This window comes from Flammeovirga sp. EKP202 (genome assembly GCF_014534745.1).
Classification (GTDB): domain Bacteria; phylum Bacteroidota; class Bacteroidia; order Cytophagales; family Flammeovirgaceae; genus Flammeovirga.
The window spans coordinates 1-54,167 of record NZ_JACVVP010000051.1 but is presented as its reverse complement, the minus strand read 5'-3'; the positions used below and the strand labels follow the sequence as shown (position 1 = coordinate 54,167).

Here is a 54,167-nt window from a genome sequence, read left to right as displayed (position 1 = left end):
GATCCGCTTTCGCTGATCTTATAATTACTTTTTCATTACATCAAAAGAACGTTTGAGCCGTTGCTCAATGATCTGTTTCTCAGATTTTTATTCCGATAAACTCTTTTGTTTATCGCTGCTTCTTTCCATAAGCGAGTGCAAAGGTAAGAACTTTTTATTTTAACTTCCAAATCTTTTTTCAAAAATTTTTGAAGTTTTTTTCGTTGATTTTCTCAACCTACAACACTCTATATTTATCACTTTAAAAGAGAAGTTTTTAACACCTTTCGTTAAAGGCGAGTGCAAAGGTAAGAAGAGAAATTTAATTTGCAATAGTATTTCTAATTAATTTTAAATTTAATTTAAACACCATTTAATTCGCTTAAAATGAACAAATTAAGAATTTAAAAAGCTTCTCGCACAACATGTTTTATACTGCCTTCCTTCTGAAGACGGATGCAAAGGTAGGATTAAGAATTAATTTTCCAAACTTTATTTCAAGGTAATTTCTAAATACACGTTAAGTTCATAGAATTGTAATTTTATTTCTAAGTTAAATACCTAACATACAAACACATAATAAGAGAACCCCTTTTAAGGTTTTTCTGAAAATCTTAAAAGGGGTTTCATTAAAGCTATGTTTCAATTATATCTCAGCCAAACTTAACTAACCTATTTCTAGCTTTTGTTATTTAGTTCCTTTTTCAAAAAGGCCAAGCCTTCTTTAAAAGAAACATTCTCTAAGGACGATTCTTTCATCAAATCTTCCATCTCTTGATACAACTCTTTCTTATGTTTCAAAGCCACTTCATCTTTATATGAATTATATTTAGACTTTAGAAGTTGAATAATTCTTGGTGATAATATTCCGAGTACAATCAAAATAATTAAAACCACCCCGAGCACAATTTCCATTAGATAATCTTTCAATATCTCTGTCCATGGTTCTTGTATCAGTTCTATGCTTGTAGATGTATTCAGTCCATATATATTTAAAGAAAGTGTATCCACTTTTGTTTTATGGAAATTTATAGAATCATAAGGAGTCAAATAAATAGATATATATCCTTTACTCCATGGTCTTACCCTTGGAGTACCATAATACATTTGAATTCCTTTTGGTAATTGTAACTCTTTAATAAAAGTTTGAGGTGAAGGATAAACAGCATTTTTCCCTGTATTTAAATAAGGAACTCTTATTTCAAAAGTATCTTTGTGAGACGTGAATTGTAATTTTGTAGGAATATTACCTTCTACTTCTTGGATCAGCTTTTCTAAAGGCTTATATACGAATTGATGTGACATTGAAGAAGAATCCTCTTTTACGATCACCTTGATATTTCCTTTTAAGTCTTTCGATAAATCGTGAGACTTCACTAAAGTCAAAGGAATTTTAATTGCTCCTGAAGTTCGAGGCTGTAGATGAGTAGCATTCCATTCGTATTTAAGAAAAGATGGTAGCTGAAAATCAATTAATGAATCTACTCTAAATAAAGTATCATAATCACTATCATTATAAAAGGAAGCCTCTAGCCATATTGTATCAAGTGGAGAATATAATCTTTCTTTAGAAAAAGCTATATTTTCTGAAAGTACAGAAGTTGTGTCATTCCAAAAAACATCACCTCTAATTTTTGCTACTCTACTTGTGATAAAAACATGTTGCTCTACATAATTATTCTTTAATATAAGTTCTCCATATTTATCCCCTAATTTTGTCGCTACAGGGGCAAACGTCAAGACCAAACTATCTGATGACGGCACAATAGTTTGTTTTATATTTGAGAGAATCGTGTCCCCTTCAATAATAAAGATAAATGAAGATGGATCTCCAGTATATTCTATTTCTAAAGGTAATTCCCCTAAAGTGGTAAAACTAAAATCTGTAAAGCCAGTTGAATCAGCCTCTACCAAACCTAAATTAAGATTAATGTCATCCCTATCGTTTAGTATTGCATTTTTCGTTTTTGACTTTAATGCCACACGGTAAAGTTGCTGGTCTATTCTAAAAGCAACAAATGCCTTATGTTGTCCTTTTTCAATATTCTTGGCACGTATTTTAACTTTGAGATCTTTTAATGGCTTTTTGGTAAACTTCGTTTCATGGTATTTTTGCCAAACATTCTGAACAGTATCAATATCTATGGAGAAAAAGTCTGTATCTCCCACATAAAAGATTTCAATTTCAGCTTCTGAAAAACCACCCGTACAAAAAAGGTTAATCTCTTTTGACTGCTCATCAATAGTTCCAAAATCAACCATTAATGCATCTGTAATTAAGCTGTTTGATTTTGATGGCTTGGAATCTTTAAAAATAACTTGCTTCCATCTTTGGTTTTTATTTCCATTTGGGAGCAGTTTAGTTGTAATTTTTTCAGATTTTCCAGGTTTTTCAAACTTAAAAACTTGTGCATTTACTTTTCCTTGCGAAAAGAGTAGTACTATAAATAAACTAAGGAAAAAATATTTCATTATTTGTTTAATTCTTTTTCTAATAGTTCTGCATATTTCAAAAGAGATGTCAAGATACCTTTATCCACATTACTTTCTGATGAATTGATCATATCAGAAATCTTTTCAACATACTCATTTAATGGGGTGCCTCCACCGATACCATCCATCACTTTTGCTCTACAATATGATTTAAAAACCTTCAACTCATCAGGTGAGAGTGCATCATAAAAATTCCTTCCTTTATATCGGAATAACATCTCCTTTAAACGGTCATCCCTAAATGGAAAATATTCTAAACTTAAATGCTTAGGATCCGTTTTCCCCATAGCTGTCACTCGATCCCCAAGACGCTTATCATTTCCATCAATGAAGCCTTCGTAAAGTTGTCCGTCAACATCTTCATTTATTGGATAAGGTGTATTGTAAACTTCATTTACTCTTCGTACAAAATTGGGATCCTCTTTCATCAACTCTTCTAATTCTAATTGATGTTTTTTCACCTTCTCTAAATCAATGTTTAACGCTTGTGCTCGTTGTGGAGATAATGTCTTTGGAGTGACAAACATCGATGATTTATTGATGACTACTTGTCTTAATCCAGGTCGATCCTCAATTTTATTATCACCTTCTGCTTTTTCATACAACTTTTCTCTAATCTCATCAGAAGACAACCCTCTCAATGACAAAGGTGAAGTTAAAATATCGATACCATTGTAAGCATTATTGTTTTTCAAATCTTTTGAAAGAGGTACAAAGAATGATAAATGCCCGCTGACTAAGGGAACAAATGGAGTGACAAAAAGAAGAGGAGATACAGTTTGCATACTATCTTCCACTAACTTTTGCGAAACTTTTTTATCTCTTAACTTAAAAGCATAATTGAATAGTTTAGGGTTTACTTTTTCCACCAATTTTGCCATATGTATAGTCGCCCAAACATCAGCCAAAGCATCGTGTGCATTTTCATGCTCTATTCCATTGACTTTCGATAAATTTTCAAGCTTTAAATTGACAGAACCGTCTTCATTTGTAGGCCACTGAATTCCATCGGGACGCAGCGCATAAGTCATGCGAATTATATCTAATAAATCCAGCCTGGAATTTTGGTCTGCCCACTCATGTGAATAGGGGTCGATAAAGTTTTTATAAAAGCCAAAACGAGAAAACTCATCATCAAATCGAATGTTATTATAACCAATATGACATGTTCCTTTTAGACCTAATTCATTCTTTATCCTACCCATAAATTCAAACTCACTCACTCCTTGAGCTTCAGCAATTTGAGGAGTAATCCCTGTCACTAAACAAGCTTCTGGGTCAGGTAAAAAGTCTTTTGATGGTTTACAATATAAAACAATTGGATCACCTATTGGGTTAAAAGATAAATCAGTTCTAATTCCAGCAAATTGGGCTATTTTATCTTTCTTGGGGTCTTTTCCAAAAGTCTCATAATCATAAAAGAAAAATGAAGTTGTATTCATATTGATTATCGTTCGATTATTGTGTGTTACGAAGCTATAAAAGTATTCAATTATTGAAATAATTTAAGGTGAAGATATGAATATTAAACTTTTTTTTATGTATTCACAGAATTTTTTGCTGAATAGTTGGAATTACAAAAAGAAATCATCTATTTGTATATAACGTAATACGAATATATCTCATATGGCAAAGTACATTTACTACAAAAAACCTTTTGAAGAAGTCGATAAACAGGCCAAAGAGTCTAATAAATCCATGAAAGAGTTTATGAAAGACGTGCCTGCCAGTGAAACGAAAAGTTTTGAAACGAGGAAGGCTTTCTTCCAAAGTTTCACATCGAAAAGAAAAGCTTCATGGAAAGGCTCTGAGGAAGGTTCAATGATTTACGTTGACGGGGTTAAACCTTATGCATTATCAACAAGAGATTTTCTTGAAGAATATCGCATTGCTATCCAACATCGTGGAAGAAAACCTCGAAAAACGGGAGGTTCTAATAAGATTGTTACTTTCAGAATGTCAGAAGATGAATACGCTGCACTGGAAGAACAAGCCAAAAAGAAAAGCATGAAAGTATCGGACTATATCCGAAATTTAATTGAATCAGATTTGATTCAATAGTCAAGCTTTAAAAGACACCTATGAAAATCTTGTTTTCGCACAAAAAAGACTGTTTTACTATAAACAGTCTTTTTTTTGTAAAAAAAATGGCTGAAGTAAACTCCAGCCTTTCTTGTAAGTACTATTCAAAATGTATAAGAAGTTTTACCCCTTTCTTCCCCTACTATTTTATTTAGCACTTAAAGTTTAAAAAATTGAATTGGCATATGTGGCTTAAACCACGATTAATAGAATAACTGCTTGCATGTTTTACTTCTACATTTTAGAACCCTTTTTAAAGTCATTCAAACACTCTAAAAAGAAGTGATATAATTCTAGTATCCTATTAATAACAAAAAAATTATGCTTAATTACTTTTAATAAATATAGTTTGTAAGCTATATTCTCCTTTCATTATCCTTACGCAATTTAGCTAAATCTTTTTCCCATTCTAAGTGAATGTCTCAACTGTAAGAAAATGTCACTCAATACAGCTTTAAACTACTCTAAGTAACTATTTTAGACATAATTTGAAATAACTTAGATAACCCTACATCAAAATTTATATCATCGTTATAGTGCTTCAATTTTCTTATATTAAGTGTATAATAACCGAAAATACACTCAGAACTTTACATCTTCTGACCATTTATCATATTAAGGATTCAAAATTTGAATTCATTAATCATCCACTATCCTAAACAACACCTATCATGATTGCTAAAGTAAAATACACAGTGGCCCAGAAAGAAGGGATACTAGCCGTAATTTGTAGACCTACCGACACAGTAAAAACGATCTTAAAAAAAGCGAAAACAATGCTGGTGAGGTCAGGGCATATTGCATCGAGTATTCAACAATTAAACTTCCTAAGTAAGGTTTAATTGTCATCTTCATTCAGTTGAAAAACGAGAAAGTTGAGCATCAATAAACCCTGTAATATTTAATCTCTAATTAAAATACCGAGCTAAATTTTCTCGTTTTTGATGTATTATTCTTTAATTTCCATTTTCAACTAAATTAAAGAATTAATGGAAACTAAATGGTTAAATGAGACAACGCTTCAAGGTGATACTGTTACGCTTCTTCCTCTTTCATTGAAACATCGTGATCGTCTAGTAGAAGCAGCAAAAGACGGAAAATTATGGGAACTTTGGTACACAACTGTACCCTCGGAAAACGAAATAGATAATTATATCGAAACTGCATTCCAACAATATAAAGAAGACAGTAGTCTACCTTTTGTGGTTCTACACAATAAAACTCAAAAAATCATAGGTTCTACTCGATTTTTAAATGCCAATTCCAAAGTAAAAAGAGTTGAAATTGGCTCTACATGGTATGCTAAATCATTTCAAAGGACGGCAGTAAATACAGAATGTAAATTATTATTGCTTCAATATGCCTTTGAAAATTTAAAATGCATTGCTGTAGAACTTAGGACCCACTTCCATAATCAAAAATCAAGAAGAGCAATCGCTAACTTAGGGGCTAAACAAGATGGAATATTAAGAAACCATACGATCGATAAAGTTGGAAACTTACGAGATACAGTTGTTTTCTCTATTCTCAATTCAGAATGGAATGTTGTCAAAACAGCATTATCTTATCGACTGAATCAATAAATGTATAAAGTTATCTGCCTGTTCATTAAAATTTAGAATTTCTTTTCCAAGCATACTTTAATTGAATCAAGATATTTAGTGGAAATCCTTATATTTGGCGGTATTTTTTTAGAAGTGAAAGCATTATGGAGGAAGAGAAGAAAAAATTAAGTTTTGAAGAAATCGAAAAGTGTACTTCTATTTTAGAAGATATTCTTGAAGATACTACTATTCTATTTGAATTACCAGAAGAAAAGCGTGTTGCTTTGATGAAAGCTGCAGGACAATTGACACGTCCTAGTAGAGAGGAGTTTGAAAAGAGAAGAAAAGATAAAAAGAAAGCTGCAAAACGTAAGCAGCAGGAAAAAGACAGACATGCTCGAAAATTCACTGGAATTAGAAGTGCTAGAGAAAATCATATTTTCATTGCTCCTAAAATTCTAGAAGAACAGGATCTACCTACAGATATGCCTGAGTTAGAGTCTTACAGAAATTGCTATGTCTGTAAGAAGGAATATACAAAACTGCATCATTTTTATGATCAGATGTGTCCTGAATGTGGTGATTTCAACTATGCCAAAAGATTTCAAACGGCTGATCTAACTGGACAAATTGCTGTAGTGACGGGTTCTCGTTTGAAAATCGGTTATCATATTACATTGATTCTTCTTCGTTCAGGTGCTACTGTTGTTGCTACTACACGTTTCCCTGTTGATTCTGCAAAGCGTTTTTCTAAAGAGGAAGATTACCATGTTTGGAAAGATCGTTTGAAGATTCACGGTTTAGATTTAAGACATATTCCTAGTGTTGAGATTTTCTGTAATTATATAGAGCAGAAATATGGACGTCTAGATATTTTGATAAATAATGCTGCTCAAACTGTAAGACGCCCTTCTGGCTTCTATGCTCATATGATGGAAGACGAAGAAAAACCTTTTGCTTTATTAGATAAAGATACACAACACTTACTTTCAGAGCATCAATACTGTGTTGAACAGTTATTAGACTTATCTGACAGCAGTTCAAGTGCAAAAAATAGAAGACTTCCTGTAAAATGGAGTACAACTGAGGCTGGTATTGGGATTAGAGCTTCGGCGAAACTTTCCCAGATTCCTTACAGTTTTGACAACTCTATTCAGACGAAAGAGGTATTCCCTGAAGGTAAATTGGATGTGGATTTACAACAAGTGGATCTGCGTAAAACCAACAGCTGGAGATTGAGAATCGGTGAGATTGAAACTCCTGAGATGGTTGAGGTACAATTAGTCAACTCTATTGCCCCGTTTGTACTATGTAATAGATTAGCGAAGGTGATGCAGAAAGATTACACTGGTAAAAAACATATTATAAATGTTTCTGCTATGGAAGGAAAATTCCACCGTTTCCATAAAGAAGATAGACACCCTCACACCAATATGGCGAAGGCTGCATTGAACATGTTAACGCACACTTCTGCTAGTACTTTAGCAAAAGATGGTATTTATATGAATGCCGTGGATACGGGTTGGGTAACGGATGAGGACCCTGCTCATATCTCTGCTAAGAAACAGGAAGAACATGATTTCCAACCTCCATTAGATATTGTGGATGGTGCTGCTAGAGTATTAGATCCATTAATTGATGGTATTAATACCGGTAAGCATTGGTCTGGTCAATTCTTGAAAGATTATTTCCCGATTGATTGGTAATCATATACTATACAAAAACAGCCTTTCAAGTCTTTAAGATTTTGAAAGGCTGTTTTTTCTTAAGTAGCAGTTTTATTAAAGTTTACGAACTAAAACTACCCAATCTTCATCAAAAGTAGGCGAAGGTCCTAAAATTACTTTATTACCCGCATTTACCACCTTAATTTTTGTTTTCATCAAAGTCCCTCCGGTTCTGGGGTTATACCAATGAACACTAAACTTACCGGTATATCCTTCTAGATTTAAAGTAGGTTGTCCTCCTTCTTTTAAATAAATACAATAAGTATCACCTTCTTTTGCGAAAGTATAGCTCCTCTTCACATCCACAAGTGAATTATCCGCCTTCATCTCAGTAAATGGCAAGTATTTTTGGAAGAAATCTGTTGCATAAAAAGTCATTTTCCAAATGCGGTCTCTTGTATGCCAATCTTCACAATTAAGGTCATTGTTTGGATATTTATAACCAAAATAATGTTCTATACCAGCACCTCCGGCCATAAGGTTGGCCCATATTACATCTTTCCTAACCGTATCTTGTTGACTTGGGTAATCATCAGGAAGTACTCCTTTTTTAGCAGGACCAATTTCATCTAACCAAATCACCCATTTTTTACCTGCCTCTTCAGAAGCATCTCTCCAATGCAATGTTGTTTCGTAAGTATGGTGAAGGTTGTGAATTTGAAATGAAATACCGTCTAATGATGGGTTACCCAATAGTGGCTTTACCGTATTTTCATGATCCTTTTGATTGGGCAAAGTATGAATAGCGACCATATTTCCGTAAGGTTCCAATGCTTTCATATATTCAATCATCGCAATTCTCATTTTTGTAGTTTGCCCTACTGGAGACCAAGTAGTGATCCCATTTTCTTCTCCCATATTCCAAACTATTCCAGGGTGATGGGCAAAGCGTGCAACTAACTCTCTATAATATAGTTTTCTTTGAATTCCTGTGTATCCAATATCCAAAAGGTTTTCATTTTCGGTCTCTTGCGTGATAACATGCTTGACTAGCCCTACTTTATCCATATGAGAAAAAAGAAGTTCCCATTGTTCCAACTTACTGACATCAAAACGGTAACGTTCGTGTTCTTCTGTCCAAGGCCAAACGTTTTTACCATCGCCCATTACATTCATTGTAAGGAAGTAAACCGTATTAATACCTGTTGAAGAAAGATAATTCATCCCTCCAACAATCCCTTTTCCTTTACCATTTTGCCAAGTTAGATCTCCCTCCTGCCATTCGGGTATGTGTTTTTCAAACTTGTGTTTCTTAGGGGTTCCATCAAATTCATGGTACCCCAAAAGGTCTTCAGGGCTGTTTGCTCCTCCTTTAATAAAATATTCTTTGGTACCTTCGAACTGCAAATAATGTGTATCTGTTGGTTTCAGTCTACCTTTTCCCCTTAAATCTAAACCTGTTTTATCGGTAGGTGAAACATCAAAAGTACCAGCAATTCCATCAGGCGAAATCTTTTCACCTTTTGAGATTTCGTTAGCAATTGCGATGTTTTTTCCTTTCACAAAAGATGCTTGGTAAGACCATTTACCTGTTTTGTTAGGTGCAAAGCGTACACTCCATTTATTTCCTTTATCTGCACTTGTCTCTGCAGCATTTCCATCGGCAGCATAAAAACCTGGAATGACAAATTTTTCATCGCCATTGGTAAATGTCACATCGAGTCTGTAGTCTAGAAAGGGATTTTCAGGAGCTAGTTCGTGAGTTTCTGGTCCGTCAAATGTAAGGGTTACAGTATGCCATACTTTGAGTTCTCCATTGATTTGTTGCGCTTTCAGCTGTTGAAAACACATTAATGTGATTAAAAAAATTAGCAGTCGTTTCATTTCATAGAAATTTATTTGTGAAGTAATAGTACAATTGTAAACGAGTAGCTCTTTTTTTTCACTCTTCAACTCAGGTTGTGCTGATGACAACAGGATTAAAAAAGACTTGAATTACTCGTTTACATTTGCTCCCTTACTTTCCGTTGGAGATTTCCTTCTTTTCCCAAACTCTGAAATATTTCACATGAAATTCTCCATCTAATCGGTTATCATCAGGAAGTGCTCCAAACCATTTATTGGATTCGTTATTAAAATTCACTTCAAGTGGCTGATGCCAGTGTGTATTTTTAGCTTCTCTAAATAAGACACCATCAATGTAGAATCGAATGTACTCTTCCGTCCATTCCAAACCCCATACATGATAGTCTTTTTGTAATTCAAAAGGGATATAGTATTTTTTAGTTCTTGAGAAATGTTTCTTTACATTACCCTGATCTTCAGGAGCTCTGAAAACATGGATATTAGAGTTTAGATCATTTCTGTTATACGATAATCCAGGAGCATTTTCACAAATATCGATTTCTGTCCACCAATCTTTGCTGACATTGGTCATCCAAAAGCCAGAAACCCAAGGTGCATCCATCAATTTCATCTCTGCTTCAAAATAGCCGTATAAAAATTTATTTTTACTTTTAATAAAACCTGAAGAGTGAGTAAAACCCTCTGGTAAGTCTCCTTCGTTATGTTTATTTACTTTAAAAACAGCCTCTCCATTTTCGAAAGTTACATTTGAACCATGAAAGTAGGTAGGTTTTCTTCCTTTCCATTTTGGATTATTTGGATGCCAAATTTTTTCGTTGATTTTTGATTTCTCAAATTCATCTGAATACTTTTTCAATAATTTCCACTCTCCTTCATTGTTTTGATCAGATAATGGAAGCTTATCAGAAGTTCGTTTTACGATTAAGTTGACATCTACAGTATCAACATAATTTTTCGGTGGAATAGTAAGGTCTTGTGCTAAAAGCCCTCCTATTGAAAAGTATAAAATTGTTATACCTATTAAAAAGAATTTAGATCTCATACATACAAAGTTTAAGTAAATTATTCCTTCATCTCTGAAGCAATTTACTGGGCTTTTGTACTATTGTAAGCGAAAAACTTCTGCAAGTTGAGGGGGTAATTTTTCTGAGCTTTGTTTTTTCAATATTATATGACAGTTATCGCCAATTCACCGACTTTTTCACGAGCTTATGGCACCCATCTATGAAGTTTCAAGATTATGCTGTAAAGGAAAAAAGCTTCTACTCTATACCATAATATTCTGTAAAAAAGAAAAAGTAATTCAGAATAGATTACTGTATTTTTACTCTTAGAGAAATTTTCATTGTACAACTCTTGACTGAATAGTATTTTATTGTGCAAAATAATGAAGTGACAAAAAGTTACAACTACCCCTATTGTACTATTCAAAGTAAATCATCAATTCATCCTAGGTAAAATCAAAAAAATGTTGGGAAACTTTTATTTTCATTTTATTTAAGGCGTTATTGCAAATTGTAAATAAACAAAAATCATCCAATGCTCTTTACCAAAGCTCTCAACTATATTAAAAAAACTGTTTCGTCTCAAAAGGAATGGAAGATATATCCTACCCTAGTATATGAATATGTTACTGTATCTACACCAAAAAAATCATCCAATTACCTTATTGAAATAATGAATGAAAGTGGTGAGGTTTTACTCCAAAAAGAATACAAAGGACCGACTAAAATCTATTTCAATAAGTGGGGAAAAGGCGTTTATCAAATGGCCTTAAAGTACGATGATGGAGAACTTAAATCTAAAATTTTAGTATATCCAAGGTTCGAAAAGGTCTAATTCTTATTTAATAAAATACAAAAACGTGTTCTTTTCTTAAAAATTAAGTTTTACAAATGTTATTAAATTATATTTGAATCACTCTAACAGATCAACTTAATTTTAATACCTATGAAGATTTCAATTTCAATCATATTTCTTTTCCTGTTGAGTTTTAATGTGAAAGCTCAAGGATTGAATATACAAACAACGTTAGCTGAAAAAGAAGGAAAAACAACGGTTGAACTTTTCAATGAAAGAAAGGAAGAACGTAAAACCAAAAAGAAAGAAAAAAGTGATTTAGAAAATCATCGTTCTATCAAATCAGACATTTCTCGCAAAGAGGATCAAGAATAATTTCTTGGTTTGAAAAATGATGTAATGATAAAGTTTCGGAATTGATATGTTGACTAGAAGGTTGAATATATTAATTCCGTTAATATAAAAAGTGTTTCATGCACTGTCCGAGTATGGAAGGTGTACGAAACACTCTTTTATTTGGCATATTAAATACAAACGTCATTTATGCCTTAAAGATGATAGAAGTCGTCTTGTTTCTAAATGCTTTATACTACTTCTAGGGCTTGTTCAATATCCCAAATAATATCTTCTGCGTTTTCTACTCCAATTGACAAACGGATTAGACTCGGTAAGATGCCGAAAGTTTTCTTTTCTTCTTCATCAATTCCGATATGTGTCATACTTGCAGGGTGTTGCGCCAAACTTTCGGTACTACCTAAACTAACTGCCAGCTTCATTAACTTCAGTTGGTTTAAGAACTTGAAAGCTTCTTTCTCCCCTCCTTTGATATCAAAAGACACCATAGCCCCTGCTGCCGAGTATTGCTTTTTGAATAACTGATAGGCTTTAGAGTCTTGAGGAATACAACCTAAATAATGTACTTTTTCGACTTTTGGATGTTTAAACAAATAGTCTGCAACTTTCTCTGCATTTTTCAGCTGAGCTTCCATTCTTATCTTTAAGGTTTCCAATGAACGTAACATCAACCATGCGGTATGAGGGGAAACCATATTCCCAAGGAAAGTTCTTAGCGTTTTTACCCTCTGCATCACTTCAGTGTTACCGAGAACAGCTCCCGCTATCAAATCACTATGACCTCCAATATATTTTGTAGCAGAATACATCACTATATCTGCTCCCAAAGTAAGCGGCTGCGACCAAATTGGTCCCATATAAGTATTATCAACACCTACGAATACTTTTTTATCCACAAATTTACTGTTATATAGGTCAGCCACCTCAACACAAAGCGAGATATCAAATAAATCATTGGTCGGGTTTGCTGGTGTTTCAACATAAATCAATGATAATCGATCTGCCAGACCCGACGAGTCAATCATCTCCAAGAGATCACTTTTAGTGTGTTCGGGTCTGAAAGCAATGCTATGAACACCAATCTTTTTCAATAAATCATGAATAAAATGATCTGTCCCTCCATAAGTCGGTGCACTATATAATAGTAAATCACCTGGCTTTAAAAACTCCAATAAAACAGAACTGATGGCACTCATTCCACTTTCGAAAACAGCACAATCATCTGCTTGGTCCCAAAGACAGAGTCTGTCTTCCAAAATTTCTAAGTTTGGATTGTTGATTCTACTATAAATCAATCCAAGGTTCTCATCTTGTCCTTTTTCCCTTAAACCATATGCTATTTCAAAAAATGCTTTCCCTTCTTCGGCTGTTTTGAAAACAAAAGTGGAAGTTTGAAAAATAGGAGTTTTTACAGCTCCCTCTGATAATTCTGGTTTATATCCATGCGTCATCATTAATGACTCTGGATGATACTTGTGTGGCATAGTCTAGAATAATAAGTTATGTTTATGTGTGCTTTTGAAGCAAAATAATTAAAAAAACAGAATTATAGATAAAATCAGCAAAAACAATCCATTATTTTAGTTTAACACTAAACATAAAATATTATCTTTTAAGGGAAATATAATGTACTTCTACAAGAAAAGTGATTTTAGTAGGTTTTACTCAGGGAGTGATAACACAATTAGTGGTGTATAAATAACAGTTTAATCCAATTGACTCTAACAATAAATTAAAAAAAAATAACAAAAATCATGTATTTGAAATTAAGTTCATCTTAACAAGTACAACACAAACAAATCGTTGTAAAACAAATAAACCTCATAACATTGTGCAATATTCAACCTTCAAATAATAGACAAATTAGATATATCATTTGTAATAAGTATTATATAATATATAAAATAAGATAAAACGTCACTTTTACAATAAAAATAAATTGAAATGCGAATAAAGTTGACATAACACTATTTTGAGTGATTTCTGAAGAATAAAAATTAAAAATTCATGATAAAATAAAAAATATCAAGAGTATTGTGTAATGTTATTTACATGTTTGTTTTCTCCAAAAAGAAGATAAACTCACAAAAAATAGTAACTTGTTTTAGTAAGATTTTTGGAGATTAATACAGTGAAGTTGGATTTATAAAAGAAATGGTTGTCTTCAAAAAAATACAACCTTTATTTATATTGATATCAAACAATCAATATAAGTTTGTAGTGTATTCCAATAGGGATGCCATTAGTATCCCCCAATTAATAATGAGTCCCCTCTCTGTTTAAAACAGATTGGGGAATTTTTTTTTAATGCATTTCCACATAATATTAGCGTATGAATAACGCTTTTTATAAAAATTTAAATTTAATAATATCACTATTCTAATAATGTGGTTATTTATGATTCTCAATTTTGGTTAACAAGTTTAAATAGTATTTATTTGAAGTATCAATAAAGAACACAACATCAACACAAAAAGTTGATTAAAAATATTTAGTTGGAAGTTTGTTTGTTAGTTTAGTTTATAGAATGAAAAGGACACAGTTTTGCTGGAGTCCTTTTTTTATTTCTCTATCTTTTTTTTAATATTTTGTAGAAAACTTTTGGTCGGAAATAGTGACCTTGATTTACAGTAATCGTTGAATGTTGAGGCGTTTTTGATTTGGGGTATAGATAAGTGGGGGTAGCAATGAGAAGAAAGTGATAAGTGTAATCTAGTAAATCCTTAATTTACAGAACAAGAATGGTTTAGAAATCGATTATTAAACCGAACAATTATTGAATAAAATTCTCAAATTCTTCTTCTTCCCCTTTACGATACACCTTACTTTTCAATGTATGCTTACGCTGATATTCCAATTCCTCATCAAGCACCCATCTCATTTTATCATTCTTAAGATTGAGTAATTCATAAGCAATTTTATTGTGAGTTGTTACAGAAATATATGTCACTATGTACTTATATTTTGATTTTGCTACTGTTACCGTATCACCAATGCCTATTTGTGCATACGAAGCTGATGTAGCTAATAGTAAGAAGATTATTGTTATTAGTCTCATATGAATTTTTCAACAAAAATTTATCATTTACAAAGATAACGAAACTTATTGCTGAGAATTGTATACGGACATAAAAAAGGGTTCTTACTTTCTGTTAAGCAAGAACCCTTTTCTGATATTTTTTTTACTAATCATTTAATTGCTTTCTTAAAACAAGCATATGATTAAGCGGTAAACCGTTTTCGATCAACTGCTGACTGTAATTTTTTGTATAAAAATCTTTTTTAACCTCATAGATTTCAAAACCTACTTTTTGGTAAATATATAATTGTCTGAAAGCAGCATTTGAAGTACCAATTAAAATGTATTTAAAGCCTCTATCCTTGGCCTGTTCCATAGCATTCAATAACATTCTTTGGCCTATTCCTTCACCTTGACATGTTTTTGATACAGCTATATTTTTAATTTCAATAGACTCTCCATCGAACATTTGTAAAGCGTAAACACCTAACGTTTCATTTTCTCTTTGGTAAATATAAATTTCAGAGTCATGGATATATTTGTCAATCGCTTCGATAGTTTCATCTGCTAATAAAAGAAGGTCATATGGTAGCTTACTGCCTTCTTGGATTAAACGAATCTTGTCTGTCTTCTCTAATAGTAAATTCATTTGAATATTCGTTTAGGTAATAATTTTAAAAAACATACAAAGATAGTAAAGTATGACATTGAAGAAAAATAACAAAAATCAGAGTTAAGATATTTTAATACTCCATTTTTAGTGATTAATATTCTCTCACAAAGGTTTAGAGATCATCAATAAATGAAAAATCGCTTCTGAAGTCCTGTTTTTGGTCAATGAGTTTCTTTACGAAATCGGTATGCTGTCTACTGGTTTTCTTTTGTTCAAATTGAAGAAAGAAGCCTTGGCTATGTAAACTTAAAACCTTATCTGTATGATATAAAACTAAACGGTAATAAGGAATAATCCATTCGAAGTTTCGAACCTTAACATTGATGTGAATTAAAACTCCTTTCTCTCTAAGCTCAATTATTGCCGAATCTAATTCAGATTGTGATTCTACATCAAAGCCGATATTTAAATTACTTGATCGAATGTAAAAGCGTGGAGATGTACTTCCTCCTAACTTGAGAATTTTTATTAATGAAAACTTTTTCCCAACAATGCCTCTTGACTGATGATAGCGAACTGTTTTTCCAAATGTGGTCTCTAAAAGCATAGTTTCTTTTTTATAGAACTAACTTCAGCAAATTGGAAATTGTTTTTAAAATATTATCCAGATTCTATAAAAAAAGAAGCCGCTACATAAACAGTAACGGCTCTTCAATCTAACTTATATATCGCAAATATTTCGAAATGTTATCGTTAAGCATTTTCAGCTATTGATTATAAGATTACGTATTCAGTCCAAATATTTTAAATGTCTTTTTTCTTTTCTCCAGCACTCGCTTTATCAATAAAGTGTTGACGTTTTTTCTCTTCTTTTAAAACGTTTGCTGCGTGTGGATCTTGCCACTTTGCCTTCACTGTTCCTGAGGTCCAGTTGGTATATAATTCTTTTAATTGCTTTACAATTTCAGGTTTTTCTTCTGCCAAATTATTTCGTTCTAAAGGATCATTTTCCATATCAAATAAGAAGCTTTCTAACTTATAACCTGAATAAACCAATTTGTAATTTCCATGTCTAACAGCATAACCTGCCCCATCAGAGTATCTCCAATAAAGTGTCTCATGTGGCTGTCCTTTTTTCTTTCCTTTGAGATAAGGTAAGAGGTTCACGCCATCCAATTCTTTACTTGGCAATGCTGTATTGGTAGCCGCTAATGCCGTTGGAAAAATATCTAAAGCTGTGATGCACTCTTCGTAGCGTTTTCCTCCTTTTAAACCTTGAGGCCATGAAATCACAAATGGTACTCGAATTCCTCCTTCAAATAACATCCCTTTGTGTCCTCTGTAAGGATAACTACTTGCTCCATGGGTATGCCCTCCGTTATCACTATAAAATACAATTAATGTATTCTCATAAATTCCTTCTTCTTTTAGTTTGGCAATGACTTGACCAAGACCATGATCCATGCCTACTACTAAACCTGCATACGCTGCTCTTTCTCCGTCTTCAATGTGAGCAACATCTTTATAATATTTTTTAGGGGCTTGAATAGGAGCGTGGGGAGCATTATAGGCTAAATACATAAAGAAAGGTTTTTCTTCCTTAGCATACTCTCCAATATATTCAGTTGCTGCTTTAGTAAAATCATCCGTGAGATACGTAAGTTCTTCTTGTGGAACAATTTTACCGTCTCTTAATACGCCTCTCATCGGGTCACCTTTTTTAGGTTTTCCCCAATAGTCTGATCCTCCTCCGTAGAAGCCGTACCAATCATCAAAGCCTCTTTTGTTAGGCCAAAATTTTTCGTGATCACCCAAGTGCCATTTACCTATTGCACATGTAGTGTATCCTTGCGTCTTTAAATGTTCAGACAACATAATTTCATCCAATGGTAATCCATCATCTTCTGTTGGATTATTGTAAGGCATGTTATTTTCGTGTCCAAATCGCTGCTGATATCTTCCACTTAGTAAACCCGCTCTACTAGGGCTACAGTAAGGATGACTTGCATAGCCTTGAGAGAAAGAAACTCCCTCTTTTGCCAAGGCATCTAGATTAGGTGTTGGAATATCTGAACCATTGAAACCTGCATCACCCCAACCTTGATCGTCAGAGATAATGATGATTACATTTGTTTTTTTGTCTTTAGGTGGTTCATTTGCCCATAGTTGAAGCGTGAAAACGCTTAAAAAAAGTAATAGTATAGAAGATCGGTGCATAAGTAATATTGAGGTTAAGTGCCACTTAATTTATTATCAGTACAAATTCAAAATTATCTAATACTAATTCTATTCAATATTTTGCGATTACTTCCTTCAAAAAACTTTCAATAGAACCACTATTAATACGTTTTTTAGTGTTGTACTCACAAAAAATAAATTAGAATTAACTATAATTCATTTTTGACTTTGTACTTCATTCCATTTCTTTAAAGTACTTCACTACACTGTCCATCCTTTTACATCCTGAGTACTTTTTGATCCAATCTAACCGGAGATTCATGATCATTTCCCCGATTATTTTAGATCTATATTTATGATTTTCCTCAATAGCACATGCTTTATGTAATGTACTATTGAGGAATATTTTATCTGTCTACTTTAGAAAAGTCAGCCGAAGAAATCATTTGCATTACTTCTTCTTTTTTAACGGCATTAAAGTCTCCATCAATGCCATGTTTAAATGCTGAAGCTGCTGTAGCAAAATCTATACATTGTTGGAAATCTCCTTCAAAAGCATGTAGTCCGTAAATTACGCCAGCCATAAAAGCATCTCCTCCTCCTACTCTATCTACAATATGGCTTAATTCGTATTTCTTAGTTCTATATACTTTCTCACCATCAAACAAAGCCCCTGCCCACGTATGATGATTGGCAGATTTGACTCCTCTTGATGAGAAAACTACTACTTCGCAATTGGGATATTTTTCCATCATTGCTTTACCTGAAAGGGCAAAATCCAAATCCGTGACCTCTTCATTTAAAACATCAACATCAGGGTGAATACCCGACATCACATGGCATTTCTCCATCAAAGCAGGCATCACTTCTTCATGGCTTTTACCCCATTGCCAAAGCTTTGCTCTATAGTTGTAATCCATAGAAACTTTTAAACCCTTTGCTTCTGCCACTTCTAATGCCTTGGCCGTAATCAATGCAGCACTTTCAGAAACGGCTGGAGTAATACCGCTCCAGTGAAACCAAGTAGTTCCTTCGAAAATAGCGTCCCAGTCAAAAGTATCTACTTCGGCTTGTGTAAAAACACTATCTGCTCTATCGTAAATCACTTTACCTCCTCTTTGCATGGAAGGTGCTTCCACAAAATAAAGACCTAAACGGCCTTCTGCACGAAGAACATTGGTTGTATCAATACCAAACTTTCGCATGTGCATGAGTGCATCATCAGCAATATCGTGTTGAGGTAAAACCGATACCATACTCACGTCCATGCCGTAATTCCCCAATGAAGAAGCTACGTTTAGTTCAGCTCCACCATAATACGTTTCATACTCGGTAGTCTGACCAAACCTTTTATGTCGAATAGGTGAAAGTCGCATTAAGATTTCACCTAAGGTTATGATTTTATGTTTTTTCATAATTCTAAAATGTAAAGTAGTACACACATGAGGGATGAGCTAAGCGACAATTAACTCTTATCTCATCCCTACATATCACACCACTATTCACTTTTAAACGTATAGTTCGCTTTCCAATAAAGTCGTTACTCCATCATTCAAAATAGCTTGAAGATAATGTGCAACGCCTTCATGTAATTGAGGAATGTCGTTTAGATCTTGATCCCAAAGCGTATTGTAAGCCAATACTTGTTGTACCACTTCTTCTAATGAGATCTCTTTTGTTTCGTATTTCGCCCATACATTGCTCAACAATTCCAATACATCAGCATTGTCTACGGGTTGGAAATCATCGCTTGGAGCATAGAGTTTGATCAATGCAGCAAATGACATTAATAAATGCTTAGGCACTCTTCCTTTTTCATTATAGAAACTAAGAATTGATGGTAAAACTCTTGTCTTGAATTTAGGGAAAGAGTTTAATGAAATGCTCTTTAAGTAATGTTTGATGAATGGATTTCTGAAACGATCCAGTACATCATCCTTGAACTCTACCAATCCATCTGCAGGAGGAAGAGAAGGAATAATTTCTTCTGTAAGGCAAGTATTAATGAATCTAGAAACTGTTTCGTTTTCTAGGTTTTCTCTTACCGTTTCAATTCCGGCTAATAAACCAACTGGCACCATTAAAGTATGTGCACCATTTAAGATTCTAACCTTACGCTCTCTATATGGGGCTTGGTTGTCTGTAACAACGATATTTAAACCTGCTTTCTCGAAAGGTAAAACTTCCTTGATTTTCTGATCACCTTCCAATACAAATAAATGGAACTGCTCACCTTCTACCACTAATTGATCTTCAAAACCAAGGTCTTTCTGAATTTCTTCAATTCTATCTTTTGGATAACCTGGTACAATTCTATCCACTAAAGTATTGTAGAATGTACAAGCTTCTTTTACCCATGCCACGAAATCATCACCTAAGTTCCAATCCTTCGCATACTGAAGGATAATTTCTTGTAATTTGACACCGTTTTTATCAATCAATTCGCAAGGTAAGATAATTAAACCTTTGTCTTCAGCCCCCTTGAAATGTGTAAATCTACGGTATAAAAATGCTGTTAATTTACCAGGAAAACTCTCTTGAAGGTTCTCTAACTGATCTCCTTCTTTATAAACAATACCTGCTTCTGTAGTGTTTGAGAAGACAAACTGTAATGTTTCAACTTCAGCTAATTTTAAGTAAGCATCAAAGTCCTCATAAGGATTAATCACTTCTTGTATACAATCCACCAACATTTGTTTGTTGATCAATTCACCTTTCTCAATACCATTTAATAATAAATGATATAAACCATCTTGTGAAGCTAAAAGCTCACCTAAACCTTGAGGAATAGGTTGTACTACGGCTACACCCGCATCAAAATCAGATTGTACGTTCATTTCATGAATCATCCAATCAATAAATGCTCTTAAAAAGTTACCTTCACCGAATTGTACTACTTTAATTGGGCGAGGATTTACTATTGCTGTTGTTCTATTTAGTTTCATGGCTATTGCTCTTTTTTTAATCAAATCGAACTGTAAACTTTAAAATGAAGTTTTACTCGACTGATGATTAGTGTTATCGTATAAATGCTATTGAAAAAGTATCAGAGAAGCGCCCCAACTTATAAAAATCTGGTGCAATGATAAATTCCTTGTTTCGAAATTGGTTTGATTTCAAAGTCGGGTAACTTCTCCAATACCCAATCACAAGTGCACAACGACATAACACTTGCGATATGGGGGTATCACAATTGATATTTTATAATGAGATTCCTCTCTTCCATGGAATAAAGTCATCGTGACGCATTCTCATAGAATTGGTTTCAAGTTGCCCACTTGCTACCTCTAGAAGGTAGTCTAACATTTTTGCTGCTTTCGTGGCAATTGTATCTTCTCCTGTAATCACTGATCCTGTATCAAAGTCAATAATGTCTTTCATACGTTCTGCTAAAATCGAATTGGATGACACTTTGATTACTGGAGTAATTGGGTTACCTGTTGGTGTTCCTAATCCAGTACTAAATGTGATCAAAGTTGCTCCTGACCCTGCTAAAGCGGTTGTTGACTCTACATCATTACCTGGTGTGCAAAGTAGGTTCAGCCCTTTCTTCGTTACTTGTTCCGTATAGTCCAATACTTCAACGATTGGAGAGGATCCTCCTTTTTTAGCTGCTCCAGCTGATTTCATGGCATCAGTAATCAAACCGTCTTTGATATTACCTGGAGAAGGGTTTGCATCAAAACCTGATCCTACTGCCTCTGCTCTGTGTTTGTAAATAGCCATAAGGTCTACAAAACGTTGAGCATCTTTCTCTTCTACACAACGGTCGGTAAGGCTTTGCTCCACACCGTTTAATTCAGGAAATTCTGCTAAAATTGGAATTGCACCTAGCGCTACTAACATGTCTGAAACATACCCAATTACAGGATTGGCGGAAATGCCTGAGAAACCATCTGAACCACCGCATTCTAAACCTAAACGAAGTGCTGAAATTGGTGCTTCTTGACGTTCTACTTTGTTGGCCTCTACCAACCCTGCCATCGTGTATTTGACAATATTAGAAATGAAGTCTGTTTCGGATGAACTCTTTTGTTGCTCAACGTAATACACTGGTTTATCAAATTTTGGATTCACCTTTTTAATGGCATCCTGTAAAATTTCTACCTGTGCATTTTGGCAACCTAAACTTAAGAATGTGGCTCCTGCAACGTTAGGATTGTTGAGGTAACCTGCCAACAGCTGGCAAAGCGTATCAGAATCTTGACGAATACCGCCACAACCGCCATCATGTAATAAGAACTTAATCCCGTCTACATTTTTAAAAGCACGGTTTTTCTTTTGCTCTGCTAATGGAATCACGATGTCTTCATCAATCAATCCATTGCTGTCTGCTCCGTTTTCTATTTTTTGTAATAAACCATCGATATCCAAATCGTAATCTCTACCTTTTGAATACCCTAGTTTTTCTTCTAAAATCTCTTTGGCAGCTAAAACATTTCTATTCTCACAGAATACCAATGGTACCACTAACCACATGTTTTGTGTACCTATTTGTCCGTCTGTTCTGTGATAACCCATAAAGGTTCTGTTTTCAAAAGCAGAAACATCTGGCTTTACCCAATCTGTTTTACGCTCTCTTACTACCACATCACTAGCCGCATGTTTTACATTTTCAGTAGTCATTGCTTCGCCCTTTTTAATCGACTGAGTTGCTTTTCCTACTAAAACACCATACATATATACTTCATCACCTTTCGCAAAATCCTTTAAAGCAAATTTGTGCTTGCTCTTCACTGGACCTACCGTTGTAAGGTGTTGACCTTCAAAATTTATTTCTTCAGATGCTTCTAAATCTTTCAATGCCACCATTACGTTGTCTGTAGGGTGAACCATTAATACTTTATTCATCGTCTTTTAAACTTAATTAGTATACTCTTCAAAAAAGAGTACCTCAGATTTTTAATATCTTCTTTCACCCTTATTTTCCTCTTCATTTTTTCCATTGATGAAAAAACGAAGCAAAAAAATCTAGGCGGTGAAGTCAAAAGCTAAAATTCCTTTCATTCACCTAAAATCTTCAGACTCGCTTTGCTCAAACAAATGAAGATTTTTTAACGGTTCACTTCATGAATTTCTTAACGCTTTTCCCTTCAAGGCCAGGGAAACCAGTATTTTAAAACACAGGAACTATTTTATAATTTTGATTATACTGCTACTGTTCCTTCTTTGTAGTCTGCTACAAACTCCATTAGTGATTGTAAACGTTCATAGGTTGCTTCGTAATCGTAACCCGCATCAGCTTTCACTAATAGCTTGTCACCAATACCTACACAACTTACTCCTACATCTAGCCAGCTTTTAATGTCTTCGATTGTTGGTGAAACACCACCTGTTGGCATCACATCTGTCCAAGGCATTGGGGCTTTGACTCCTTTTATAAAACCTTTGGCATCAAATGAATTTGCTGGGAAAATTTTCACCACCTCAGCACCACATTCATGGGCATTAGAAACTTCTGAAACTGTGGTACAACCTGGGAACCAAGCAATTTTTCTTCGGTTACAAATTTTACCAATTTCAGGATTGAATAAAGGTGAAACGATAAAGTCCGCTCCGTTTTGAATGAAGATAGCTGCTGTAAATTCGTCTACGATAGATCCAATTCCTACAGCCATATCAGGAAACTCTGCTCTTACTACTTTGATCAATTCAATGAAGATTTGATCTGCTTGCTCCCCTCTATTTGTAAATTCAAAAACTCTAATTCCAGCTTTATAAGCCGTGCTAATTACTTCTAAAGTAGTAGTTAGATCACTGTTGTAAAATACTGGAACAATAACTGTGGATTTCATCTTAGAAACCACCTCAATTCTTGAGAACTTTGCCATGATTATGCCTCTTGTGTTTGTTGGAGTTTAGAAATTTCTTTCACTTGCCCTGCCAATGCATCGTAGTCTTCTTCCTGTTCGATCTCATAGATACGTTCCATTAATTCCCACTTACTATCTGCATCCGCATCGGCATCGGCTACTTGAAAACGGGACACAAAAGTTTCCCATTCCGATTGTCTTGGTTTCGTAGCCAATTCCTTCATTCTTGCCTCATGGTCAAAATCTGCCACTGTATCCATAATCATGAATAACTGATTTTTGTGGAGATAAATTTCCATATCAAGAATACCTACTTCTTTCATGCCTTCAGTGATTTCTTTCCATGCTTGTCCTTTAGCATGTACTTTTTTATAATCTTCAATCAAAGAAGGGTCGTTCGCTAATGAAAGCGTTTTACAATATCTTTTGAACTGCATCTTCAATGCTTATTTCGTCGTTAAAAATCTTCTGTAGCCAAACACTGCAATGACACAGAAACAAATTAATGGTAAACCGAATGAAACGTTTACGGCTGGTAATCCCATGATCTCTCCGCTATCAATAATAGCTCCTTGTAATGGTGGCATCAATGCTCCTCCTACAATGGCCATTACTAAACCAGCAGCTCCAAACTCTGCATCTTTATCCAAGCCTTCTAAAGCAATACCGTAAATGGTAGGGAACATTAATGACATGAAAATAGAAGTTCCAATCAAGGCGTATAAACCAATATCTCCTCCTACAAAAATGGTTACTGTCATCATTCCAATGCCTCCCAATGCAAACACTGCCAATAACATAGATGCTTTTACAAAACGCATTAAGATGGTTGCTATAAATCGACCGGATAAGAAAAGTACCATGGCGATAATATTAAAAGACTGTGCCTCTGCTTTAGTATATCCAATGTTTTCTGCATACTGGATAATGAAAGTCCAACACATGATCTGTGCTCCTACATAAAAAATCTGAGCTACCACACCTTCTCTGTAAGTCACATTGAAAAGCAAACGTTCTAATGTTTCTGCTAAACTGAAGTTCTTATCCTTCTCATTCGTTACCGGAATTTTAGTTACTGCAATCACTACTGCTACTGCAATTACCACTAGTCCAAGCATCACATAAGGATCTCGAATGACCATTAAATCATGTGCTCTAATGATCGCTTTCTCCGTTTCAGGCAAGGTTGAATAAACCAAGCTTCCATCTGCTGCTTTCTCTGCTGAGTTAAGTTTTGAAAGGATAAACTGTTGTGCTACAAACATCCCCGTCAAAGATCCGATAGGGTTGAAAGACTGTGCTAAGTTTAATCTTCGTGTTGAAGTCTCTTTTGAACCCAATGAAAGAATCAAAGGGTTGGCTGTAGTTTCTAAAAATGCTAATCCAAAAGTCAGGATATAATACGAAGCTAAGAAGAAACCAAACATTTGGAATTGTGCTGCTGGATAAAACAATAGTGCTCCAATAGCATACAATGCCATACCAAATAAAATCACTTTCTTGTAAGAGTACTTTTTGATAAGAATTGCTGCTGGCAATGCCATCGTAAAGTAACCGCCATAAAAGGCAAATTGTACAAATGATGCTTTAAAATTGGAAATTTCCATCACCGTTTTAAAGGCTGACACCATTGGATTGGTGATATCATTTGCAAATCCCCATAGTGCGAATAAACTTGTAATCAACACAAAAGGGATAAAATATTTTTTCTCAATAACTTTCTGATTGTCAGATGAAGGAACAGGATGCTCTCCTTGTTCGTCTTTCTTCTTTAAATCGATATCATCAACTGTAATATTGCTCATTGTTAGTAAATTATGTGTGTGTGTATGTTGAGGGAAGAAGGAAGAGGTATGAGGGAAGAGTAATAAACTCCTCATACCTCTTCACCAAATTATAGTGTTAACATTGCTTTGATCACTCCTGTTTCCGGCTTTAACCAGCTATCAAAATGACCTGCTATTTCTGTGAATAACACCTTATGTGTAATCCAAGGATTTGTGTCGATTTGATTTTTTTCGATCATTTCTATGATTTGATCGAAATCAGATGGCAATGAGTTTCTACTTGCCATGATTGTTAATTCCTTTTTGTGGAAATAAGGATCGTGGAAAGAGAAGTCACCTGGAAATAAACCTACAAATACTATACGACCTGCTGCCGCTGTAAATTGTAATGTATTGGCCATTGAATGCTTATTACCTGTAGCATCAATCACCACTGTTGGAAGATTACCATCAAACTGAGCACGGATTCTTTTTTCTGTCTCAGCTACCTCTTGATGTACTTCTACAGTACCATCTACTTTGATATGCTTGTCGCAGAAATCTAAACGGCTTTGATTGATATCCATCATGACTGTTTTTGCTCCTGCTGCCATCGCAAACTGACAAGCTCCCATTCCGATAGGACCTGCACCAATTACAACTACTGTATCATCTGCATTTACTCTTGCTCTATTTACAGCGTGACAACCAATACTCAATGTCTCCACTAATGCCAATTGATCATAACTTAGTTTTTTGGAAACGTGTAGGTATTGTGCTGGAATCTTGAAATACTCTCTCATTCCGCCGTCTTCATGCACACCAAATACTGAGATATTTTCACCGCAGTTTGTAAAACCTCTTTCTACAGCGTGATCTTGTGTTTTATTGAAATAAGGCTCTACCGAACACTTATCACCCACTTCCACATTTGTAACATCATCGGCGATTTTGATGACTTCTACTCCCAACTCATGACCTAAAATTCTAGGATAAGTAAAGAAAGGCTGCTTACCAGTGTAAGCGTGTAAGTCAGTACCGCAAATACCAATTCTGTGTACTTTTACTAAAGCTTCTCCTGCGTTTAAAGTTTCTTGTGGACGTTCCATCTCACTTACTTCAAACTCACCAGGTTTATTTAAAATTATCGTTTTCATTTTTCTTACTTATAGATACAGTTTGTAATTTGATTAAATAGGTCTTCAGATAAAGATCCTTTATTCCAACAATCAACAGTAGATTCAATCTGAGCAATCTTTCTAGAACCAACCACTACTCTTGATGCTTCTTTTACAGACATCAGATAACGTAATGATAACTCCGCTATATCCATATTATTCTCATCTGCAATCTTTTTAATCTCTATTGCTGTATCCACATCTTTATTAGAGATCCACTCATTGTTTGGTCTTTCCTCACAAAGCTTGTCAAAACGAGCACCCAAAAGTCCCATATGTAAAGCAGAAGCCGCGTAATAAGCAATGTTGTGCTCTTGGAAATAAGGAATGTCTTTTTCGAAAGCAGACATATTACAAGCATCCATTTTCATAAAACCAGATACTACATCGAAAATGCTCGACTCAAAGAAAGGGTAGAAATCGTCTACAGGATTACCTCCTACACCAATTTTCTTGGCCATTCCTTGCTCCTTGATATAAGAAAGCGTTGCTACAATATCATCTTGCTTGTCATAAGGTAACATATGAGGTTCGTGCAAGAACAATACGTCTACATAGTCTACATTCAATTTCTCTAAACTATTTTCCATGCTTTTCAACATAGTATCTCTAGTATAGTCTAGTTTGAACTCATCTGCCTTTTCAGCGAAAAGACGACCAATTTTAGTTGAGATAAATGGACGTTCACCGTTCCACTGCTTTAGTGCCTTTCCTACAAACTCTTCCGATCTGTTGTAAGAAGGTGCTGTATCTAAAGTACTTATACCATTTTCTAAAGCACTCAAGATAACTTTTACTGACTCTTCTTCTTCTACTGCTCCCCAAACTCCTCCAAGTCCAGAGCAACCTAAAACTAATCGTGATCCGTGTGAAAATCCATAATTATCCTTATTAGCGTCTGCTTGATAATTTGGTTTAGTTAGTGTATTTATCATTTCAAAAACTCTTATTATTATTAAAAGTATAGATGTGAATCAATTTCTGATTTATTGAACCTATGTTAGGCTTATGAAGAAGGCTGAATTAAACGACCTCTTCCTTGTTGACTAGATTATAAAAATGTGATACATTCTCTCCCAGTACCTTAGCCTTATCTTCTTCGTTTGTGAAATAGTTTTCCACAATTTGCATCACCGTAGCGTACTCCCCTGCCAATTTACAAACAGGCCAATCTGAGCCTATCATTACTCTTTCTACTCCAAAAGCATCAACCACTACTTTGATATACTGATGAATCTCTTGTTCTGTCCAATTTTGCCAATCAGCCTCAGTGACCATCCCCGAAAGTTTACAGTATACATTATCATGCTTAGCGATAGCTTCTATATCTTCCTTCCAAGGAGAGAAATTACCATCTTTAATTTCAGGCTTTGCAATATGATCGATTACAAAAGGTTGCTGAGGGAATTTTTTGACCAACTCCAATGCGTATGGAAGATGTTTTGGGAATATTAGAATATCGTATGTCAAATTAAATTCTAACAACGCTTCAATCCCTTTCAAGAAATCTTCCTGCAACATAAAATGATCATCCGCTTCATCTTGCAATACATGACGAACCCCTTTAAAATCAGAGAATTGAGAGAAGTAATTCAATCTTTCTCTAATATTGCTATGACGAAGGTTTACCCAACCTACTACACCAAGTATAAAAGGATTAACACTTGCTTCCGATAATAAAAATTGCGTTTCTTTTTCCGTCTGACTTGCTTGTACGGCAACACATCCACTATAGCCCGCTTTTTCCATTTCCTTCCATAAATCTTTAGGAAGAAAGTCTTGTTTCAAGACTGACATCGAGTCATCAATCCATGCGTGTTCTACTGGAGAATACTTCCACAGATGATGGTGTGCATCAATTTTTTTCATACGTTTATCAGAGTAATATCTATTACCTAATTCAAGTTTAATTTAGAAGTGCCAATGAAAGGTAATCATTGGATGAAGTTGTTCCGCTTCCACCTCAAAACACAAGGTATGACAAGTCATTTTGTGCTAAGATTTTTGTCCAATTCTTCTTTGTCACATCTGCTAATTAGTACTTGATTTAGTTTTAAATTATATCTATCATTTCATAGAAAGCAATTGTATTACCTTCTCTTTTTGCCATTTGTTTTTACCAACAATACAAATGTATAATCAACACTAACACAAAAAAAGTTTAACGTTTGCGCAAGTGTTTAAACTAATATTTTAGACCTTTACATTGTTCGTATTTTAGTGTTTTGGAAAATGGTTTTTGTAATGGTCCTTGAGCTAAATTTACTTTGGACTCTACAAACAGCACTTTTCAATTAAAGTTTTAGCTCGATACAAACCATTAAAAGTGATCTGATCAACTGCATATAGAAGCAACAGTATGAAAACAAAGGGAAGTATAACAATAAAAGACTTGGCAAAGGAACTTGGGGTTTCTCCTACAACCATCTCAAGAGCGTTGAATGGTGGAGAGCGTATTTCAGAAAAAACAAGAAAGAAAGTAGAAGAACTAGCCAAAAAATATAATTATCGCCCCAATATGGTGGCTAGGAACTTACAAAAGCAATCGACAAAAACGGTTGGAGTCATCATCCCTGAATTCAATCATAACTTTTTCTCCATGATGTTGCACGGTGTGGAAGAAGTGGCCCGAACATTAGGGTACCAAATGATGATCACTACCTCTGGAAGAAATTATGAACAAGAGAAAAAAGCCTGTTTTTCTATGGCGGATGCCAAGGTTGATGGAATTTTGATTGCTTTGTCTCAAGATATGGAAGATTACTCTTACTTGAATGATATCAGAGATGAGGGAATTCCTATTGTACTCTTAGATCGTATTTGTGAAGATATTGACACCTCTGTAGTCATTACTGACGACTTTTCGGGAGCCTTTAAAGCAGTTGATTATTTATTAGAAAAAGGACATCGCAAAATTCTTCATATGAAAGGTGACGAAGGGATTTCTACTACCTTCAACCGTTATATGGGATATGTAGAAGCCTTTAAAAGAAAGAACCTTAATTTTGATCAAGATTTAGTGATCAGTGGTAATTTAAAACACAACCCCAAAGATGCTCTTAAAGAAAAACTACTTTCCAATAACGCCCCAACCGCGATATTTGCTTCTAGTGATTACCTTGCTTTTATGGCGTTAGAAACCATTACTACATTGGGTTTGAAAGTACCTGAAGACGTTGCTATTATTGGTTATGCCGACGAACCTATTTCAAGATACTCTACTCCTAAACTTTCAACTATCAAACAACCTTCTTTTGAGATGGGAAAGAAAGCTTTGGAACTACTATTTGAGTATGAAAAACAAGATGAACATAAACATGTGGTCATTGATACTGAATTAGTCGTAAGAGAAAGCTGTTGATATCCTATAATAAAAAAATGTAGTACAAATATATCAAGGTTTCACTTTAACTATTAAATTTGCATCCAACTAAACGTAACCATTACACATTTAAATTACAAACTAGATAAAATGAAAAAGCAAGCTTTATTACTTTTCCTAATGTTATTAGGCTTCAACCTTAATGCTCAAATTACATTTGAAAAAGGATATTTCATCAATAATGATGAGCAAAAAGTAGACTGTTTAATCAAGTATGCTGAATGGAAAAATAACCCTTCTCAATTCGAATACAAACTAACAGAAGAAGGAAAATCAAAAAAAGGTACAATCGATACTATCAAAGAATTTACAATTGGCAACAAGGCTAAATACATAAGAAGTACTGTAAAAATTGATAGATCAAGTGACAATATTAGCTCACTTGATGACACAAGAAAACCATCATTCAAAGAAGAACAGCTCTTCCTCAATGTGCTAGTGGAAGGTAAAGCATCACTTTATATGTACGAGGACAAATTTATTGTTCGCTTTTTCTACAAAATCAATAATTCATCGATTCAACAATTAGTGTATAAAAGATATAGGATTACACAATCTCAAGTCGCTCAGAATAAAAGGTATCAACAACAAATTATAAATAATTTGAAATGTGATGAGATTAAGAAAAGTAAAATTACAAGCTTAAGCTATTCTAAAAAACCACTTACTAACTTCTTCATCAAATACAACGAATGTGAAAATCAAGATTTTGATACTTTCACAGAAAAGCAGAAGAAAGACCTCTTTAACTTGAATTTAAGAGCAGGAGTTAGCTTTTCTTCTCTCTCAATTAACAATTTACGCTATAATAACTATGATATTAATTTCGACAATAGTACTTCTTTTCGTTTTGGGATTGAAGCAGAATATTTATTGCCTTTCAATAGAAAAAAATGGGCACTGATTGTTGAACCTACTTACCAATATTACAAATCAGAAAATAATACCACCGATAGCTCCATAAAAGTAGATTATAGTTCAGTAGAAATACCTATGGGTATCAGACATTATTTTTATTTAAATAAGAACGCCACATTTTTTATTAATGGGTCAATTATTTATGAAATTATAAATAGCTCTACCATAGATTTTGAAGTAAAAGAAGATCTAGAAATAGAAGTTTCTTACAATCTTGCATTGGGTACAGGTTTTAAATATAATGATAGATATAGTGTAGAATTAAGATATCATGCTCCCAAAAACCTATTAGGTCCTTATTTCTACTGGGACTCTTCATATCAAACCTTCTCTGTTATTTTGGGGTATTCACTCTTCTAAATAACAATGAATAGCATCAAATACATGGAGCAAATTTAATCAGCCATTAATTTTTCATAAATCCATTTATCTTTGCTCACAACTATACACCTAATTCAATTCAAAGATAAATATGACAATGAAAAATTTAGAAGGTAAAACAGCTATCATTACTGGAGGTGGTACTGGCGTAGGAAAAGCCATTGCTCGCCAATTGGTCAATGAAGGAGTGAATGTGGTCCTTGCTTCAAGAAGTAAAGAACACCTTGAACCTACTGCTCAGGAACTGAATGTGCTTGGAAAAGGTAAAGCAATCGCTCTCTCACTAGATGTACGTAAGAAAGCCAACTGTATGGAAGTCGCTCAGCAAACCATAGAAGAATTTGGGACTATAGACTTTTTAGTCAACAACGCAGGACTTGGCGTTGGAAGTTTGATTCAAGACACTTCTGAGGAAGATTGGGATATGGTGATTGATACCAATTTAAAAGGTACGTTTTTCATGATACAAGCTGTACTTCCAACAATGATCAAACAACAATCTGGCTGTATTTTGAATATTGCCTCTCAAGCCGCCAAAAGAGGATACGCCCAAGCGGGGCCTTATTGTGCCTCTAAATTTGGTGTGGTGGGATTAGCTGATGCCCTTCAAGAAGAAGTATACGAGCATGGTATTTTAGTACATAGCCTTAATCCTGCTTTAATACAGACTCCAGCTCCTACAAAAGAAGAAGATAGAAATTATGATATACTTCAAGTAGAAGATCTAGCGGAAACAGTTGCATTCGTTTTCAAGATGCCAGATCGAGTGAAGATAGATGATATTGGGTTGTATGCTCGTCCAAAGGGAAGAACTAGAACTTAATTTTCTCGACAAAGTCATAAAAAAGGGATTCCAAAACAAAGTTCTGGAACCCCTTACAATATATAAATGTATTCTAAATTATTATTTCACTTTTTGAGCTTCTTCCAACCTCTTCTTTACCACTTCTGAAGCTAACTGATCAACATAAGATAACATTTCTTCAAGTGCATCCCCTTCAGGAATTACTTCCCACTCTTTATGAACTAGCATCTCTCTACGCTTACATTCAATACTGTAAGGGTTTTCTGCTATGATATGAGTGACTTCTGGAGTGAAGAATGAATCTACTAACTGTTTGTTATTACCAAAGACGTTGAATGGCATACCATTCGATTTCGGCATAAAATCAAAATCATATTGTCTCACAAGGTCAAATAATTCACCTTTCTCTTTAGTATAGAAATCTGGAATACCACCTTTGGCAATATTGAAAATCAAAGCAATGGTCGCCGTTCTATTCTCCGTTGAGAAATCACTTACATTGACGTAGGTAATATCACAAATCATGAAACTGTAATGCTCTCTGGTCCCCAAGATAAAGTTCTTTGCTCTACGTAATCTTGACAAGATAGAGAAAGCACTCAAGTAAGGTCTTACAAAAGAGGGGCTTAAGTTTGCCTCAAAGTCAAGTTCATGTCGAAGTGCCATATTTTGAATGGTACCCGCACGTTTTGATAATTCATATTGAGGAGTAGCCTGATGGTATGGATTCGTCACCAACCTACGAGAAGCCAAGTGATGTTGTGATTGGAAGTGATGGTTTTCGAAACCTACTTTTATCAACTCTCCACCTTCTTTTGTAAACTTATTCTGAATGTTGTGAATATTATTCAGGAATGTATGATCAATAAAGTACGACTCACTGAAGTCAAGTACAATCTTTTGATTTTTAGGTTGAGCATCAATTAGCGTCTTAAACTTAAGGTAATTGATAAATGATGCTATACCTGTAAACTTGATGACTAAACCATCTTCTGAAGCAGAAACTTGAGTTTTGAGATCAAACATTTCTTTCAGTTTCACTCCTTGTACCAATTCAATGGCTACTTTTAATGCAATACCTGCTGCTACACCTACTAAAAGATCCGTCAATAAAGTAACAATCAAGGTAGTCAAGAACTGTAATAATTGGTCTAAACCAATACTGTTGATTTTTTTGAACTCCTTAGGAGACGCTAACTTCAATCCAGTGAAAACAAGCATTGCCGCTAATGCTGCGTTCGGGATTGTTTTAATCACCGCTGCTGCAAGAAGAACAAAAAGGAATAAGAAAAGACCATGGTAGAAATTACTCATTCTTCCTTTCGCTCCTGCATTAATATTGGCTGAACTTCTTACAATTTCTGAGATCATTGGCAAACCACCAATCAAACCTGCGATTGTGTTACCGATACCTACTGCAACCAAATCTTGGTTAAGATTCGTCACTCTACCTTTAGGATCTAAAGCATCTACTGCTTTCGCACTCAATACCGATTCTATACTTCCAACCAAAGCAAACATCAATACATATTTGAAAGAGGTATACGTTAATAGTTGAGAGAAATCAGGGAAAGTAATACCACTTAAGAAACTGTCAGGAAGTACTACTAAAAATTGAGTTGGATTTATATCGTAGTCAAATGAGCCAACGCTGTAGCTATGTTCATTTGATAAATTAAAGACGAAGCCTAACGGAATTGCTACTAATAGAATAAGTAGTGGTGCAGGTAATTTCTTTATTGTTGCGTTTTTGATGTGAGGGTGACCAAAGAGCAAGGCCAAACTTAATACACCAATTACTGCTACTTTCGGATTGAGATGTAATATACTATGTGGAATTTCGGCTAATAATCCCCAAGGAGATTTTGCTTCCGGTACCACTCCCATTATCACATGAATCTGCTTACTTATGATAATCACACCGATTGCTGCCAACATACCCCTAATCACTGAGATCGGGAACATATCTCCCATTTTACCAAACTTTGCGAAGCCCATTAGAATCTGAAGTACACCAGAAACTACAATAACCGCCAAAGTAAGTTGATAACCCAAAATTGGATCGTCGCCTCCCAACTCTTCAACTGCATTAATTGCTATGGCAATCAAACCTGCCGCTGGACCTTTGATAGCCAAAGGCGCTTTCGATAAGAAGGTGACAATAAGTCCTCCAATAATAGCCGTGTAAATACCCGCAATAGGTGGGAATCCACTAGCTTTTGCAATACCCAAACAAAGTGGGAGTGCAATTAGAAAGACTAAAAAACCAGAGATGAAGTTGGACTTGATGGATTTGCTAATCATTATTTCTTAATCATAATTTCAAAACTGAGCTCAAAATTCTTAAATCCTTTTCACATTAATAGCATAAATACTATTAATAGATTTTATGATACATATTAAAATAATTAATGAATTACATTATTAGGTTCCTATGATCTAGTCGATATTAACACTTAAAACAATGTATTTCAGCATTATCTTAAGCACAGTTTTATAATAATTTACACAACACATAAACTAAATTTCAATTAACATTTTTTTATGATAATTGAAATGAATGAACCTTCATATAAAAAATTCTCTCTAAAATGATCGGTTTTACTAAGATTTTTACATTGAAGAGGTAACATACAATCTGAACCAAGTTCATCAAAAATAAGTTCAATACAGGTGAAAATTTGAGAGTCTAATGATTTCGATGTATAATATTTGTTGATAATATATGTTTCAACTTAAAGGTTAAAATTGATTAATTATACAAGAAATTTAGAGTGTCAATTAGAGGTGGTATTTACACCTCATGAAGTGTGGTAAATCAATATTTGCATCACACTGCAAACTAAATTATCGTCAACTTTTAATCGGCCTTTCTGCAAGCATTTATAGGATTTACTTTCAAACTTCCTTCTTCTTCATTTTTGTCTTGAAACAAAAACGAAGCAAAAAATTCAAGGCTTAGAAGTCAAAAGCTAAATTCCATTTCACTCGCCTAAATGATTTTAAACTCGCTAAAGCTCAAACAAGAAAATCATTTTTAACGGCTCATTCCATGAAATTATTAACGCTTTTCCCTTCAAGGCCAAGGGAGATACTACTAAATGACAGTCTGATTACATATCAAAAGACAAAGGTTTTATAATAATCTTCTAAAATGCAGTGCTGTAGGGACGTTGTATTGCAACGTCCTCGCAAACCACAAAACACTACTATTTACCCTTCATAAAAGTAATTATATTAGTTAACTAAAATTTAGTTTACAACGTATTCTACCATCCAATTCCATAAAAAATACTGAATTTCTCCTAACGTTATCCATGGTTGATAACACTTTGAAATAAGTCCAAAAAATGTTGTTTATAATAGCAAAACACCTGTATTTAAGCAGAAACGTATTCTCAGCAATATAAATAATATCTAGAGCAACATCGTATTTTCAACCTCCAGCTAATTTTACTACTGTTAATTTTAAACAATTGTGTGGTTTAATAAAGTGCTCACAAAAAATTACTTTACCATCATAAGTTTTATCATTTCCCCTATCCCCAAAAGCTTATGATGGAAGCATTTTGAAGTGACCACTGCTATTGTAATCACCAAATCTAAACTCAATAGTTATGAAAAGAAATGATAAATTCATACGTCTATTGATGGTCCTTTTTTTATCTATAGGAACATTTTTTACGTATGCCAATCCGATCAATAATGCTGCTCAAACAGTAATAGAAAATAATAAAATTAAAGTTACAGTAGATGAAAAAACAGGTTCATTTACAGTGCTGGAAAAAACAACAAATCATTTATGGGAAGCTGATCCATGGGTGAAAGCAGCAGGTCTTTTGACTATTAAAAATCAAGGAAAATTAGAAAATTTAAATATTTCAACCAGTAAAAAAATAGACGTTGAACAAATAGGAAATGATAGAGTAAAGCTTTCATTTGTCAACCCTGTTTTTGAAGATGGAAAAATTGCACAAGGTGTATCAATCAATACTGAATTAAGATTGAAAGATGGCATTTTGGAAGTGGAAGTGATGTCGGTTGAAAAAGGAGAATATAATGTCACTGAATTAAGATATCCTACTAGAGCATTTAGCTTAGAAACGGATGTTGACAAAGGTGCTGCCGTTATCCCTCAAAAACAAGGTGTCATTTGCCCTTCTTATATTTCGCCTATGAACGGTGGATCTTTCTGTATGTGGGACGATGCTACTTACTACAGAAAGACAAGTGGAAAGTTACCGTTATTCAACAACGGCATTGGATTAACGATGCCTTGGTGGGGAACGCATACTGAAAAAACAGCAGTAGTAGGTATTGTTGATGTTTCTGCAAGACCCGATATGTTTTATAATATCAATAACAACGGTCAGTATTTATTTAATAGCAAAGGTGTGATGTCACCTTACAAGCGAATTGCGTTCTTAGATCCAGTTTGGAAAATCAATAGAGAAAATGAACGCAAGATGATCAGCTATGAGTTTATTCCAAACGGAAATCATGTTGATATGGCCAAAGCTTACAGAAAAGAAGCCATTAAAGACGGTTATTTTGTTTCATTGAAAGATAAAGCGAAAAGAGATCCGAATGTCAATAAACTGCAAGGTGCTATTTATATGGGTGTTTATGGTGGATACCCTCACTATGTAGAAATGCCGGGTATGGCTTTCACTTTTAAAGAGCTTCAAGACATTATCAAAACTACACACGATGAATTGGGTGTTGACAATGCATTTTTCCATGCTTGGGGGGTATTCTCTAACTTTGTTCCCAATTGCTGGCCTATCAACGAAAACCTTGGTGGTGTAAAAGGATTGAAAAAAGCGGTTGATCTTACAAAAAAATACGGTTACCTCTACTCTTCGTACCACGCTTACTCTGCCACTTTAGAAAACGATCCTGAATTCAATACCGATTTATTCGCAAGAGATAAAGAGGGTAAATTAAGAAATACAGGTAGTAGATGGGCCAATATTGATCAAAATAAACAATTAGGCTTAGCACAAAAGAGCTTACATAAGGAAATTGCAGCTTTAGAATTAGAAGCCGATATCACTGATATCTCTTTTGCTACTTTCCCTGATGAAGACAATACAGGTTTATTTAACCTTGCCAAATACATTGATTCTTTAAACTTAGTCAATGGTACGGAGCACGGTCAACAACAGTTTATCCCTTACTTCGATATGTTTGAAGGATTAACGTACCTTCCAAACCCGAACTTGGTACAATTCTCACACAGAGCACCTTTGTTTAATTTAGTATATCATGATGCCATTGCGATCTTCGGTAAGATTCAAGACCCTGATAACCAAATTTCAATTAATGGTGATTTTAGAGTAAAATCCTTAAGAAATATTCTTTTCGGTATGGGTACTACAATTTTCTTCTCTCCTTATGAGTTTGATGGAATGAAAGAAATGATTCGTATTGCCAACCAAGTGGTAAGCCCAGTAAACAGAGAAACTTTCTTCGCTGAACTTACTAATCATGAATACATCAGCGACGATTTTAAATTACAACGTTCTAACTTTTCTTCAGGTACTGAGGTAATTGTGAATTTAGGGCCTGTTAAACAAGCCACTAAAGAAGGAGAGGTGATTCCAGGATATGGTTATAAGGTCACTTTCAGCGATGGTAGAGTTGCGGAAGGAAGCTTTAATTTGTCTTACAATGCATCGCCTACGAAAAAGATATAAAACACATTTTTATAGATGATGATTATGGGTAGTCAACGAGTAAAATTGTTGGCTACTCTTTTTTTTAGAGGAAATAAAGAATAGGATCCGATCAAGTAACAATAGATTGAAACTTGATATTAATAAATCAATTTATTGCATTGTAAACTAAGTTTTCGTTAATTAATGTAATTTCTTTTATGAAGGATAAATGGAAGTGTATTGTGGTTCGTGAGGATGTTTTACTAAAACATCCCTACAGCACTGCATTTTAAAAGATAATTGTAAAAAACTTGTCTTTTGAACTGTAATCAGACCATCATTTAGTAGTTACTAACCCGGCCTTGAAGGGAAAAGCTTAGATTTTTTGCTTCGTTTTTCATCAATGGAAAAATGAAGAAGAAGGAAGCTTGAAAGTAGATCCTATAAAATCTAGTAGTAACATGGATTAAAAGTTAACGAAAACTTAGTTTACAATTTGTAAAGCTTAGAAAAAGCGGATGGTTTGAATTTTTGAACCCGCTTTAAATTTAGATTCCATCAAAGGTGTATAATCACTATCAAAATCTACCTCCTCAACATAGTCTTCACCATTCAATAAAAATTGAGTTGATTTTAAAGTCTTTGTATCAATGACATACATATCGCTGATATAAGTATACCACAATTTGTAATCGGCATATTTTTCAATAAAGGTCACCACCGTTGAACCTACACCCACTCCCTTTGCTGTTTTGTATTTTGGAGAAAATACCTCAATCTCAGCAATTGTATCATTATAAGCACCTGTAGCATCATCATATTCCATGGTGATTTTTACTAATGCCTCTCCATCTGTACTAAACAAATAGTAAGGGTCTTTTATGTCGCCATTTGGAGTACTGACTACATCAAACTTTTCTTCGATTTTATAAAATAACCCTCTTGCATCCACCAAAGGAAGTTCTTCTCCTACCTTAAAAATCCCAGCCTGATTTTCTTGAATTAGGAATTCCTCTTGACCATAAGAGTAGTTACTTACTATCATTATAACAAGAGCTAAAATTAGTTGTTTCATCTGTTCTTTTAGTAATTTATATATTAAGCGGCCTTAAATGTAATTGAAATTTATTCAATCTTCAAAGATGGGTTTTGATACGTATGACTTGTCTACTGCTTCAACATGCCTTTAGGAGACACTCCGTATTGCTTTTTAAAGGCGGTAGAAAAATAGGAAGGATTAAAACCAACAGCAAAAGCAGCTTCACTCACCGTATATTGTTCTTGTGTTAGTAACCGGTAAGCTTCTTTTAACCTTATTTTCTTGATATACTCTGCTGGTGAAGTGTCCAACATGCTTCTCAGTTTTTCACTTAATGTGGTTTTTCCCATCCCTAATGCTGTACACAGTGCAATTACATCCAGTTGATCATCTGCTATTCTTCGTTGAATCACTCGGTTGAGGCGCTCTAAAAAGAGTTGATCTGTTTTCTCCAATTGAATGGCTTCTAACGTTGAAGATATTTTAAAAGAAGCAATAGTTTTGGTTTTAAAATCAATCCAATTCTCAATTTTTTGTAAAAGTACAGATTGATCAAATGGTTTTCCAATATAATCATTTGCCCCTACCTGAAGGCCGTTGATTTGATCTTCGATTTCGCTAAATGCTGATAAGATAATAACGGGTATATGAGAAGTCTTTACCTCTTCCTTAATACTTTTACATAAAGCTACTCCATTCATTTTAGGCATCATAAAATCTGTAATAATCACATCTGGCAAACTATTTTTAGCAATTTCAAAACCTTCTTCCCCATCTTTTGCTAAACTCACCTTGTATTGTTGCTCAAAAATATGAAGAATGTATTGCTGTATTTCTTCATTGTCCTCTACAATCAAGAGATGTCCTTTGATGGTGGTTTTGACTGCACTCGTATCTTCCTTTGTCAATTCCATTAGTTTTGGCAATTGAACATCGATACCTGACGTCACCTCCAACTTCGGAATTTTGACAGTGAACGTCGTACCCTTATTTACTTCACTTTCCACGTCAATACTCCCCGAATGTGACTCTATGATCTTTTTGCACAAAGACAAACCAATTCCAAAACCTTCTTTTCCTGTATTTTGTTCCTGATAAAAATGTTGAAAAATATGGTCGAGGTTTTCCGCTTTCATACCCATTCCGTTGTCTGATACTTTGAACGCTAGACCGTTGAATTCTGTATTGGTCTCAATTAAAATTTGCCCTTCATTGGGAGTATATTTGATGGCATTATGCACTAAATTACTTATGACGATCTCCAATTTAGAATAATCAAAAACGTACTTTTCTTCCGATGGAAAATACCTTAGTTGTATCTTTTTTGAATCTAACTCTGATTGGTAAAGCATTGTGACATGATGCAATAATGATGAAAAATTATATTCTGATAATTGAAGAGTAATCTTCTCGTTCTCTGCCTTTCTGAATAATAATAATTCATCCATCAAGTTCTTGAGTTTGCTAGCATTCCTGTACATTACTTCAAGAGACTTTTGCAGTGGACGGTCAAAAGTACGGTAAGAAAGCACTTCTTGTAATGGTGCAATGATCAAAGTAAGAGGTGATCGGATTTCGTGGGCTATATCACTAAAAAAGTGGAGTTTAGCTTGACTCAATTGTTCTGTTTTTTCTTTTTCAATTTGAGCAATTCTTAAGGAATTCTGGATCAATGCCTGTCTCTTTGTGATATAAATACTTCCTATGAAAAAAATCAGGACCAAAAACACATAAAAAACATACGCTGTATTACTTCGGTACCAAGGAGGTAAGATAATAATAGATCTGCTGAACGTACTTTCACTCCATACCGTATTTGGCTTCTTCACTTTGATTTCTAACTGATATACCCCTGCCTGCATATTTGAAAAATGTACCTTTGGCTGGTTGGGTATACAATATTGAAAGTCTTTATCAAAGCCATGTAATTTGTAACTATAAGTGTAGGTAGTAGAAGTCGTTAAATCGGGACAGAAGAAGTGAACATCAAAACTATTTTTATGATATGGGATCTCAAAAAAATCATTCTTTTGAATTGGGAAAAATGGATCACCGCCCACATTAACATCACTGATTATTGGAGCGGGTAAAATCTCACTTTTGGGGATATCTTGGGGATTAAAACGTGTAAAACCATCAATTCCTCCAAAATAGATATCATTTTCTTGATGTTGGTAAACGGCTCTATAATTAAACTGATTGCCTTGAATTCCTTCTGAAATCCCGTAACGCTTAAACTGCTTTTGGTGTGGGTCGTAACTGAATAATCCATTATTTGAGCCCAACCAAAGAATTCCATTTTGATCTTCCGTGATGCTATACACAATTTGAAGGTTGAGGTATGTTGGTGCTTCAATTAATTCCATCTGATTGACGGACGAGAAATAACAAAAAAGTCCATTTCCGTAGGTCCCAATCCACATATTTTTCTTTCTATCTTCAAAAAAGCAATTGACATTTAATCGATGGTTTTTAAAGATAGAAGTAACCGTATGGTCTTCATGATTCAACTCTTTATCATACACCTCCAAACCATAATGTCTACCTATCCAAATCCGCCCTTGGTGATCAGGCACCGCACAATTCAAATAGTGGAATTTTTGAGTTAGCTTGCGAAGGGTATTGTCATCGTAATTATAGCTGTATACACTATACCTCATAAAAATTAAAACTCTATTTCGGTCAGGTTGTGGTATAAAATCATCACCAATCAACTCTTCGTTGGGGCCTATCACTGCATTGATTGCCGCATTTATTTTCTCCTTATCCTTCCCATACACTACATTAAAACCATCTTCGTGGTAACCACACCAAATATTACCTTTCCAATCCTTCATTAAACGGTGTAGTATTTTACCTTTTACATCAAATGTTCCTATCTGATCAGCAGTAGGAATCGTTGATGGACTGTAGAACTTTTCATGTTTTGTATCAAATAAAACAACCCCTTTTTCTTCTGTACCAATAATCAACAAACTGTCATTGACACTACAAAAAGTTCGAACTAATCTTGAAGGAAGTGCTTCCACATTTTCTGATTTATGATAGCTTTTGAAATGAGGTTGATTTGAAGGGATCATAACCACTCCCGACTGCCAAGTTGTTCCCCAAATATTATTTTTATTGTCAAAAGTAAAGTTTCGAAAATGTAATTTTTCTAATTCAAATCCTGAGGTGATGGCATGACCATTTTTTATGGTAAAAGATTCATACCCTTCTCTATACACAAGGTGATACCTGGAGTAGGCATAATACACTTGAACAATTTTCTTAGAGGTTTTAAATATTTGGAAGGAAGATTTTGCTTGAGCAATTTGAAGTTGGCCTTTTGATAATGGAATGTTAAACCATACGCCATTGGCATTCACCCAAACCTCTTTTTGTTCTTTGAGATATCTAATCTCTTGGCATCCTTTAAATTTTTTAGTCAACAGTTTGAATTCCAAATTCGAATCTACTGTGTATAACCCCTGACTTGTAGAAACAAAAGTATGCTGCTCTACTTTCTCAATAGCATGAATTGTAAAAGGTGCTTTTTTCTGCGTTGTTTTAATTTCCGAAGAAGGCCCAATATCGATCTTTACAATTGTATTTTTCCCTTTTAAGGTCAACAGTGAATTGTTCCCAATATACCTCACCATATGATATGTCCCGTTATGCAATGCAATCGGAATAGGTTCCCATGTTGAGGTGATATAATTGTACCTTGCTAATCCATTATTAGTTGCTAGCCATATTGTTTTTTGTTCATCCTCTTCAATATCAGAAATGTAATTATCAGCTAAAGACTTAGGCAAATAAATTCTTTTGATCTCATGTCCATCGTATCGATTCAACCCATTTTGAGAACTGATCCAAAGATATTGCCTATGGCTATCTTGAAGAATGTCGGTGACTTCATTAATACTCAACCCATCGTTTACAGTCAGTAATTTGTATTGAATAGCCAATGTATTAGTATGACTAAAAAGTAATAGTAGACAAAAAAATAGAAGGTGGCTAGTCCGTGATTTCATTTCATGATTGTGATCTCATTTTACAATTACTTGTAAATATAAACCACTTCCGTTTGCCTTACAACTAGAGTTTTAACGTATACTTATTTCAATTCAATTCCCTTTTCTTGTGGTACGGCTGCACCTAACCGAACGCTGAGATCACCTGGAGAAGCATTACCTACCGTAATTTTATATTTCCCTTTTCGCCAAACCTTTTCTCCTTCGGTATTAATTATTTTAAGTGATTCAGAATTGAGGGTAAACTTTAAGTTTTTCTTTTCGCCCTTTTTTAATACCACTCTTTCAAATGCTTTGAGGCTTTGAAGAGGTAAACCTCCTGTAGTATCTGATGGACTGATATAAAGCTGAACCACTTCTTCAATGTCATAGGCTCCACTATTACTGACCTCCACTTGTACTTCCAATGGCGTATTTTTCTTTAACTTTTCAGAATTTAAACGAAGATTACTCAGCGTTGTTTTAGAATAAGTCAAACCAAAACCAAACGGGTATAAAGGTTCTTCGGTCATGTATTTATACGTTCTCCCTTTCATTGAATAACTTTCATAATCTGGAAGTTGACCAACATTCTTAGGGAAAGTGAGTGGTAAATGACCTGATGGAGAAACATCTCCAAATAATATATCTGCTACAGCATTACCACCTTGTTCTCCAGGGTACCACACTTGCAATATTGCATCACAATGTTCTTCAATTCCCTCCAATGAAACAGGACTTCCACTCGCTATAATCAACACTAAAGGTCCCTTTTTCTTCTCCGCCAATTGGTGGATATAATGAACCTGACTCTCTGGAAGTTTAAGGTCATGTCTATCTCCTCTTCGATCAGAAGCAATGGCATCTAAGCCCTCACCTTCTCTATCTGCAGAAAGTCCCACAACACAGATTGTCACATCTGATTCTTTCGCAACATTCGGAGCCCAATTATGATTATTAATATTCTCTTGAAAAGGGAGTACACCACTACGGTAATTGAGTGAAGTACCTGGAGCCAACGCTTTTGTCACTCCTTCCAAAATAGTCACCAAATTAGAACTCACACCATAATAACTCCCCATTAATACATCCGCTGAATTGGCAAAAGGGCCTGTTAAATAAGGAACTTTGACGTGTTTTGATAAAGGAAGAACATTATTTTTATTCTTTAAGAGTACAATAGATTTTTGAGCTGCTTCTCTTGCTAAATCAATATGTTCCTCACAATGTATTTTATCACTTCCAATAGATAAATAAGGGTTTTCTTTGGTATCATCAAACATTCCTAATCGAAAACGAGTCTTGAACAATTGCTTTGTTCTTTCATGCACCAATACTTCGGTTACCCACCCTTTTTCAACAGCTTTGATCAGTTGTCTGTAAGTTCTACCACAATTAAGGTTCGTTCCGGCTTTGAGAGCCACTGCAGCTGCTTCAGCCCCAGTCTTTACATAGTTTTGTTTGAAAGCAACCCCGCTCACCGCACCACAATCGGAAGTGATATACCCATCAAAATTCCATTGTTCACGTAATACTTCTTGTAAGAAGAAAGGACTCGCACAAAGCGGTTTATCATAAACACCATTATAAGCGGCCATCACACCTTCTACTTTCGCTTCCTTCACTAAGGCCTCAAAAGCTGGTAAATAGGTCTCATATAAATCTTGTTTGGAAGGATTGATTTTAAAGCTTAATCTCACACTTTCCGGACCTGAGTGTACAGCAAAATGTTTAGCACAAGCGGCTGTTTTTAAATAATTAGGATCGTCTCCTTGCATTCCTTGGACAAAAGCAACGCCAATTCTTGACATCAAATAAGGGTCTTCCCCAAACGTTTCTTGACCTCGCCCCCAACGTGGGTCTCTAAAAATATTGACATTTGGAGACCAAAATGTAAGACCTGCAAACTTACTATGGTTACCAATCTGTTGTGCGATTGCGTATTTTGCTCTTGCCTCAGTAGAAATTGCAGAAGCGACTAGTCGTGCTAGTTCGGGGTCAAAAGTAGCCCCCAAGCCAATACCTTGCATGAAAACAGTAGCCTCCCCATTTCGGGCCACTCCGTGTAAGGCTTCGTTCCACCAATTATAATCGGGAACCTGTAAACGAGGAATGGCATCAGCACTGTTCATCAATTGACTTATTTTTTCTTCTAAAGTCATTTGAGATACCAAAATCTCAACTCGTTCCTCAATTGATAAACTCTTATTGAAAAAAGACAAATCGACATCTTGTGCTAGGGCTGCTTTTGCTGTAAAATAGAATGTGAGTAAAAGCAAAAGTTTATTTTCTAATCTTTTCATTATCTGTAAGTATTTCTCTCCAATTCATTTAATATTAGGCTAGTGAATGACTATTGGTTTAAGGCTCTTTGGCTGTTTTCTTTCTCAATTCGTTCTCTTTGTTTTTTAGTGAGACCGTACTTAAAATAAAGATCATTCGGCATCAAAACATTGGACCTTTTCATGGTCGGATCATGCACACTTTGACTCAAATCACAATCAAATCGCCCTAATTTGCTGTATTGTTTTTTCCAATTCCCTCCAGCATTAATAAAGTGAGAAAGCCCCCATGTAATTCCATCTGCATTTTTACTGTCGGTAAATGCGTCAGGTGAAAATAAACCTCCTGCTGTGGGGAGTAACTGGGTTACTGAAGCAATTTCAAAATTGACCCAATCTTCAGCGTATTGAATGGTATTGTGCTCAATTCCATCGGTTCCCACAATTGCAGCAACGCCTTCCCTGAAAGGAAATAACATAGTTTCATGTCCAGAATTCATCACAGGACTGAGTGGATGTTTTTTAAAAGGTCCTTCGGGATGTTCAGCTATTGCCAAACCCCAACAATCCCAATGTTTGCGGTTAGCATCTCTCTGATCCATCCCAGATTTATAATAAAGATAAATTTTCCCATCGTGCACCAAAGGCATAGGGTCATGAATCACTCTCCAGTCCCATTCATTACTTTCTCCAAACGGGATAACGACTTTATTGACAGGTGTCCAAGGTCCATCAGGTGAAACCGCCACAGATAGAGCAACGGGGCAAATATCATATGCATCCTTAGCCTCATCATAAGTTCCACTTGGAGCATTAAAGGCTTGATAATAGAGATAGTATTTCCCTTTAAATTTCAGAATATCAGCAGTCGCCACCGAACGCCATCCCGGTTTTGGCTTTGGAGGCCTTGTCACTGCTACACCTTGTTCTTCCCAGGTAAAACCATCCTTGCTGGTAGCGTACCATATTTCCGCCAAATCCCAATCAGTAGAAGGTAAAGTATCGTTGGCATTCCCTTTTCCTTGAGGTGGTAAAGGCGTCTCTCGATGGGTATACCAAACATAATATTGCCCATTTTCAAAAATGATTTTGGATGGATCTCTACGGCTGATGGTTCCATCTCCATTGTTATAATCAAACCCTTTTAGCTCCGTATATTTAAAATTGGTATAGAGTTCATTGTCCAATAAACGAGGAGCTTCATAATGTTGAAATGCTCGTTTCATGGCGGAACTCATAGGTCGATTAGGATCTACATCAGCCACTTTTAAAGGAAATGCAGCATCTGGAAATTGCTGTTTTTGAGCACAACTCATCAAGCCTAAAGTAATGAGACTTAGGTAGAATAATTTTTTCATTTCAATGATTGCTATTTTGATATAAGGTCTTCATCATCAGTCCATGACTTAATTTCATAGTTAAATAATGAAGAGTAAAATGGTTTTATTATCTTAGTTTAAAGTGTTATTTTCATTCATCACAAGAAACCAATTTGCTTTATGTGTAAAGATTTCCTTTCCTTTTTCGCCTATTACTTCTATTGTATTTTCTCCTTTATACAGATGGATATTTTCAAAAACAATAGTATGCCTATCACTTTTTAACTTTTGCTTTTGAATGATTTTTCCATTTAATTTCAAGGTCACCTTCTCCAAATTGGTAAATACCTTAACCGCTGTAATGGCTTCTGTTCTTTGATTGTTTCTTGCTTCCGCAATATGTAAAACAGGTGCATCACTCCAATTGGCCTTGTAAAAATAAAATGCATCCTTTTTCATCTTTCTATCAAAAGTGACCAATCCTTTATGATTCAAATTTTTGATGCCACCTCTGTTCCATCCAGCCACAGAAAAATCAAACATATTCCACACAAAAGAACTCCATACATACGGACGGTCTTTGATGATTTTCCAAGTGATTTCATGATAGTTGGTCTGTACAGGTTCCGGAAAATAATTACCAATAGGCTTCTCTAGCTTTGTAATATCTTGTTGGTAAATATTACCGCCGACTCCGTACTCACTAATACCCAATGCAATGTGAGGATAATCCTTTCGAGCATCATCAAGCCATTTTCCCATATCAGCATATTCTCCATAATACCAACCATAGTATTTATTCCATGCCTGCAAGTCTGTAAGATTTCCCATATTCGATTCCATTCCTCGGTCACTTGCAGAAACAGTTAGCCTTGAGGGATCAATTTGATGGGCCAATTCATTGAGTTTTTTTGTTAGTAAAACGGGAGGTTCATCTTTACTTTTCCAAGCTCGTACTTCATTCCACAACCCCCATGCATAAATACTTGGATGATTATAATTTTGATAAATAAGTTCTTTCAATTGTTGGGTGGCATTTTGACCTTCACGACCACTATAATTATGTACAAAAGGAATTTCAGTCCACACCATCAAGCCTATTTCATCCGCCTTTTGATAGGTGATATCAGAATGCTGATAATGAGACAAACGTAATCCGGTTGCTCCTATCTCCTCCACCATTTCCATATCTACTTTATGATGTTCCGGTAACAGTGCAGGCCCTCTTTCTTTCCATTCCTGATGCATGGCCACACCATAAATACGGTACGGCACACCATTCAATACTGCTCCTTTTTCAGCATCTACTTCAAACGTTTTGATACCAAAAGTTTCAACTACTGTATCTGATTGTTGGTCATTTTTTAGAATTGCAGTCACCGTGTATAAATGTGGTTTTTTTCGTGCATTCCATAAAATGGGATTATGAATCTCTACCTCAGTGGTCAAAGTAGAATCACTTGAAGCAAGTGCATCAATTTTGATTTCTTTTTGAAAAACGACCTTCTTGTTTTTATCTGCAACTTTTAAATTAAGAACTGCTTTTTCAGTACTTTTTGTTGAAGAAAGGTGAGTACTAATTTCTAGATTTGCTTTATTATTTTCTAAGGACTTTAATGTGACAAACACACCGGAAGAAGCAAAGAACGTAGGCGTAATATTACTTGAAGGAGTAGTGAAAAGATGTACTGGTCGGTAAATACCACCATAATGATTAAATAAAGCATCATCCACCGGAATACGAAGAAAGTCGGGTGCATTAGATACTTTGACTACTATTGTATTTTCTTTCCCCAATTGAATGGCATTTGTGATTTCAAAACAAAATGCAGAATAACCACCAACATGTTTTCCTACTTTCTGAGCATTGACAAACACCGTTGCCTCTTGTCCAACTCCTTCAAAACGAATGAAAATACGTTCTCCTTCCATAGCTTTTGGAACGGTCATTTGATTTCTGTACCAAGCCATACCTCTGTAATAACCGACTTCTTCAATGGCATCCATAGAATAGGTATGTGGAACTTTTACATCCTCCCATAACTGATCATCAAAGTTGGTCGATTGTGCATTATAAATCACTCCTTTGGAAAATTTCCAATCCGTAACCGCAATAGGTTTCCTATGCTTAAGAGAAGGAACTTGCGCTCGAACAAATGTAAAATGGATGAGTCCTATAAGTAGTAAAAAATATTTCATCTCAGTGCTTTGCTTTATATAAACTAATTGCCCAAATCAATGGATTATTGATCACAATTACTTTTGATTTTGACCATCTTTCTTTAAATATGTTCGAATCCTTATCATAGAAGGTAATTCGCCACTTTTATTTTATTTTACCCCTATCTTTCGAATAAAAATCCCCCTGCTCATAGAAACTTAAAATAGATGTAATCCAACGTAATTTGAATCAAACAAAGAATTGATTAGATTGACACTTCAAAGAAAGTTATGTCTTAACGCTCTTTTTCATCAATGAGAAACTAACTAGAAGAACTTTAATAAATTTCTTAATAGAGGTAAGTTTAAATCCTAAACAAAAGCTATTTTAAAATGCTAAACCACAACGAAAAAACACTACTCGAATCTTTTGAAGGAAACTTTAATTTAAAAGAATGGATTTTTCAAGTTCAAAAATCTACCAATCCTTATTTTCTACAAGAAAGTGCTACGCTGTACAACTGGAATGATGGGTATGAACTCCCTATTGCAATTGCCAATAACCCTTTTTGTGATCAAGGAACAGCGCTCAACTTGCATTGGCTTTCTGCCGGAATAGCGTTGCACACTGAAGAAAATATCCGTAATGAAGAGAACAAGGAGTGGGTTGCCTTTTGTGAATTGATTGAAAAACGTATTCTCAACCAGTTCTACAAAATGGGGCCTATCAGCTTTAAACCTCCTATCAGTAAAGTCACTACTTTTAAATACAAGAAAAGAGGAATTCCCACTGTGCTCTACACTCCATTTAATGGAAAAACGATGATTTGAGTTCAATCAAAATGCAAGAGATAGAATCATATATAGAAGAATACTTTGGGATTGGTGGTAAAAGCTTAGCTTCGGTCAGTGATTTATTTACGTTTTCTGAGATCAATAAGAATGATTACCTTCTTCAACTTGGGCAATATTCAAACACAATTCACTTTGTAAAATCGGGTTATCTCAGAATGTTTGCTTACAATGAAAATGGAGATAAAGAAATAACACAATGGGTTTCCAGTCAAGGAATGTTCGTTGCGGACCTTTCTAGTTTTATGTTTCAGACCCCATCGCGGTGGAACATTCAAGCTTTATCACACTGCGAACTCTTCACCATTACAAAAGAAGATTTTCACTCTATTGAGCAATATGTGGAAGATTGGGGAAAACTAGAAAAGTTATTCATTACAAAATGTTTTATCACTCTTGAAAATAGAGTTTTTGGACAATTATCCATGACTGCAGAAGAAAAAGTAAAACAATTATTAGCCACTAATCCTTCAATTTTTTTAAATGTACCCTTACAATATATTGCCTCCATGCTGGGCATGACTCCCGAAACACTAAGTAGAGTAAGGCGAAAAATGATTTCTTGACATATGTCAAGAGAAGGCCTGTAAAAACCACTTTAATTTGCATAAGTATTAAGACAAAAACAGCGATATGCAAAAATTAAGTTTAGTCGTTTTTCTGGCACTTTTTTCTATCAAAGGTATGGCTCAAAAAGAAATCAAAACCGCAATTCACATCAATGCAACGCCCCAAACAGTTTGGGAAGTACTCACCAATTTTACAGAATATGCCAACTGGAACCCCTTTATAAAATCCGTAGAAGGTGATTTTATTGAAGGTCATAAAGTAAAAATTAATGCAGGTGGCATGACTTTCAAACCTAAAGTATTGGTCTTTGAGCAGCATAAAGAAATAAGATGGATTGGAAAACTGCTGATCAAAGGGCTTTTTGATGGAGAACACATTTTTGAAATCATTGATAATAAAGATGGTACATCAACTTTTAAACAAGAGGAAAAATTTAATGGTCTTTTAGTGGGACTTTTCAAAAAGAAATTGGATTCAGAAACAACGGAAGGTTTTAAAGAAATGAATCAAAAATTGAAGGAACTCTCTGAGAAATTAAACACTGTTGCAATACAGTAAGCAAAAGAAATAAATTATGACATTCAAACAATTAGGTGAACAGCTCCAACAACTACTTTATGATGCACTTCAAAGGTACTTAGCGTTACAATTACAACGGCTTTCGGATGAGAAAATTTATGCTTTTGCCGTCTATTGTGACTCCGGTTGTAGAAGTATGGGAGGAGCCATTTCAACTCTTGAAAGTTTGAGCCAACAAGTCAGCCACCTTCCTGCGGATTCAGACCTTACCACTTTTGAACTTTATGCTTCTGAATGGAAATATGTCAACGAGCATTATGCTGTTTTTGATCAAGTTGATGAATGTATCGATAACATTTATGATGTATTCTATGAGGGGGAATTAGATGATGTCGATTTAGAAGAATTAGAAGAAGATCAATTATGGAACCTTATTTTAAGCTTCTTTTCTGAAGTGATCATTAATACATTATCTCAATTAAAAACAGAAAATGTATTTCAAAATGATGCTTTTACTGAAGATGTATTTTTAGGAGTACAATTTGGTGATGTTGGAGAGGAAGATCAGAAAGTTTTATTAGACGTTTCAAGTCAATTAAACTCAGAGTATTGGCATAATAAATTACTGGGAAGTTTAAACGCCACTCTGGATAAGTAATTTGAAATACATAATATAATTATTTTGTTTTGATATTCAAAATACCAATAGTACATTTAAAGTCTCTTTTTTCTATTGATTAATGTCACATCAAAAAGGTTTAAGGTCCATAGTAGTTATCAAAATATATTCTTTAATCGACTAACCTAACACTAAAAAATATGCAATTCAAAAGGAATCACCTACAAAGCCTTCTCGGTGGAATACTTCTCTTATTTTCCATTGGCCTAGCTTTGATAGATTACAATAGCATTTTAGAACCTGAAAGCATCCAAAGATTTATTGACTACTCCATCTTATTATTTATCAGTCGGTGGAGTATTTATTTCTTGCTCTTTTTGGCAGGTCTGACCGCTTTTTTCCAATCTAAAAGTACAAACCTATTCTTACTGATTTTTAGTCTCACATCATTATTGGAAATTTACGTCAATGAAAATTACTATATCATCAAAAGTCTTGAAGACTATCAAATTTCTATTTTAGGTATACTTGCCGTCATTGGGTTTCTAATAGCAACAATAAATTTATTGAAAGTTCAACGACTCAAACTAAGTGGTATTTTTTTAAGTATGCTACTTTCCATCACATTGGTTTATTTACCCAATGCACTTATAACGTTCTACTTTTAAAAATAGTTTATGAAAATGTTACACTACACCCAATCGATCCTACTGATTGTATTTTGTCTGATAGGTTGTGAAGAAACAACAGTTGAAACGTCTGAGATGACTCCTGAAAAATGGAAAAATGATATCGAAAACCTTATTTCAACATTAGAACAAAAACACATTCATCCTTATCATAGTATCTCTAAAGATAGTGTTCAAAAACAAGTTAAGTCTTTACTCAATGACCTTGCTCGATTATCTGATGATGAGATCTTTTTAAGGCTTTCAAAAATTGTAAAATCATTAGACGATAGTCATACCGGAATTTGGAAATCTTCCTCATTTTATGATGCTTTACCCATAGAATTTTTTGTATTTAATGATCATGAAATAAGGGTAATTAGAGCTCCAAAAGAACATCCTGAATTGATAGGTGCTCAACTCTTAAGCATTGAAAATACTCCTTTACAACAAGTCATCAAAGAAGTTTCCTTGGTTGCACAATGCACCGATAATTGGTATTCTGAAAGTGAAAGGATGGTTTCTTACCTCAAATACTCCAAAGTATTAAAAGGGTTAGGCATCACGAAGCAAGAAGATGCTGCAAGTTTTGAGTTTTTATTGGAAGACGATAATAGGAAAACTGTTACGCTTCATGCCGTTCCTAATACAAATTACCACTTATCTATGACTCCACAGATGACCGTTGAAAGCCCTTTTAGTTTTGAAAAGTCGGTTATAGGAACTCCTTATTTATGGTATCAGCCCATGGAAGAACTGAATACTGCTTACATCTATTTTGCAAGCTACCCTGAACTGCTGCAGATGAGACGTTTTGCCGTTGCACTATCACGAGAGTTTATGAAAAAGGGAATTCAAAATATCATCATTGACTTAAGAGATAATGGTGGCGGTAACTTTTTTATCGGTATAGAACTTCTTAAATCTTTATCTTTTTTGGATCAAGTGAATTGGAAAAACGGCGTTTATGCAATTACAAGCAGAACGACTTACTCTGCTGGAATGAGCAATACAGCTCAATGTAAGGAACTACTCAACGCTAAAATTGTTGGCGAACCTACAGGCTCAAACCCTAATGATTTTCAAGATGCAGATGGCTTTCAATTACCTCATTCAAAAATTTGGGTACAATATTCGAAAAGACATTATCAATTTCAAGATAGTGTATCCAACGGTATCCTTCCTGATGTACCTATACAACCTACATGGGGTGCTCTAAAGAATAAAGTGGATCTTGATTTAACATGGATTTTGGAAGATATTAAACAGCAAAGGAAAATGAATTAAAAATACCCTTTGTTAGAACAAGGGCAGTATTCCACAAACTTTTAAAGATAGAAATCTTAAAACTCTTAAAAAGTAATGGATAACAAACAATAACCATTAGATTCGCTTTTTGTGTACTATGTTATATGACTTAGCTTACACATAGTATCAATTTTGTTTTTATCTACCCTTATCAAAAAATCAACGTGAATAGAAGAATATTAGGGAATGTATTACTTTCTGTAGTTATCGTTTTGTCTATTTCTGGACTGTTTCTATATTTTACACCTCATCAAAAAAGTGTAGCTTCCATTCATACCGTATTTGGGCTTGTCTTTCTTGGCAGTGTGATTTTCCATATTGTCAATAATAAAGTACCCATAAAAAATTACCTGAAAGGAAAAGGGAAAGGGAAATCAAAATACAAACCTTTTCATGCTCCTCTAATTTTTATGGCTGTTTTACTTCTTTCCATAGGAATTATCTATCAAATCCCTACATTTAATACCTTGTATGATTGGGGAAATGCGTTTAGAAATCAGCAAATGGGTAAAGAAGAGCAAACTTTTGATTATGAAATCATCGATCTCGATAAAACTATTGGTGATCATCAAATAAGTGTAGAATTTAAGAAAGGAAAATCATTTAGACATCCTTTGATAGCTATTTGGTTGGAAGATACTGGGGGTCATTATATTGAAACTTTATATATATCACAATCCATTTCTTCAAGTACTTTTCAAATAGGAAAAAAAGTAGGTGATGGTTATGCACCTGCAACAGTTAGAAGGCCTGAAGCACTTCCTTATTGGTCGCACAAAAGGGGAATCAAAGCCTCTGACGGTCTTTATATACCTTTGGATAGTGCCCCCGATTTAGATGGCGTAACTGGAGCAACTCCTTTGAATAATTTTATCATTTCTTCCAAAACGAATTTGAAGCAACACGCCCCCTTTAAAATCATGGTTGAATTCAATCAATCTTTTGATTGGAATGAATATTACTCTAAAGACCGTTTCCCTGATGATAAGATCTACTCAGGGTCTGGTGCTGTTGGACAACCTTCTATGATATTTACCTCCGAGATTCAACCTACTGATTTGGTATCAAAGACCTATAAAATTATGGAGTTGATTGGACATGGACATCATTCTGGAAAAAATGGTGAATTGTATACTGATATGTCCAATATTACAACGGCAAAAGAAATTGCGGATAGAATTATCTTAAATATCGACAAGAATATAAACTAAGTTTTTATTAGGTATAATAAATTCTTTGATGAAATAGTAAATGGTCCGTTTGGGGCTGTCGCAAAACTAAGATTTGAATAAATAATCATTATGTTTAACTTATAACATAATGATTATTTACTATGCT

Annotated in this window: 41 protein-coding genes; 17 read left to right on the top strand and 24 right to left on the bottom strand. The window is 34.6% G+C overall.

Going from position 1 to position 54,167, the window contains the following annotated elements; genetic code table 11:
* Window positions 1-657: 657 nt before the first annotated feature.
* Window positions 658-2,451 carry a hypothetical protein gene (locus tag IC221_RS23375; RefSeq protein WP_188171265.1) on the bottom strand — a complete coding sequence of 598 codons (1,794 nt, stop codon included), beginning with the start codon at window positions 2,449-2,451 and terminating at the stop codon, window positions 658-660.
* Window positions 2,451-3,914, bottom strand: a complete 1,464-nt coding sequence (gene sbcB, locus IC221_RS23370) for an exodeoxyribonuclease I (RefSeq protein WP_188171264.1) — start codon at window positions 3,912-3,914, stop codon at window positions 2,451-2,453. The genes IC221_RS23375 and sbcB overlap by 1 nt, the downstream gene beginning before the upstream one ends.
* 184 nt (window positions 3,915-4,098) lie before the next feature.
* Here sbcB and IC221_RS23365 point away from each other — a divergent pair, with 184 nt between their 5' ends.
* The 4 genes from IC221_RS23365 to IC221_RS23350 all read left to right on the top strand — a co-directional run bounded on the left by IC221_RS23365 (window position 4,099) and on the right by IC221_RS23350 (window position 7,804).
* The gene (locus IC221_RS23365; protein WP_044209801.1) at window positions 4,099-4,533 is read left to right on the top strand and encodes a hypothetical protein; all 435 of its coding nucleotides are present in this window, start codon (window positions 4,099-4,101) and stop codon (window positions 4,531-4,533) included.
* A 692-nt stretch (window positions 4,534-5,225) separates the two neighbouring features.
* A complete protein-coding gene (locus tag IC221_RS23360) occupies window positions 5,226-5,396 on the top strand; it encodes a hypothetical protein (RefSeq protein ID WP_156152462.1) in 171 nt (56 codons plus the stop codon).
* 147 nt (window positions 5,397-5,543) lie between these two features.
* A complete protein-coding gene (locus IC221_RS23355) occupies window positions 5,544-6,137 on the top strand; it encodes a GNAT family N-acetyltransferase (RefSeq protein ID WP_188171263.1) in 594 nt (197 codons plus the stop codon).
* Between the two features lie 125 nt (window positions 6,138-6,262).
* The gene (locus IC221_RS23350; protein WP_188171262.1) at window positions 6,263-7,804 is read left to right on the top strand and encodes an SDR family oxidoreductase; all 1,542 of its coding nucleotides are present in this window, start codon (window positions 6,263-6,265) and stop codon (window positions 7,802-7,804) included.
* A gap of 75 nt (window positions 7,805-7,879) precedes the next feature.
* Here IC221_RS23350 and IC221_RS23345 read toward each other — a convergent pair whose 3' ends face one another.
* Entirely contained in the window at window positions 7,880-9,649 is a 1,770-nt protein-coding gene (locus IC221_RS23345; RefSeq protein ID WP_188171261.1) for a DUF5060 domain-containing protein, read from the bottom strand.
* Between the two features lie 133 nt (window positions 9,650-9,782).
* Entirely contained in the window at window positions 9,783-10,673 is an 891-nt protein-coding gene (locus tag IC221_RS23340; RefSeq protein ID WP_188171260.1) for a family 16 glycosylhydrolase, read from the bottom strand.
* Between the two features lie 497 nt (window positions 10,674-11,170).
* Here IC221_RS23340 and IC221_RS23335 point away from each other — a divergent pair, with 497 nt between their 5' ends.
* The gene (locus IC221_RS23335; RefSeq protein ID WP_188171259.1) at window positions 11,171-11,470 is read left to right on the top strand and encodes a T9SS type A sorting domain-containing protein; all 300 of its coding nucleotides are present in this window, start codon (window positions 11,171-11,173) and stop codon (window positions 11,468-11,470) included.
* Between the two features lie 111 nt (window positions 11,471-11,581).
* Window positions 11,582-11,806: a hypothetical protein gene (locus IC221_RS23330; protein ID WP_188171258.1), complete on the top strand. Its 225-nt coding sequence runs from the start codon at window positions 11,582-11,584 to the stop codon at window positions 11,804-11,806.
* A gap of 209 nt (window positions 11,807-12,015) precedes the next feature.
* Here IC221_RS23330 and IC221_RS23325 read toward each other — a convergent pair whose 3' ends face one another.
* From IC221_RS23325 to IC221_RS23260, 14 genes are all read right to left on the bottom strand, one after another.
* On the bottom strand, window positions 12,016-13,269 hold the full coding sequence (locus IC221_RS23325; RefSeq protein WP_188171257.1) for a cystathionine gamma-synthase family protein: 1,254 nt from the start codon (window positions 13,267-13,269) through the stop codon (window positions 12,016-12,018).
* A gap of 1,289 nt (window positions 13,270-14,558) precedes the next feature.
* Window positions 14,559-14,843 (bottom strand): hypothetical protein, encoded by a 285-nt coding sequence (locus IC221_RS23320; RefSeq protein WP_188171256.1) that lies wholly within the window; start codon window positions 14,841-14,843, stop codon window positions 14,559-14,561.
* A gap of 127 nt (window positions 14,844-14,970) precedes the next feature.
* Window positions 14,971-15,453, bottom strand: a complete 483-nt coding sequence (locus tag IC221_RS23315; RefSeq protein WP_188171255.1) for a GNAT family N-acetyltransferase — start codon at window positions 15,451-15,453, stop codon at window positions 14,971-14,973.
* Window positions 15,454-15,589: 136 nt separating this feature from the next.
* The gene (locus tag IC221_RS23310) at window positions 15,590-16,024 is read right to left on the bottom strand and encodes a hypothetical protein (RefSeq protein ID WP_188171254.1); all 435 of its coding nucleotides are present in this window, start codon (window positions 16,022-16,024) and stop codon (window positions 15,590-15,592) included.
* 197 nt (window positions 16,025-16,221) lie between these two features.
* Window positions 16,222-17,634, bottom strand: a complete 1,413-nt coding sequence (locus IC221_RS23305; RefSeq protein WP_188171253.1) for a sulfatase — start codon at window positions 17,632-17,634, stop codon at window positions 16,222-16,224.
* Between the two features lie 368 nt (window positions 17,635-18,002).
* Window positions 18,003-19,010 (bottom strand): sugar kinase, encoded by a 1,008-nt coding sequence (locus IC221_RS23300; protein ID WP_188171252.1) that lies wholly within the window; start codon window positions 19,008-19,010, stop codon window positions 18,003-18,005.
* Window positions 19,011-19,103: 93 nt separating this feature from the next.
* On the bottom strand, window positions 19,104-20,540 hold the full coding sequence (locus tag IC221_RS23295) for a tagaturonate reductase (RefSeq protein ID WP_188171251.1): 1,437 nt from the start codon (window positions 20,538-20,540) through the stop codon (window positions 19,104-19,106).
* 256 nt (window positions 20,541-20,796) lie between these two features.
* Window positions 20,797-22,446 carry a UxaA family hydrolase gene (locus tag IC221_RS23290; protein WP_188171250.1) on the bottom strand — a complete coding sequence of 550 codons (1,650 nt, stop codon included), beginning with the start codon at window positions 22,444-22,446 and terminating at the stop codon, window positions 20,797-20,799.
* 296 nt (window positions 22,447-22,742) lie between these two features.
* Window positions 22,743-23,426, bottom strand: a complete 684-nt coding sequence (locus IC221_RS23285) for a bifunctional 4-hydroxy-2-oxoglutarate aldolase/2-dehydro-3-deoxy-phosphogluconate aldolase (RefSeq protein ID WP_188171249.1) — start codon at window positions 23,424-23,426, stop codon at window positions 22,743-22,745.
* 2 nt (window positions 23,427-23,428) lie between these two features.
* A complete protein-coding gene (locus IC221_RS23280; RefSeq protein ID WP_044209834.1) occupies window positions 23,429-23,845 on the bottom strand; it encodes an L-rhamnose mutarotase in 417 nt (138 codons plus the stop codon).
* Between the two features lie 9 nt (window positions 23,846-23,854).
* Window positions 23,855-25,213 (bottom strand): L-fucose:H+ symporter permease, encoded by a 1,359-nt coding sequence (gene fucP, locus IC221_RS23275; protein ID WP_188171248.1) that lies wholly within the window; start codon window positions 25,211-25,213, stop codon window positions 23,855-23,857.
* A gap of 89 nt (window positions 25,214-25,302) precedes the next feature.
* The gene (locus tag IC221_RS23270; RefSeq protein WP_188171247.1) at window positions 25,303-26,331 is read right to left on the bottom strand and encodes a zinc-binding alcohol dehydrogenase family protein; all 1,029 of its coding nucleotides are present in this window, start codon (window positions 26,329-26,331) and stop codon (window positions 25,303-25,305) included.
* Window positions 26,332-26,336: 5 nt separating this feature from the next.
* Window positions 26,337-27,287 (bottom strand): aldo/keto reductase, encoded by a 951-nt coding sequence (locus IC221_RS23265; RefSeq protein ID WP_188171246.1) that lies wholly within the window; start codon window positions 27,285-27,287, stop codon window positions 26,337-26,339.
* A gap of 88 nt (window positions 27,288-27,375) precedes the next feature.
* Entirely contained in the window at window positions 27,376-28,221 is an 846-nt protein-coding gene (locus IC221_RS23260) for an amidohydrolase (protein ID WP_188171245.1), read from the bottom strand.
* 490 nt (window positions 28,222-28,711) lie between these two features.
* On the opposite strand from IC221_RS23260, the gene IC221_RS23255 reads away from it, so the two are divergent.
* The 3 genes from IC221_RS23255 to IC221_RS23245 all read left to right on the top strand — a co-directional run bounded on the left by IC221_RS23255 (window position 28,712) and on the right by IC221_RS23245 (window position 31,856).
* Entirely contained in the window at window positions 28,712-29,713 is a 1,002-nt protein-coding gene (locus tag IC221_RS23255) for a LacI family DNA-binding transcriptional regulator (RefSeq protein WP_188171244.1), read from the top strand.
* A 111-nt stretch (window positions 29,714-29,824) separates the two neighbouring features.
* Entirely contained in the window at window positions 29,825-31,012 is a 1,188-nt protein-coding gene (locus IC221_RS23250; RefSeq protein WP_188171243.1) for an outer membrane beta-barrel protein, read from the top strand.
* Window positions 31,013-31,130: 118 nt separating this feature from the next.
* Complete coding sequence (locus IC221_RS23245) at window positions 31,131-31,856, top strand: SDR family oxidoreductase (protein WP_188171242.1); 726 nt, start codon at window positions 31,131-31,133, stop codon at window positions 31,854-31,856.
* An 81-nt stretch (window positions 31,857-31,937) separates the two neighbouring features.
* On the opposite strand, the gene IC221_RS23240 is transcribed toward IC221_RS23245, so the two are convergent.
* Window positions 31,938-34,142 carry a SulP family inorganic anion transporter gene (locus IC221_RS23240; protein ID WP_188171241.1) on the bottom strand — a complete coding sequence of 735 codons (2,205 nt, stop codon included), beginning with the start codon at window positions 34,140-34,142 and terminating at the stop codon, window positions 31,938-31,940.
* Window positions 34,143-35,455: 1,313 nt separating this feature from the next.
* On the opposite strand from IC221_RS23240, the gene IC221_RS23235 reads away from it, so the two are divergent.
* Window positions 35,456-37,537: a hypothetical protein gene (locus tag IC221_RS23235; RefSeq protein ID WP_188171240.1), complete on the top strand. Its 2,082-nt coding sequence runs from the start codon at window positions 35,456-35,458 to the stop codon at window positions 37,535-37,537.
* A gap of 466 nt (window positions 37,538-38,003) precedes the next feature.
* Here the strand turns inward: IC221_RS23235 and IC221_RS23230 are convergent, their stop codons facing one another.
* The 5 genes from IC221_RS23230 to IC221_RS23210 all read right to left on the bottom strand — a co-directional run bounded on the left by IC221_RS23230 (window position 38,004) and on the right by IC221_RS23210 (window position 48,332).
* On the bottom strand, window positions 38,004-38,573 hold the full coding sequence (locus IC221_RS23230) for a hypothetical protein (protein ID WP_188171239.1): 570 nt from the start codon (window positions 38,571-38,573) through the stop codon (window positions 38,004-38,006).
* A 92-nt stretch (window positions 38,574-38,665) separates the two neighbouring features.
* Window positions 38,666-42,487 carry an ATP-binding protein gene (locus IC221_RS23225; protein WP_188171238.1) on the bottom strand — a complete coding sequence of 1,274 codons (3,822 nt, stop codon included), beginning with the start codon at window positions 42,485-42,487 and terminating at the stop codon, window positions 38,666-38,668.
* A 149-nt stretch (window positions 42,488-42,636) separates the two neighbouring features.
* Entirely contained in the window at window positions 42,637-44,835 is a 2,199-nt protein-coding gene (locus IC221_RS23220; protein WP_188171237.1) for a glycoside hydrolase family 3 C-terminal domain-containing protein, read from the bottom strand.
* A 50-nt stretch (window positions 44,836-44,885) separates the two neighbouring features.
* Complete coding sequence (locus IC221_RS23215) at window positions 44,886-46,172, bottom strand: family 43 glycosylhydrolase (RefSeq protein WP_188171236.1); 1,287 nt, start codon at window positions 46,170-46,172, stop codon at window positions 44,886-44,888.
* Between the two features lie 93 nt (window positions 46,173-46,265).
* Window positions 46,266-48,332, bottom strand: a complete 2,067-nt coding sequence (locus IC221_RS23210) for a sugar-binding domain-containing protein (protein ID WP_188171235.1) — start codon at window positions 48,330-48,332, stop codon at window positions 46,266-46,268.
* Window positions 48,333-48,686: 354 nt separating this feature from the next.
* Here IC221_RS23210 and IC221_RS23205 point away from each other — a divergent pair, with 354 nt between their 5' ends.
* The 7 genes from IC221_RS23205 (at window position 48,687) to IC221_RS23175 (ending at window position 54,040) form a co-directional block, all read left to right on the top strand.
* Window positions 48,687-49,124 carry a DUF4274 domain-containing protein gene (locus tag IC221_RS23205; protein ID WP_188171234.1) on the top strand — a complete coding sequence of 146 codons (438 nt, stop codon included), beginning with the start codon at window positions 48,687-48,689 and terminating at the stop codon, window positions 49,122-49,124.
* Window positions 49,125-49,135: 11 nt separating this feature from the next.
* The gene (locus IC221_RS23200) at window positions 49,136-49,711 is read left to right on the top strand and encodes a Crp/Fnr family transcriptional regulator (protein WP_188171233.1); all 576 of its coding nucleotides are present in this window, start codon (window positions 49,136-49,138) and stop codon (window positions 49,709-49,711) included.
* 67 nt (window positions 49,712-49,778) lie between these two features.
* Window positions 49,779-50,273: an SRPBCC domain-containing protein gene (locus IC221_RS23195; protein WP_188171232.1), complete on the top strand. Its 495-nt coding sequence runs from the start codon at window positions 49,779-49,781 to the stop codon at window positions 50,271-50,273.
* Between the two features lie 16 nt (window positions 50,274-50,289).
* Entirely contained in the window at window positions 50,290-50,892 is a 603-nt protein-coding gene (locus tag IC221_RS23190; RefSeq protein ID WP_188171231.1) for a DUF4303 domain-containing protein, read from the top strand.
* A gap of 161 nt (window positions 50,893-51,053) precedes the next feature.
* Window positions 51,054-51,521: a hypothetical protein gene (locus IC221_RS23185; protein WP_188171230.1), complete on the top strand. Its 468-nt coding sequence runs from the start codon at window positions 51,054-51,056 to the stop codon at window positions 51,519-51,521.
* Between the two features lie 15 nt (window positions 51,522-51,536).
* Window positions 51,537-52,808 (top strand): S41 family peptidase, encoded by a 1,272-nt coding sequence (locus IC221_RS23180; protein ID WP_188171229.1) that lies wholly within the window; start codon window positions 51,537-51,539, stop codon window positions 52,806-52,808.
* Between the two features lie 185 nt (window positions 52,809-52,993).
* Window positions 52,994-54,040, top strand: coding sequence for a DUF4405 domain-containing protein (locus IC221_RS23175; RefSeq protein ID WP_188171228.1), 1,047 nt, complete (start codon window positions 52,994-52,996; stop codon window positions 54,038-54,040).
* The last annotated feature ends 127 nt before the right edge of the window (window positions 54,041-54,167 follow it).

Excerpts from the sequence above, each read along its gene's own strand:
- IC221_RS23375 (WP_188171265.1), bottom strand. The coding sequence starts at position 2,451 with ATGAAATATTTTTTCCTTAGTTTATTTATAGTACTACTCTTTTCGCAA.
- sbcB (WP_188171264.1), bottom strand. The coding sequence starts at position 3,914 with ATGAATACAACTTCATTTTTCTTTTATGATTATGAGACTTTTGGAAAA.
- IC221_RS23365 (WP_044209801.1), top strand. The coding sequence starts at position 4,099 with ATGGCAAAGTACATTTACTACAAAAAACCTTTTGAAGAAGTCGATAAA.
- IC221_RS23360 (WP_156152462.1), top strand. The coding sequence starts at position 5,226 with ATGATTGCTAAAGTAAAATACACAGTGGCCCAGAAAGAAGGGATACTA.
- IC221_RS23355 (WP_188171263.1), top strand. The coding sequence starts at position 5,544 with ATGGAAACTAAATGGTTAAATGAGACAACGCTTCAAGGTGATACTGTT.
- IC221_RS23350 (WP_188171262.1), top strand. The coding sequence starts at position 6,263 with ATGGAGGAAGAGAAGAAAAAATTAAGTTTTGAAGAAATCGAAAAGTGT.
- IC221_RS23345 (WP_188171261.1), bottom strand. The coding sequence starts at position 9,649 with ATGAAACGACTGCTAATTTTTTTAATCACATTAATGTGTTTTCAACAG.
- IC221_RS23340 (WP_188171260.1), bottom strand. The coding sequence starts at position 10,673 with ATGAGATCTAAATTCTTTTTAATAGGTATAACAATTTTATACTTTTCA.
- IC221_RS23335 (WP_188171259.1), top strand. The coding sequence starts at position 11,171 with ATGCTCTTTACCAAAGCTCTCAACTATATTAAAAAAACTGTTTCGTCT.
- IC221_RS23330 (WP_188171258.1), top strand. The coding sequence starts at position 11,582 with ATGAAGATTTCAATTTCAATCATATTTCTTTTCCTGTTGAGTTTTAAT.
- IC221_RS23325 (WP_188171257.1), bottom strand. The coding sequence starts at position 13,269 with ATGCCACACAAGTATCATCCAGAGTCATTAATGATGACGCATGGATAT.
- IC221_RS23320 (WP_188171256.1), bottom strand. The coding sequence starts at position 14,843 with ATGAGACTAATAACAATAATCTTCTTACTATTAGCTACATCAGCTTCG.
- IC221_RS23315 (WP_188171255.1), bottom strand. The coding sequence starts at position 15,453 with ATGAATTTACTATTAGAGAAGACAGACAAGATTCGTTTAATCCAAGAA.
- IC221_RS23310 (WP_188171254.1), bottom strand. The coding sequence starts at position 16,024 with ATGCTTTTAGAGACCACATTTGGAAAAACAGTTCGCTATCATCAGTCA.
- IC221_RS23305 (WP_188171253.1), bottom strand. The coding sequence starts at position 17,634 with ATGCACCGATCTTCTATACTATTACTTTTTTTAAGCGTTTTCACGCTT.
- IC221_RS23300 (WP_188171252.1), bottom strand. The coding sequence starts at position 19,010 with ATGAAAAAACATAAAATCATAACCTTAGGTGAAATCTTAATGCGACTT.
- IC221_RS23295 (WP_188171251.1), bottom strand. The coding sequence starts at position 20,540 with ATGAAACTAAATAGAACAACAGCAATAGTAAATCCTCGCCCAATTAAA.
- IC221_RS23290 (WP_188171250.1), bottom strand. The coding sequence starts at position 22,446 with ATGAATAAAGTATTAATGGTTCACCCTACAGACAACGTAATGGTGGCA.
- IC221_RS23285 (WP_188171249.1), bottom strand. The coding sequence starts at position 23,426 with ATGGCAAAGTTCTCAAGAATTGAGGTGGTTTCTAAGATGAAATCCACA.
- IC221_RS23280 (WP_044209834.1), bottom strand. The coding sequence starts at position 23,845 with ATGCAGTTCAAAAGATATTGTAAAACGCTTTCATTAGCGAACGACCCT.
- fucP (WP_188171248.1), bottom strand. The coding sequence starts at position 25,213 with ATGAGCAATATTACAGTTGATGATATCGATTTAAAGAAGAAAGACGAA.
- IC221_RS23270 (WP_188171247.1), bottom strand. The coding sequence starts at position 26,331 with ATGAAAACGATAATTTTAAATAAACCTGGTGAGTTTGAAGTAAGTGAG.
- IC221_RS23265 (WP_188171246.1), bottom strand. The coding sequence starts at position 27,287 with ATGATAAATACACTAACTAAACCAAATTATCAAGCAGACGCTAATAAG.
- IC221_RS23260 (WP_188171245.1), bottom strand. The coding sequence starts at position 28,221 with ATGAAAAAAATTGATGCACACCATCATCTGTGGAAGTATTCTCCAGTA.
- IC221_RS23255 (WP_188171244.1), top strand. The coding sequence starts at position 28,712 with ATGAAAACAAAGGGAAGTATAACAATAAAAGACTTGGCAAAGGAACTT.
- IC221_RS23250 (WP_188171243.1), top strand. The coding sequence starts at position 29,825 with ATGAAAAAGCAAGCTTTATTACTTTTCCTAATGTTATTAGGCTTCAAC.
- IC221_RS23245 (WP_188171242.1), top strand. The coding sequence starts at position 31,131 with ATGAAAAATTTAGAAGGTAAAACAGCTATCATTACTGGAGGTGGTACT.
- IC221_RS23240 (WP_188171241.1), bottom strand. The coding sequence starts at position 34,142 with ATGATTAGCAAATCCATCAAGTCCAACTTCATCTCTGGTTTTTTAGTC.
- IC221_RS23235 (WP_188171240.1), top strand. The coding sequence starts at position 35,456 with ATGAAAAGAAATGATAAATTCATACGTCTATTGATGGTCCTTTTTTTA.
- IC221_RS23230 (WP_188171239.1), bottom strand. The coding sequence starts at position 38,573 with ATGAAACAACTAATTTTAGCTCTTGTTATAATGATAGTAAGTAACTAC.
- IC221_RS23220 (WP_188171237.1), bottom strand. The coding sequence starts at position 44,835 with ATGAAAAGATTAGAAAATAAACTTTTGCTTTTACTCACATTCTATTTT.
- IC221_RS23215 (WP_188171236.1), bottom strand. The coding sequence starts at position 46,172 with ATGAAAAAATTATTCTACCTAAGTCTCATTACTTTAGGCTTGATGAGT.
- IC221_RS23210 (WP_188171235.1), bottom strand. The coding sequence starts at position 48,332 with ATGAAATATTTTTTACTACTTATAGGACTCATCCATTTTACATTTGTT.
- IC221_RS23205 (WP_188171234.1), top strand. The coding sequence starts at position 48,687 with ATGCTAAACCACAACGAAAAAACACTACTCGAATCTTTTGAAGGAAAC.
- IC221_RS23200 (WP_188171233.1), top strand. The coding sequence starts at position 49,136 with ATGCAAGAGATAGAATCATATATAGAAGAATACTTTGGGATTGGTGGT.
- IC221_RS23195 (WP_188171232.1), top strand. The coding sequence starts at position 49,779 with ATGCAAAAATTAAGTTTAGTCGTTTTTCTGGCACTTTTTTCTATCAAA.
- IC221_RS23190 (WP_188171231.1), top strand. The coding sequence starts at position 50,290 with ATGACATTCAAACAATTAGGTGAACAGCTCCAACAACTACTTTATGAT.
- IC221_RS23185 (WP_188171230.1), top strand. The coding sequence starts at position 51,054 with ATGCAATTCAAAAGGAATCACCTACAAAGCCTTCTCGGTGGAATACTT.
- IC221_RS23180 (WP_188171229.1), top strand. The coding sequence starts at position 51,537 with ATGTTACACTACACCCAATCGATCCTACTGATTGTATTTTGTCTGATA.